Genomic DNA, 40,657 nt, shown 5'->3' on the forward strand with positions numbered 1-40,657 from the left:
TAGGGAGATTATTATGAAAAAGAAAAGTTTTTAGGAGTTCAAGTTAAGCTCTTCTCAACTTGTGATTATAGTATACCGATATTGACTTAAATTTTTCTTAAAGATTTTACTATTTTTGAGAAATTTTAAAGAAATTCAATTTGAAGATTGTTCCACTTCTTCTGCCAATTCTTTTTGCTCAGTCGTTGTTCATAAAGAGCTTTTCTCGCTGGATCTGTTAAGAAATGCGGAGTCGGCTGAACACGAAAATGGAGAATGTCGTCTAAGCCATAAGGCGCAAAGAGTTCCAGCTGTCTATTATCCAACAAACGTAAACCCACAGCTGTACAGCGCTCTGGATATTTACTCATGGCATCTTGCGAGCTAGTATAAGATTGGGTATTTGGACTGTAGATATGCATATAGACTTGATTATTGACTTCCCAATGGTAATGTGGAAATTCTCGCTTGAGTCGATTTTCAATATTGAGCGTTTCCTCGTAAGAAATATCTGGGTCAAAGAAGATTACATCCACATCCGTCTCCGTATCAAAGCCGGGCTTGTCCGACAGAATATTCCAGATGACATTTCGTACTGAACCAGCACAAAGCCAGCTGTCTTTCAATTGCAAGTCATAGATAATCTGTAAGATAGTCATCATATCTCGGTCTGATGAAAACGCATGTAAAATCTCTTTTTCAGATAGCATGTTATTTCTCCAAATATTCATAACCCAAATGCTCGTAAGCCTTACGGGTTGCCACGCGCCCTGTTCGAGTTCGCATAACAAAGCCTTTCTGGATCAAATAAGGCTCATACATATCTTCGACCGTTTCTTGCTCTTCTGCGATATTGATAGACAGAGTCCCCAGACCAACTGGCCCGCCACCATACACTTCAATCATGGTCTTGAGAATCTTCTGATCCACATAATCTAGACCTTCCTGATCCACATCCAGCATCGTCAGGGCTTGATCAGTAATTTGGTCATCAATTAGTCCGTTGCCCATAATCTGAGCAAAATCTCGTACACGTTTAAGAAGCCGATTGGCAATCCGAGGCGTGCCTCGGCTACGCAGAGCTAATTCTTCAGCTGCTTCATGCGTAATCTCCATTTCAAAGATGTCTGCCGTCCGCTCCACAATCTCCGTCAAATCTGCTTCTGCATAATATTCCATGTGACCAGTAATGCCAAAACGAGCCCGTAAAGGATTGGACAGCATACCAGCTCTGGTCGTAGCGCCAATCAAGGTAAACGGTGGCAAATCCAAGTGAACACTACGACCGGTCTCGCCAGAGCCAATCATAATATCAATGTAAAAGTCCTCCATAGCGCTATAGAGCACCTCTTCAACAGACATAGGCAAGCGGTGAATCTCATCAATAAAGAGAACATCTCCCGGCTCCAAATCGTTCAAGATTGCCACCAAATCGCCCGCTTTCTCAACAACTGGACCCGAAGTTTGCTTGAGATTGACTCCCAGTTCATTGGCAATGACAAAAGCCATAGTGGTTTTTCCCAACCCTGGAGGTCCAAAAAGCAACGTGTGATCTAGCGCTTCATCTCGCATTTTAGCTGCCTCAATGAAAATTTTCAGCTGATTTTTGACCTTGTCTTGCCCAATATATTCTTGTAAATACTGGGGACGCAATGTGCGCTCTACGAGCTCCTCGTCTCCCATCAATTCATTATCCAAAATTCTACTCATAAATACTATTATAGCAAAAAATCAGGTTGGTAAGCTGGTTTAACCTTAGATTTTACAAATAGAAATCGAAGGGAATGAGATTATGATGATATTTGATGATACTAAATGTCTTAATCAAAAACGACAGAAAAATGTACTGCCGTTTTTAATATTCATTTTCATTTGCTTGTTGCATGATAAATGGTTGTGCTGGTAAAAACCTCACCTGCTTTCAAGATAACATCAGCCTTCAGGTCGCTGTGAATGGCATCTGGTAGGGCTTGGGTTTCAAGAGCCAAGCCATTGTGTTGAATCATGGATTGTCCATTTAAAATGACTGTATCATCTACAAAGTTTGCTGAGTAAGTCACTAGGCATGGCGCACTTGTTTTAAATGTCAAAAGGCGACCGGATTTAGGATCGTACAAGGAACCTGCTTCTTTCTCTCCTTTTTTCAATGCAAACGGATGATCCAAGCCAGACACAATCTGAATCTGCTCATCTTGATTGGCAAAAATATCCTTAAAAGCTACACCTTTTATTAGATCTTTGACAAACCCCCGCTCTGAATCTGGCATTTTAGCAGGCACGCCGTCCGGTGCGATTGGAAATACACCTAAGGTATTCAACTGCAAGATACAGTTATCAATTGGTTGGCTGAAATCACCTGATAAGTTGAAGTAACTGTGATTGGTTGGATTGACCAAGGTATCTTTGTCCGTCTGAACTTGGTAAGAAATCTCTAACTCACCTAGTTCCGTTAAAGTATAAGAAACCCAGACTTTCAGATTTCCCGGAAAACCACCCGTTCCATCTGCACGTTCGGTATAGAAAGTGACGCCTTCATTTGTGACTTCCTCAACTTGAAAAATAGCACTATCCCAGCCAGTAGAACCGCTATGATTGCAATTTTCTGCGTTGTTGACTTCTAACTGATAGGTTTCGCCATTTAGCTCAAACTGTGCTTTTGCAATCCGTCCTGCAACCGGTCCGACGCTTGCACCATATTTAGGGCTGTTGCCTACATAGGCATCAAAATGATTAAACCCCACCACGATATTTGCAAATTCATGATTTTTGTCCGGAGTGGCATACTCTAAGACAGTCGCACCATAAGTCATGACTTTCAAACGATAGCCCAAATCATTTTCAAATGTATAAGAGACAATATTTTGCCCTTGAAATGTTCCAAAAATAGCTTCTTGATAAGATTTCATACAACTTTCCTTGTTTTTATTACAAATTTAGGTTTGCCTATTTTAAATTTTTAGTTTTTCCGTCCACGAAACAGCTGTTTCACGTAAAACACGATTCAAGTCTTCAATATTTTGACGCCCCGCTTCATCTAGCCAAGCTTTAGCTGCATCTGTTCCTTGATCTGCAAAGACCGTAACTGCGTCTTTCCAAGTCGCACGTCCGCAAAGGACACCGTTAAATTGAGAACCCGCTTCATGCGCCACTTTGAGCGTTTTCTGGAAAAGCTCTATGCTAACTCCAGCACTCAGGAAAATAAAGGGCAGATGAGTTGCATCAGACTGCTCTTTGAAAAATGTCTTGGCTTCTGCGAGGTTGTAGACAGCTTCAACTCCGCCTTTCGTAAACCCTTCGACAAAATTCATATTGACCGGTACTTCCACTTTCAAAACATCAACATTGTAGCGCGGATTTGAAAAGAGTTTCATGGCTTCATTGACCTTTTGCGGTTTTACTTTCGCATAATCTGCATCTACTACATTATCACGCTTTGCATCATACGTCAATATTTCAAGGAAATAAGGAATGTTTTCTGCCACACATTCACTTCCTACGCGCTCTACCCAGGCTTGCTTGATGTCGTTGATTTCAGGCTTATCATCTACATCATAGTAAATCAAAACCTTGACCGCATCAGCGCCCAACTCTTTCATGCGTTTGGCTGACCAATTTGGTAGCAAGTCTGGCAAGCGACCTTCTGTTGTCGCATCATAGCCTGTTTTTTCATAAGCAACAATAAGACCGCATTCTGGCGCACGTAATTTGGTAGCAGGTACACCGAATTCTGGATCCAAAAGGATAGAAGTAGCATACGGAGTCAACTGACTGGAAATCAATTGTTTAAATTCAATGAGCGCTTCATTTCCTGATACAGCATGTGCGCCACTTGCCAGCATTTTTTTTAACGAACCTCTCTGGTCAATCGCCAAAGCCCCAATAATGCCATTTTCATATGAAAGATTCTTTAAGTGTGCTAATTTTTCGTGACTAATCTTTAATTTTTCCATGGGTTCCTTCCTATTCTTTATCAAATGAGTGAATGATGACGCCTTGTACAACACGGTTGACGGTGCCTGTCGGAGACGGTGTGTCTGGACGATTGTTCACTTTGAGGGCTGTCAACAAGGCAAATAATTGACCATAAACAATATAAAGGAATACGCGATAAACATCATCTGCTAGCTGTTGACTAGAAAAAATGACTTGTTCAACATTTTCCAAATCTTCTTTTTGATCTGTCAATAGAATCACCTTGCGGGCAATCTCATCTCCGGCTACTTCTCGTACTAAGTCAAGGTCGTATAATTTGGTGTAGGAATCTGTCGAGCCAAACACCACAACGACCGTTTCTTCATTCACTAACGATTTTGGACCGTGACGGAATCCGACTGGGCTTTCATACATCGTCGCCACTTGTCCTGCGGTCAATTCCAAAATTTTCAGCTGGGCTTCATGCGCTAAGCCAAAGAAAGGACCTGCTCCCAGATAAATGACACGATTGTAATCCAAGGAAACCATCTTTTGAATGGCTTCTGCCGAGTCTAACATTTCTTGGCTCAAGGCTATCAAAGTAGAAACTTTTTCGGCTTTTGCAGCTAAATCTGCTTTGTCAAAGACGAGCAAGGCTGTCAACATCATAGACGTAAAGCTAGAAGTCATGGCAAAGCCAACATCATTTGACGGTGCAGGTTGGAGCAAGAGCAAATTGCGTTCGTCACCGTGTGCTTGCTGGGCTAATTTACCTTCTTCGGCACATGTAATCGTGATTTGGTAAAGTTCCTCAACTATGTCTTTTGCCAAGTCAACTGCCGCAACACTCTCTGGTGAATTGCCGCTACGAGCAAAGGAAACCAAAATGGTCGTCACTTCCTTGTGCAGATAAGCAAGCGGATTAGCGACAATATCTGTCGTTGCAATGGCATTAAAGTTCCACTTGCGTTCATCGTAAATCTTTCTGAAATAAGGCAAAAGGGTATCTCCGACATAGGCTGATGTCCCAGCCCCTGTCAAAATAACCTTGATATAATCATACTTTTCATCAATATTATTCAGAAAAACAGCAATCTCATCAGCTTGCACTTTATAATTTTCAAAAGCCGTCTGCCAAACTTGCGGCTGTTGATAGATTTCCCGTGTGGTGATTTCCGCACCTAATTCAATTAAGTCTTCCTTTGTATAATCTAGCATGGGTCTCCTTTCTGCTTTGCAATGCTAACTAAAAGAAAGGGAGCGGGAAAATGATGATTTTAAAGAAATCCATTTTCTTGCCCCAGCCCCCTTAGTTATACAGATTGCTCATTGGAGCAATTCAAGCAAGGACGTGTTTTTCAGCGACTATTAGCTGGACACTCCTTTATTCATCTTCGTCATCGTTCATTTCTGCTAATACATCATTGACTTTCACGATGTATTTGTTCGCTTTTTCGATATATTTTGCTTCTACGCCAATCAGGGCAGAATTGATAAATTCAATCACCATTGGCATATTCATCCCTGCATAAAGTTCAATTTGGAGTCCTTCCAAAATCAGACGGCTAACGACATTGCAAGGTGTTCCACCAAGCAGGTCGGCAAAGACGATATAATCATCTAAATCTTTTACAGTCGCTAAAAATTTAGCCGTAAAGTCGTCTATTCCTTCTTTCGGAAGTAAGGGAACTGTATGAACGAAGTCCAGTGGCCCCATAATCATTTCGGTGCTTTTTTTCAATTCTTCACAAAAGCGACCGTGACTGACCAATACAAGTTGTTTTGTCATTTATAGAGAAGCTCCTTTTAAACACCTAAGATTGGTGTATGAGTAAAGTGTGAAAATGCAGAAACACCAATTGCAATAATAATCACGATAAAGATTGCTTTTGTTGAATTCATGCCTTTCTTACCAAGCAGCCAATAAACAAAACCTGTAAACAATGCTGGCACCAAACGTGGGAAGATTTTATCCAATGTTTCTTGAAGATTGAAGGTGACACCACCGAAGCTTTGTGTATAGGTAAACTTAAAGTTAATCATCGTAGCAATCAAGGCCGCCACCATGAAAACACCAAGAACTGTTGCAGCATCTGTGATGGCAGACAATTTGTCCTGCATGGTTGTAACTAATTTCACCCCTTCTTTGTGGGCAAACTCTAATTGTTTCCAACGGAAGACATTGATTGCGATTGTCACAGCTATCCAAAGGAAAATTCCAAGAGGATTGCCTTCAACAGCAAGTCCAGCAGCCAGACCACCCATAATAGCAGGAATAGTAGAACCAAAAATCGCATCGCCAATCGCGGCAAATGGCCCCATTAAACCAGTTTTAATCCCTGTAACGGTATCTTTAGCCGCAACTCCTTCATTTTCTTCAAGTGCTAGGTCAATCCCTGTTACTAAAGTATGGAAAAAGTTAGATGTGTTGAAGAATTGCGTATGTGTCCGCATCATTTCTTTTAATTCTGGCGTACCGTCTCCATATATCTTGCGCAATTGCGGCAAAATCATATAAAGATAGCCTGACGCTTGCATACGCTCGTAGTTCCAACCCCATTGGAAAGTAAAGAGACTACGACGGTTGATTTGTTTAAAATCTTCTTTTGTTAATTTGTAATTAGAGTTCGTCATCGTCAATTTCCCCACTTTCTGATTGTTCTGCAGCAACAGTCACCATTTGTTTATTAGTTGCATTTTTATAATTGATTGTTGCCAAGGCAAAGCCAATAATCGCAATTCCAATCATTGGTAGGCCTTCAAATTTTGCACCACCAAGAGCTGTGGCGATTTGTTTGACAGCTCCTGAAGCAGCTGCCAATGTTGAAATATAATCAAAAACAACTTTCAACATAGCTGTAATGGCAAAACCTAAACCAAGATAATGAAGATTTTTCTTGACTGGAAGGTAACGAAGCAAAATTGCAAAACCGACACCAGGAAGCATTTTACCTGCAAGAATCAATCCGTCTGCAATCCATTGTGCATTATTGGCAAGCCAGTCTGAGAAGGCTTTTACAGCGTCTCCACCGAGCCACAAAGCCAGAAATACTGGAAGGGCACGTGAAAGTCCCCATGGAATAGCACCTAATAAGTAATTGCGTTCAATGCCTTTATAGTCAAATTTTTCAACCGCTGCATCAATACGATGTGCAAAGTAAGTCGTAGAGAACCGTCCAAGGACGTCTGTATAAACTAGCAAGGCTGCTACCGGAACGGCAATAGCTGAAATAGCGAGTTCTGATTTCATACCTGTTGCCACAGAGAATGCTGTTGCAAGAACCGCACCAGAAGTTGCATCAATCCGAGAGGCACCACCGAATGTACCAACCCCAAGCACAACGAGTTGGAGACTACCACCAATAAACAAACCAGTCTTCAAATCTCCCATGACCAGACCAGTGATAAAACCTGCAAAAACAGGGGAGCCAGCTGATGAGTTAATCGTCAACTCATCCAAAATTTGATACGCTGAATACAGCGTCAGTAAGAGAATTTGCCACCATTGTATCATAACAATGACCTCCTAAATTTATTTCAATAATGTCATAAAGTCTTCAACTGGATCATTTGGAACCATTTGAGCTGTTATTGTCACACCTTTTTCATGCAACTTGTTAAATACTACCACGTCTTCATCTACCACGTTAATTGAGCGTGTGATAGAACGCGTTTCAGATGTCTGCGACATATTGCCCACATTGAGCGTTTCGATTGGCACGCCTGCTTCTACTAATTTCAAAAAGCGGTCTGGCTTTCTCGCAACAATGAGCAGGCGTTGGCTATCATATTTGCCGGCTAGAATATTTTCTGCTGCTTTTGCAACTGGTAAAACACTCAATTTCACACCAGCTGGTGTCGCCAATTTCAAGCCGCTTTTTTCAATAGCATTTTCTGCTACTTCATCATCTACTACCATGATACGTGAGATGTTTAATTTTGTAGTCCAAAGATTGGCTACTTGCCCATGGATCAAACGTCCATCAATCCGATTCCCTACAATTGTCATAATTTTGCCCCCTTTATTGTTTTAAATGTAGGTTTGTGAACTAAATGAATAAATTCGCTGTATTTCCCTTCAGTTTCAAAAATAATGATACGATTTTTTCCGATAGTTAAGAGACCATGTGGAATATACAGCGATAAGGTCGGTCCGACATCCCAGAAGCGACCGATATTGACACCATTGACAAAGACGATTCCTTTGCCAAAGTGGGTCAACTCCAGATAAGTATCTTTAAGCGCTTTCAATTCAACGTCAAACGCATAGAAAGCTGGCTGATTTTCATGCCATTCTTTCGTAAAATCAATTTTTTCTGGATTTTTCAACTCTAATGGATACTGTTTCCAATGGAGCATAAAATGAAGATCTTTGCAAACTCCTGTGCGAATACCTTTATGCTGGCTTTCTGTCAAAAGTTTATGCCCATAGTTAACACGCCCCATGTTCTCCATCAAAATATCCAATAGATGTGTTGACTGTTTCTGCTGCGAAACTAAGATGTCTTCACCAATTTCTGTCTGGTACTGAGTTTTGATACGGTTTCCATCTACAAAAAGTTGCATCCGATCACGCCCATTGATGACACGAATCCGTTCCTCGTCCGCATCCCATTCCGCTTCTGTACGATAGAGTAGATAGCCAACATTTTGTCCCAGCTCCTCCATGTTCATAGGGTACAGACTTTCGATTGGCTGCGCTACATCTTCTAAGGTTTCAAATAAACTAACTTTCTCACTAAGCGGAATATCCTTTAACTCAAACGATTCTTTTACCAAAGGTTCCATTTGTGGATATTCTGGATAATATTTTTTTAACATTCGCTGAATAGCAAAGTATTTAGGCGCTGGGGTTCCTTGTTCATCAAGGAGAGCTTCATAATCATAAGACGTCACTTGTGGCAGGTCAATGCTTCCTCGCGCTGAACAGCCATTCATGAAACCAAAATTTGTCCCCCCATGAAACATATAAAGATTGATACTGCCTTGTTGCAAAACTTCGTGAACCGCTTCAGCCAACTCTTCTGGATCTCGTGTGATGACCGGCTCCTTCCAACGATTGAACCAACCGTCCCAAAATTCCATACACATGAGCGGCCACTTCTTGCCATGTTCATCAAAGAATTCCTGCATCTGCGCGAAATTTTCTTTTGCTTTGGAGCCAAAGTTCCCCGTTACAAACACATCATCCTCAATAAGCGTCCCTGCCCGCAAAGTGCCTCGCCAAGGTCCGTCTGACGTAAAGAGCGGACAAGTCACACCTCGCTCTAGCATCATATCTCGAACAACTCTCAAATATTCCTTATCTTCGCCATACGAGCCATATTCATTTTCGACCTGCATCATGAGAATGTTGCCGCCATTTTCCAAAAGATGCGGGACTAAGCGCGGAAGCAATTCATCATAATAGCTAGCAACTGCGGCAAAATAAGCAGGGTCAGAAGAACGAATTCTCATCTCCTCCTTCAAAAGCCAAGCCGGCAAACCACCGAATTCCCATTCTGCACAAATATAAGGTGACGGACGAAGCAAGGCATACAAGCCTAAATCTTGAGCAATTTGAAGAAATTTCTCCAAATCCAAGATCCCCTCAAAGCAAAACTGCCCTTTCTGAGGTTCATGAACGTTCCAAGGAATGTAGGTTTCTACCGTATTAAAGCCCAGAGCTTTCAAATTATAAAGCGAATGATACCAATCATCTGGCTGAATCCGAAAATAATGAATGGCACCAGACAATATTTTAAAAGGCTGTTGATTCAGATAAAATTCTTCTTTAATCTCAAATCTTGCCAAACCATTTCCTTCTTTCACATAACATTTTTGTAATCGGTTGCATAGGTTAATATAATATATTTTGTATGAAATGTCAATAGTTTTTGAAAAATTTAACCATTTTAAGAAAAATTATGGTAAAATTTTTTATGAGAGGGAAGCGAAAGAGAGGTGAATAACATGGCAATCCCTAAATACCAATACATAAAAGACGAACTCAAAAGCAAGATTATCTCAGGTCAATTTGAAAACGGAGATAAATTTTATACAGAAGCTGAGCTAATCACAATGTACGATGTGAGTTCTATTACTGTTGTCAGAGCTTTAAATGAGCTAGCAAAAGACGGATATATCATTCGCCAGCAAGGAAAAGGAACATTTGTGTCGCGCGCGCGTAAGCACAAACTCGTTGAATTTTCTGACGTTGAGATATTTCCCACCCAAAATGATCAAGTGACCGTTTTATCAATCGAGCGCGGAAACGACTTGAAATTTCTTGATAAGTTAGATTTGAAGGGACACCAATTTTACTATAAAATCGAGAGACTTCGTAAAGCAAAAGATACCCCTTACATCTATCATCAATCCTATATCCCAGAGCAATATATCAACGCAAATTATCCAAATCTTGAATATTACAGCTCTATCTACAACCGCTTCAAACAAGACTATCATATTCACATGAATGACGAGCATTTTGAAGAAACAAATGAAATAATCTTCCCGACACCAGAAGCTGTTGCAACATTACTGGACATTGACACAAACTTCCCGACCGTCTTCCAAGTAAAAACAACACAGTTAGAAAGTACAGGACAAATTTTAGAGTATAGCGAAGCCTACAAACGTGGCGACTTCTTTAAAATCAAGTTCGTGTCACGCAGTGGAAATCACTAATTATTTTTATGTAAGAAGCTGGGACAAAGTGCTCAGCTTCCTTTGTTTATATATAATCAGAATTATAAGACGCAGTGGTTTGAAGAAGCTCTATTGGCTTTAGTTAATGTAGAGTTTCCCATGCACAATTGATTAGGCACTTTAGTGCCAATCAATCACTGCTGAGTGGACTCTAATACGTTGATAAATCAACTTTTACAGTCCTACTCAACCGTGCGGAGGTGGGACGATGAAATCAAGTTTCTACGAAACTACTGATTTCTGTCCCACTCTCTTTTTTATATCTTGGCATCATTATAACCCGTCTATACCAATTTGAAAAGAATTTTGCTTTGTTTTTTATTTGTCAACTTTTTATCATTGTTATGAAAAAAACAAGATGTGCTGTCATCTTGTTTTTCTCTTATTTATTAAAATTCTCAATTTCTTTAGTAGTCATATTTGCCTTGATCTGCAGTACTTTTTCTTCTGTAAGACCAGTAAATTTCCCAAAATAAGGAACAAATTTTATCTTATATGCCTCACGAAAAGCAACTAACTCTGGCGTCTTTTTCTCACTATCTAAATAATAAAAAGATTTTGTTTTGGCTCGTTGCAGTTGTTTCACAAATCGCCTACAGTGTGGACAAGTTCCTCGCCCAATGTAGAGATAAAAATTTTCACTCTGAGCCTGCTTTTCTTTGAGTTCAGGCACCGTTATCTGGTGAAATTTCGCTACAATAGTTTGATACTCTTTTTGTTCATCTATTCGCTCAGCTGGATCTAGCAAAACTGAATGGCAGGTAACTATTCCGAAAATCAAAAACACTCCAAGTAATTTCAGCCAATGCTTCTTTGCCATCTCTATCCTCGCTATTCTATACAGCTATTATAAAAAATTCAGACAAGAAGCACAAGAAAAGACAAAAAAAGTAGGCCGAAACCTACTTTTGACTAGTTTTAAATGATACCCAAAATGATATTGTAGAGCAAAGCCCCTACGACACCGCCGACAATTGGACCTAGGACTGGAATCCAAGCATAGGACCAGTCAGAATCCCCTTTATTTGCGATTGGTAAAAGAGCATGCATGATACGCGGTCCCAAATCCCGTGCAGGATTGATCGCATAGCCTGTCGTTGGTCCAAGTGAGAAACCGACTGCAAAAATAACTGTTCCTACGATGATTGGACCCAAACCAGCGGCAACTTTATTTGGACCAATTGCCATAATCGTGATGACAAGAATGGCCGTTCCCAGCGCTTCTCCTAAAAAGTTAGAAGCTGTATGGCGAATGGCTGGTCCCGTTGAAAAGCTGGCTAAAATCAAGGCTGAATCTTTCGTTTCAGCCCAATGAGGGTAATAGTGAAGCCATAGAACAAAAGCCGCAGCCATGGCACCCAGCATTTGTGCAAGAATGAACGGAAAAACCTGTCCCCAACTAATCGCTCCAATAGAAGCCATTGCGAATGTGACCGCTGGATTCAAGTGAGCTGGGCTGAAAAATCCAGATACATAAACCGCCACTGTACAAGCAATCCCCCAGCCTAAAACGATAGAAACCCAGCCAGTTCCTTCCTCCTTCGTCTTGCTCAAAACATTCCCAGCAACAACCCCATCACCAAGCAATACTAGGATAAAGGTCCCTAAAAATTCACCGAGATACTGAATCATAATCCGCCTCCTTTATTTCTTAATCTCCAATTCTTTCAATTGTTCTTGGATAGTTACCAAATCTGCACCAGCTTGCAAGAGAGCAGCTGCAGTATAAGCCCCTTCAACAATGGGAACATTATTGATGATGATGTCCTTATCTGAAAAATCTGCCACCAGCTCCAGATTCATGCGAGCCGATCCAAGATCAAAGAAAGCTAAAATCTTCTCCGCTTTGTTGGCTTCCACAACCGTTTGAACTTGTTCAAAACTTGTGCCAATGCCGCCATCTTCTGTACCGCCCACATAGGTCAGCACAATGTCTTTAGCAACTTCTGAAATTAAATCCACAAGGCCTTGAGCAATCCATTTTGAATGAGAAACGATGACAATACCAACTTCTGTCATGCTTTTTCCTCCACTTCTAGCAAGGCTTCAAAAAGTAAGCCTGATGAATACGAACCGGGGTCAATATGTCCGATAGAGCGCTCTCCAACATAAGAAGCCCGACCCTTCGTTGCTTTCATATCTTTCGTCGCTTCAACCAAAGTATGAATGGTTTCTTTAGTCAACTCTCCTTTTTGAAGAGCCATCACCACACCATCCCAGACATCTACCATCGTTTTTTCACCGACGCTTGCTTTCCCACGCTTTTGAATCATATCAAGCCCTGCTTGAACAGCATCTGCCAAGCTAGCAGCTTCTTTTTCAGCCTTCATTATTCCCATGAAAGCTGAGCCGTAAAGAGGTCCAGAAGCCCCACCGACCTTGCTGAGCAATTGCATGGAGACAACTTGAAAGACTTCTGCTGAATTGGTAAAATCTTTTCCTTCCAGATTTTCAACGACAGCGGCCATACCACGCGCCATATTGCCACCGTGGTCTCCGTCACCAATGGGCGTATCTAACTCTGACAGATAGTCTTTGTTGGCTTGAATTTTTTCGTTAAAGAGAAGCATCCATTTCTTTGCTAATGCTGCATCCATATCATACCTCCTACCAAGCAATCGTTGCAACAGGACTGTTCAAAGCTTCTAGCCAGTCTTCACGTTCCAATTTGATAAAGGTCAGAGAAATGCCTGCCATGTCAATAGATGTCATGTAGTTTCCTAATTTCTTGTAAACAACTTCCAGACCTGCTGCTGCGAGAATTCCAGCCACATCGTTGGCAAAGACGTATTGTTCCATGAGCGGTGTTGCCCCCATGCCATTGATAAGGATTCCGATTTTATCTCCTGCTTTGAGTTCAAAAGAGTCTTTCAATTTTGCCACTAATTCTTGTGCCAAGTCTTTAGACGGCTGCATTTTTTCTTTGCGATAGCCGGGTTCTCCATGAATGCCGATGCCAAATTCAATTTCATCATCAGCAAGCACAAAGCCAGGTTTCCCAACTTCAGGAACGGTTGCTCCACTGAGAGCCAGCCCAACCGTATGAATCTGAGGCACCAATTCGTCAGCCAAGGCCTTGATTTCACTCAGTGATTTTCCAGACCGCGCAGCATTTCCCAAAATCTTATGAACCAAAATGGTACCAGCAACTCCACGGCGACCTTGCGTATAAAGGCTGTCCTCAACAGCAATATCGTCATCGACAACAACACTTGCCACCTCGATTCCTTCCATTTCTGCCATATCCTGTGCCATTTCAAAGTTCATGATGTCGCCAGAATAATTCTTGATAACCATGAACACACCTGCGCCTTCGTCTGCTTCTTTGATTGCCTGCAAGACTTGGTCAGGAGTTGGGGAAGTAAAGACCGCTCCGCAAATCGCAGCTGACAACATACCGTCGCCCACAAAGCCAGCATGAGCGGGCTCATGACCGCTACCGCCACCTGAAATAATCGCTACCTTGCCAGATTTTTCGCTATTTCTAGCAATGATGTCAAAGCCTTCTACACGATGCACCAAATCACTGTGGATATAAGCCAGCCCGTCTAGCATTTCGTCCACAACAGCCGTTGGTTGATTGATAATTTTTTTCATGAGTTTCTCCTTTGCTTTATGTTTCTTATTTTTATTGTAAAATTCTTTGCTCCATTTTGGAACGGACAAAATCAAAAATTTGTCCCTCTTTTTAGTTTTCCTATTGCATCATTCATGATAAACTAAGAATAGAACTAAAAAGACTGAGGAGGGAAGATGGCAACATCCTTAATCACGAAAAAAAGGATTGCCAAATCCTTTAAAAAATTAATGACCGAACAAGCTTTTGAAAAAATCTCTGTTCGACAAATTATGGAAGACGCCGGTATTCGCAGGCAAACGTTTTACAATCATTTTCTGGATAAGTACGAATTATTAGAATGGATTTTTCAGACGGAGTTGCGAGAGCAAGTAACGGATAATCTGGAATATATCTCTGGCTATCAGCTGCTGCAAGAACTGCTACACTATTTTAGCGTTAATAAGAGTTTTTATGCACAATTATTTGACATTGTTGACCAAAATGACTTTTCTTCTTATTTTCAAACCTACTGCCAACAACTTGTAGCCAAACTCGTCAGAGAATATCATTCCCGTCCTTTCCATTCTGAAATGGAGTATCATTTTTTCATTCATTATCACAGTCAAGCGCTTGCGAATGCTATCAAACATCTGCTGGATTTATCTGAGCAAGATTACCAGCAACAGGCGCAACTTTTAACACAACTAATCAAAACAGCTATAGAAAATTAAGGCAAGTATATGGTTCACATTATCAATTCAATTCATTCAAGCATTCAGCAAAACATCAATGCAATTACCCGCATGTATCCTCACCTTTCACAGCTGAAACAACTGCCCGTCATTTATCATAATCAGCACGATTCTTCTGTCGTGCCCATTATTTCGGGTGGCGGCAGCGGTCATGAACCAGCTCATTTTGGCTATGTGGGCGATGGTATGTTAACCGCTGCTATTAGTGGCCCCATTTTTGTGCCACCTTGTGCGGAGCATATTTTAGAAACCATTCGTTTTCTGCATCAAGGCAAGGGCGTTTTTGTCATTATTAAAAACTTCGATGCTGATATTAAAGAATTTTCCCAAGCCATTTATCAAGCGCGCAAGGAAGGAATTCCAGTCAAATACATCATTTCCCATGATGATATTTCAGTCGAAAAAAGCAACTTCCAAATCCGCCACCGCGGGGTTGCAGGAACGATTCTGTTACATAAAATCCTCGGGCAAGCTGCCAAAGAAGGGACTGGTCTAGATGAATTGGAAAAGCTCGCTCTTTCTCTGTCCACCTCCATTGCGACACTAGGAGTCGCAACAAAATCTGCCACCTTACCAAGCAAGCAGCTGCCTATCTTTGATTTGCCCCAAGGTCAAATTTCCTACGGAATTGGAATCCATGGAGAGCCCGGTTATCGGATGGTTCCGTTTGAATCTTCCGAACTGCTCGCTGTGGAGCTTATCAACAAAATCAAAATGAAATTCAAATGGCAAGAAGGACAAGAGTTTATTCTCCTCATCAATAACTTAGGCGGTACTTCAAAATTGGAAGAACTCGTTTTCACAGATGACATTCTTCAACTGTTAGATATAGAAGGCTTGAAACTGCCCTTTGTCAAAACAGGTCACCTCATCACAAGCCTAGATATGGCAGGACTTTCTGTTACCCTCTGCCATGTTTCTGACAGCTCCTGGCTAAAAGCCTTAGAAACCCCAACCAATGCTTTTGCTTGGTGAGAGAGCAAAAATCCAGAGAGTGGGAGTCTGTCCCACTCTCTGGATTTTTAATTTTATATTAATCCAAACCTATACGGTGGAAAATATCATCTACGCGCTTGGTGTAGTAAACTGGATCAAAAATGTCGTTAATTTCCTCTGGTGTTAAACGAGAGGTCACAGCTTCATCAGCTTCTAGTAGCGGACGAAAATCTGTTTGATTGTCCCAAGAATAAGCCGTCTTTGGCTGTACTAAATCATAAGCCTCTTCACGTGTCATGCCTTTTTCAATCAAGCTCAGCATGACGCGCTGGCTGTAAATAAGACCAAAAGTTGAGTTCATATTGCGGCGCATATTTTCAGGGAAAACAGTCAGATTCTTAACGATATCGCCAAAGCGGTTGAGCATGTAATCAATCAGAATCGTCGTATCAGGTGTAATAATACGCTCTGCTGAAGAATGGGAGATATCACGTTCATGCCAGAGCGACACGTTTTCATAAGCCGTCACCATGTGACCGCGAATCACACGGGCAAGCCCTGTCATATTTTCAGAACCGATTGGGTTGCGTTTGTGAGGCATGGCAGAGCTGCCCTTTTGCCCCTTGGCAAAGAACTCTTCCACTTCACGCTGTTCGGATTTTTGCAAACCGCGGATTTCAGTCGCCATGCGCTCGATTGATGTGGCAATGCTGGCTAGCACGGCAAAATATTCAGCATGCAAATCACGCGGTAAGACTTGAGTCGAAATTTCCTGAGCACGAATGCCTAACTTATCACAGACATATTTTTCCACAAATGGCGGAATGTTGGCAAAGTTCCCAACAGCACCAGAGATTTTCCCAGCTTCTACACCAGCGGCAGCATGTTCAAAACGCTCAATGTTGCGCTTCATTTCACTGTACCAAGTCGCGAGCTTCAGACCGAAAGTCGTAGGCTCCGCATGAACCCCGTGAGTACGCCCCATCATGATGGTGAACTTATGCTCACGCGCCTTGTCCGCTATGATGTTAAGGAAATGATCCAAATCTTTGCGAATGATGTCGTTTGCTTGCTTGTAGAGATAACCATAGGCTGTGTCCACCACATCAGTAGACGTCAAGCCGTAGTGAACCCACTTGCGCTCTTCGCCAAGCGTTTCAGATACTGCACGAGTAAAGGCTACCACATCGTGGCGAGTCTCCTGCTCAATTTCCAAAATGCGGTCAATATCAAAGTCCGCATTAGCACGGATTTTAGCCACATCTTCCTTAGGAATCTCACCCAGCTCAGCCCAAGCCTCATCAGCTAAGATTTCCACCTCCAGCCAAGCCCGGTACTTGTTTTCCTCACTCCAAATGTTCGCCATCTCAGGGCGTGAATAACGGTTGATCATTGTTTTTTATTTTCCTTTCTTTATCTATCCTTCTAAAGTTAGTTCAAGTCCTTTTACTCAAACCTACTCTCTTTTTCTTTTGTATTTCTTTTAATCCTAAAATTTTAGCTAATGTAACTTCAACATCCCAGTCTTTACTTAAATTCAACACAACCTCATTATCAATATTTTTCTCTTTACGAAACATATCTAATACGTCACCTTCAAAAACATAAATATGGTGTTACAGAATATTCAATTTCACAATTATAATTAAGATTATACTTACTCTTATACTATAAAACACTTCTTTATCATCAACATTTAAACTGCTATAAGAAGGTTTTATAACGTTAGGATGGTCTAACTTTTCAACATTTTCAATTTCTTGTTTATATCTTTTTGCTCTTTCCTTATTCTGCTCTTTAATAATTTTTATAGCGTACTTTTTTGTTCCTTAAATGCTTCACATACAATTCCTTCTCCACCCTCAGAAATTTTTTCAAGATTATCATATCCAAGTTTGGAGAATTTTTCTTTCAACTCTGTTAATTTTATCACAAAAATCTCTCCCTCACTCAAACTCCTCTTTCCCTATCTCCACCGACGGATAATGGGACAGCTGGTTCAAGTCTGTATCCAGCGGCAGATCATAGATTGTTAGGTAGTCTGCTGGGTAATGGGCTTGCAGCTCTTCATATTTGGCTTGGATTTTGTCAGCGTCTTTGCTGGCAAAGAGCACTTCGACAATCCCTGCTTCTCCATTTTCAATAAAGGCGTGAACAATGATTTGAATCATAACAAACTCCTCTAAAAATCTATTCCCTCACCTAGTTCTCTCACCTCATCTGGCTCTTCACTAAACACAGTCACATGTCCCATCTTGCGGTTGTGCTTCGCTTCCATTTTACCATACAGGTGGAGGTGGGCGCTAGGATGTTCTGCGACGTACTGCGCAGCTTTTTCCATGTGCTGGCCAAGGATATTGAGCATGACAGCTGGGGCATGAAGGGGCACTTCTGGCAGGGGCTGACCCAAAATACCCAAGATATGAGTATCAAACTGTGAGAAATCACAGGCTTCGATAGAATAATGCCCTGAATTATGCGGGCGCGGTGCGATTTCATTGACCAAAATCTGGTTGCCAGCTACAAACATCTCTATACATAGTGTACCAGAAAGTTGGACTTCTGTGGCAATTTTTCTTGCCATTTGCAGGGCCCTGTCCGCTAAATCTTGGGAAATCCGCGCTGGGACAATCGTTTTAGAAAGGATATTGTTGCGGTGGATATTTTCCTGAACAGGGAAAAGGGTCAAATCCGTGCCATTTCCAGACACAATAACCGATATTTCCATGGTGAAGGGGACAAAATCCTCTAGCACACAAAGAGTCTTGTCTGCTAAATCACGCGCAGTCGCTAAACTCTCCTCGTCTCTAATGACCACCTGACCGTGACCGTCATATCCGCCTGTTGCTGTTTTCAGCACGCGCTTAGTCGAAAAGTCATAGCCTGTAAGATCTGCCGATGAGCGGATAATTCGATAGGGAGCCAAATCCACACCAGTACTTGAGAGAAATTCTTTCTCGTGTACTCGGTTTTGAGAGATACGTAGCAACCTTGTTCCTTGTGGCAAATATGCCAAATCAGCTACCGCATCTAAGCTGTCTGCATCCACATTTTCAAACTCATAAGTCAGGACATCACAGCGCTCAGCCAATTGACGAAGAGCCGCCACATCATCATAAGGCGCAACGATGACTTCACTGACACGAGCAGCTGGACAATTAGCAGCTGGATCTAGCGTAATGACTTTGTGGCCTCGGTAGATTGCAGCAATCGCCATCATTTGTCCTAATTGACCACCACCGATAATTCCAATCGTTTTAGTTGAGTTCATTGCTAGACTCCTCAGCAATTTTTCCTTGTTTTTCTGCAAAGTCAGCCAGTGCTTGGGCAATTGGGGCATCTTCAACAGACAGCAAGCGCAAAGCAAAGAGCGCTGCATTGGTTGCACCTGCTTCGCCGATAGCCATCGTTGCCACAGGCACACCGCCAGGCATTTGCACAATAGAGTAGAGCGAATCCACTCCGCTCAATGCACGAGATTTTATAGGCACACCGATAACCGGCAACGTTGTTTTAGCCGCTACCATACCAGGCAGGTGAGCCGCCCCGCCAGCACCTGCAATGATAACCTTAATACCATGTGCGCGTGCTTCCTCAGCATATCGGAACATAAGGTCTGGTGTTCGGTGGGCAGAGACCACCTTTTTTTCATAAGCAACACCGAAGTCCTCAAGAACTTGGGCTGCTTTTTTCATCGTTTCCCAGTCGGATTTGGAACCCATGATGATAGAAATAATTGGTTGCATAATTTCTCCTTTTTCAAGCCTGCCTTAGACTGTAGAGGCGTCGTGAACTTTCTTGCGTGTGATGCTACGCTTTTCTTCTCATCTTTTCTTAAAAGCCGAGGAAAAGCTAACATCCCATCTAAAAAATCTTCTTAACTAGGTTTGTAGACCTTTGAGCTACAAACTTTCCTAAAAGACCACTGCCCTCTATTTTTCGACTAGAAAAATGACCATCGTAAATCTGGTTGACACCACAAGAGGGACTTCGGGACTGAAGAATAGCCAAGTCAATGTTTTTTTCAGCTAAACTAGACAATGTGTGATCAATTCCTACTTGAAATTCTTTATCATAAAAATTCCCATTGACATCACATGGCCGCCCTTTTAAAATCTCTACTGGCTCTCTTGGAACTGGTAAGCGGCCCGCAACTTCTGGGCACACTGCTAAGACATCTTTATCCGCAACAAAGTCAATAACAGCTTGATTATAATTATTGCCTCCATTGTACTTGCAATTTTCTCCAAGCAAACAGGCACTAACTAGTATACATTTTTTATTTTTCAAGAGCCTTGCTCCCAATATCAGTTCTGTAGAACAGTCCAGTCGTGTCTTGTTTGTCGAGTTGGGTGTAAATTTTTTCCTGCGCAGCTGAAACGCTGTCAGATGTGGTGACTAACATATAGACTCGGCCGCCATTGGACAGCAGTGCTTTGCCATTTTCACCAAACTTAGCGCCTGCATAGTAGGTGATGATATCACCGTCGGTCTTTTCTGGCAGAACTACACCTTTTTCGTAGCCAAGTGGATAACCTTCAGAAGCCACCACAACGCCCAATGTCACACCGCTGTCCGCCCAGGTCATATCTGGCTCCTTGCCCTCCAAAATGTCCGCGATGTTTTGCGCAAAATCAGAGGTTAGGCGCGACAGAATGACCTGCGTCTCTGGATCACCAAAGCGAGCATTGAACTCAATGACCTTGGGACCGTCCGCAGTCAGAATCAAACCAGCATAAAGAACACCGATATAAGGTCGCCCTTCTTTAATCATCCCCTCCAGCACTGGTTTGACAATGGTGTCAACTGCAGTTTCAACCACGCTTGCTGGCAAATGTGGTACGGGCGCATAAGCACCCATACCGCCTGTATTAGGACCCTTGTCACCGTCATAAGCACGTTTGTGGTCCTGAGCTATTGGCATGATGTAAAACTTATCACTATTAACAAAGGCAAAAAGAGAAAACTCTTCTCCTTCAAGAAATTCTTCAATAACTACGCGCGCACCAGAATCGCCGAATTTATTGTCCAGCAACATTTCGTGCGCTGCTTCAACCGCTTCTTCCACCGTTTCAGCGACTACCACGCCTTTCCCCAAGGCTAAGCCGTCCGCCTTCACCACGATTGGAGCGCCCTCTTTTTCGATATAGGCTTTGGCGGCTTCAAAGTCTGAAAAAGTTTCATAGCGTGCTGTCGGCACACCGTATTTTTTCATGATTGACTTGGCAAAGTCCTTGGACCACTCCAGTTCCGCAGCCAATCGAGTCGGTCCAAAAGCCTTGAGACCGGCGGCTTCAAAATCATCAACGATACCTGCAGCTAAAGCGTCATCTGGACCAATGACAGTCCAAGCAATATCATTTTCTTTGACAAAGTCAATCAGCGCTGCATGCTCAGAAATCCCAATCGGAACCAACTTAAGACCGTCGAAGGTCATCCCGTCATTTCCGGGAGCAACAAAGACCTGCTCCACCTGCGGTGACTCCAACAACTTCTTAGCAATCGCATGCTCGCGACCACCCGAACCAACAACTAAAAGTTTCATGATTGACCTCTTTGCGAATTATTTATAACAATTATACCATAAATGTTCGTTTATACTTTTATTTATCGTAAAATATTTTGATAATAACGAAATCCCATTACCATTTCTAATTTTTCAATTCAGTTTTCAATTTTTTCATCTTTTCCCGAATAATCTAAATGGAACTATCCAAATTATTTATTCAAAGGAGATTTATGAAGAAATACAGTCAATTATTTTTACTATCTAACACTATTTTGGGCGTTTTTTCTGCTCAACTAACTGCTCAAGCCTCGGAAGCAGATAATGCTCAAAAAAGCTCAAATCCAGCAATTCTTGCTAGCAACATTACCGTCAATGTTTCTGGAAATACAGCTTCTATTAACTACACACGCTCACAGACACAAGTTCCTTACACCATTTACCACGCTGTTTGGTCTGATGAAAATGGGCAAGACGATATCAAATGGTATTCTGCGCCTCAGACACCCACTACAGCTATTGATTTGCGTCAGCACACTGGTTATGGAACCTTTCATGTTCACACTTATATCAATATCAATGGAAAAATGGTTGGTTTAAACGGAACGACTTTCAAAGTAGAAAAACCAGCTAGCGGCACGGTTTCTACAACCGTTTTAGGAAAGACTGCTCAAATATCCTTTACTCGAAACAAAGATCAAACAAATGCCAATATTTTACACGCTGTTTGCTCTGACGAAAAAGGACAAGATGACATCAAGTGGTATACGGCAGGGCAAGACACAACAGAAATTGACTTATCCAATCATAAAGGATACGGTGTTTACCATGTTCATACTTATGAAAGTAAAAACGGAAAGATGATTGGATTAAATGACACCACTTTTAACCTTGAAAAACCAAATCCTTCTATCCAGACTAGCTTTCCTGAGCCTGGTATCATGGATATTCAGATCAAAAATGTTCCTAAAACAATCTACAAACTAACGGTTCCGGCTTGGTCTGACCGCAACGGACAGGATGATCTTCAATGGTATGCAGCTACTAAAAATTCTGATGGAAGCTACAATGTTAGAGTTGAGCTAAAAAAACACAACTATGACATAGGAACTTATCATATTCATCTTTACGGAGAAAGCTATGTCAAACCAGAGTTTACTGGCTTAGCTGGAATCACTGCCCAAGTTGATGCTGATAAATTGCCTTCTGAAGAAGAGCAAAAACCATTCTTCTCTGTTGAAAATATCAATCAAGAACAAGGGACTTATACCGTCAAAGTTAGTGAAACTTCAAAGTCCAAGCCGATTCAATCCGTCCGAGTACCTATTTGGAGCACGAGCAATCAAAGCAATATCAAGTGGTATGCAGCCACTAATCACGGTGATGGAACCTTTACGACAAGCTTTGATATTCGCAATCATCAAGTTTTTTCCGGAACATACACCAATCATATTTATGTGAAATATAAAGACGGTAGCGAGCATAGTTATGCAACGGATTCGGTTGCTATGTCCGCAGAAAAAATTAAAACCAAAGTATCTGTCGCTAAACGCTCAACTTATCTTTATGAGGTGACGGTGACAGATGCTTACGGCGATGGCAAGATTAGCCTACCGACTTGGTCTGAAGTCAACGGCCAAGATGATATTCAGTGGTACACCGCTACTAAAGCTGGAAATGGAATTTACAAATTCACAGTTGATACGCAAAAACACACTGGCAGTGGCCTTTTCCATACACATGTTTACCGCAATCTCAACGGTCAAATAATTGGACTAACAGGTACGAGATATCAAGTAGAGAAGCCTGCTATCTCTTTCCAACCAAATTATGCCGCAGCAACGACTTATCCAAAAGGGCAATGCACTTGGGGCGCCAAAGCTCTTGCACCTTGGGCTGGCAATTACTGGGGCAATGGTGGTGATTGGGCTGCTAGCGCCAGACGAGCTGGTTTTAAAACCGGTACAGCTCCACAAGTAGGGGCTATTATTTGTTGGACAGACGGTGGTTACGGTCACGTTGGAGTTGTTACTCACGTTGCCTCAAACACACGCATTCAGATTCAAGAGGCCAACTACGCTGGAAAACAGTATATTGGCAACTTCCGCGGCTGGTTCAATCCTCATGCAGCTGGACAAGGAGCAGTTAGTTACATTTATCCAAAATAAGTCCCTCTGAACAACTTAAAAAACCTTGGAAAATCAATCCAAGGTTTTTATACTATTCTCAATGTCTAAAATGCCGTACGCCTGTAAACACCATGGCAATGCCGTATTTATCAGCCATATCGATAGATTCTTGGTCACGGACGGACCCACCAGGTTGGATGATTGCTTTCACACCTGCAGCAGCAATTTCTTCAACATTATCCGCAAATGGAAAGAAAGCATCACTAGCAAGAACCGCACCGTCAAGACGGTCTTTGGCTTGGTCAAGAGCGATACGAACAGAAGCTACACGGTTTGTTTGACCAGGACCAACACCCAATGTCATATGGCCATTTGTTACGATGATACCGTTTGATTTCACGTATTTGATAGCTTTCCAAGCAAATTCAAGTGCTGCTTTTTCTTGGTCAGTTGGTTGACGTTTTGTCACAACTTTCCAATCAGCTGGATTTTCTTTGACAACATCTTGGTTTTGAACCAACAGCCCACCAACAACACCCGTGTATTCTTTTTCAACTTGGCTAGCTTCTTGAGCTTCAAATGTCAATTGAAGAATACGCAAATTTTTCTTCTTAGTTGTCAAGATTTCAAGGGCTTCTTCTGAATAACTTGGTGCAATGATGATTTCAAGGAAGATAGCGTGCATTTTCTTAGCTGTTGCGGCGTCAACTTCACGATTCAGCACAACAATACCACCAAAGATTGAAACTGGGTCTGATTCATAAGCGTAGTCCCAAGCTGTTTCAATATCATCAGCTTGTCCGATACCACACGGATTCATGTGTTTAAGGGCAACAACAGTGGGACGGTCTTTGAAATCACGGATAATGCGGATTGCAGCGTCAGCGTCACGGATGTTGTTAAATGACAATTCTTTACCATTCAATTGTTTAGCAGAAGCAATTGAGTAATCTGTTGGCAAAGCTTTTTGGTAGAAATCAGCGTCTTGTTGAGGGTTTTCACCATAGCGCATTGGTTGTTTCAAATCGTAAGTGATTGTGAGTTTTTCAGGTTTTGTTTCACCAACTTGTTTTGTGAAATATTCTGCAATTAAAGCGTCATAAGCTGCTGTATGACGGAAAACTTTTGCTGCCAGGCGCCTACGAGTTTCAAAGTTTGTTTCACCATTAGCTGACAATTCATCCAAAACAACAGCATAATCAGCTGGGTCAACGACAACTGTAACACTAGCATGGTTTTTAGCAGCAGATCGAAGCATGGAAGGACCACCGATATCAATATTTTCAACCGCATCAGCGTAAGTCACATCTGATTTCAGAATAGTTTCTTTGAATGGGTAAAGGTTAACCACAACAAGGTCAATCAATTCAATGTGGTTATCTTTTGCGGCTTGAAGATGACTGTCAAGATCGCGACGAGCCAAAAGGCCACCGTGAATATTTGGATGAAGTGTTTTCACACGACCGTCCATCATTTCTGGGAAGCCCGTTACATCATCAATGGCGATAGTATCAACGCCTGCTTTATCAAGCGTAACTTTTGTTCCGCCAGTTGAGATAATATCCCAACCAAGTTTTTTTAATTCTTGAGCAAATTCAACAATGCCCGCTTTGTCTGAAACACTGATTAGTGCACGTTTTGTCATTTCAGTCCTACTTTCTACTTCTTTTTGTAAAATATAAACCACTAAATAGCAATACTGGCAATAAGCCCGATAGAATAAGCCAAGCAAAGGCGTAACGGATTTTCAAGATTACCAAATAAGTACATTTACTATAAAGGCAACGACAATAAAAGTTAATACAAACACCAAAATCTTTTTTATCATCATAATCTCATTATAAGGCAGCATACTAATAGCTAACTACGCTATCAAATACACGGACTACTTTTTCTTAACTCTTAAGCTCTCCAAAACATCTGGATAGAGTTTATACTCTGCTTCATGAATGCGAGCTTCAAAACTGTCAATGGTATCATCAGCCAGACGAGGCACACGAACTTGTTTAATCACTTTTCCCGTGTCAACACCATTGTCAACCCAGTGAATGGTAACACCAGATTGGTCAACACCTGCTTCCCAAGCATCATCAATACCATGAGCCCCTGGAAATTCTGGAAGATAAGCTGGGTGAATATTGATGATACGACCTTCGTAAGCTGCTAGCAAAGTCGGACCAACAATCTTCATATAACCAGCTAGGCAAACCACATCAATATCATATTTTTCAAGCAAAGTAACAATAGCTTCTTCGTAAGCTGCTTTATTATCAAACTCTTTGAGTTCAAAAGCATGAGCTGTCACACCGAGTTTTTCTGCACGTTCTAAGACATATGCATCTCGGTGGTCTGAAAAGACAAATTCAACTGGAAATTGCTCCGCAATGACTTGAAAATTTGACCCATTACCACTCGCAAAAACGGCAATTTTTTTGCTCATTATTTCATCACCACACTTGCATCAGCTTTTTTGACGATACGCCCAAGTTCGTAAACTGGCTCATCAAGTAATTCTTTCACGCGCTCAACCTTATTAGGACTAACTGCCAACATAAGACCAATACCCATGTTGAAGATTTCAAACATTTCTTCGTGTTTGATGCTACCATATTTTTCAAGAGCTTTGAAAATTGGAAGAACCGGAACTTTATCCTCTTCGATTTCAGCAGCTAAATCATCCGCAAACATCCGTGGAACATTTTCAACGAAGCCGCCACCAGTGATGTGAGCAATACCGTTAACCAATTCTTCTTTGATAAGCGGAAGCACCGCTTTGACATAGATACGTGTTGGTTCAAGCAGCACTTCTTTCAATTTTTTGCCTTCAAGTTCTGGAAGCACTTCTTCACCTGTGTAATCAGCAAAGACACGACGGACAAGCGAATAACCGTTTGAGTGAATACCGCTGGAAGCAAGTCCAAGAAGAACATCACCATCAGAAACTTTTGACCCGTCAATGATTTGTTTTTTTTCAGCGACACCAACCGCAAAACCAGCTAAATCATAGTCGTCTTCACCATACATACCAGGCATCTCAGCCGTTTCGCCACCGATAAGAGCTGCACCAGATTGAACACAACCTTCCGCAACACCTGCAACGACTTGTTCAAGCTTTGCAGGTTCATTTTTACCCGTAGCAATGTAATCTAGGAAGTAAAGCGGCTCTGCCCCAGCTGCAATGATGTCATTGACACACATGGCAACACAGTCTTGACCGATTGTATCGTGTTTATCATATTTGATGGCAAGCATGAGTTTTGTTCCCACACCATCAGTTCCTGAAATCAAAACAGGTTCTTTCACGTCGAGCTGAGACAAGTCAAACATCCCACCAAAACCGCCAAGAGCGCCCATGACGCCAAGACGTTCGGTGCGCGCAACGTGTTTTTTGATACGTGCAACAACTTCATAACCCGCTTCAACATCAACACCAGATTGAGCATAAGCATTTTTGTTTTCTGTCATTTTCTTTCCTTTCTTTGGAAATAGCAGAGCTGTCCTCTAACTTGATCTGCTTTTCTAACTCAATTCGAAGTCCATGATGTTGCCAGGCAGAAACACCTAAAATGACAGCTACTAACATTGGTAACCAAGCTTTTGAAAAGCCATGTTGAAACCAATTCCAGATGCCACTACCAAGACCAATAAGCACCAAGACGATTTCAGCGAAGACGAAACGCTTCAGCCTTGAAAGAATTTTTGTCACTACTATTTCTTCACATTTTCAATATAAAAGCTTGTCTTTTCCTCTAAACTTCGAAGGTACTCTTCTTCATAATCATAAAGAGGGGTAGGGTAATTCCCATCAAAGTAAGCAACGCAAAGCCCACCATTGGGTGCATCAGTTTCAAGACCAATTGAGTCAATCAAACCGTCAATTGACAAGTAAGTCAAGCTATCAGCACCAATAATCTCACAAACTTCATCTTTGGTATGATTAGCTGAAATCAATTCACGGCGATTTTGAATATCGATACCGTAGAAACATGGGTATTTCAATTCTGGACTACCGATTGCCACATGAACTTCTGTTGCACCAGCTTCACGAAGCAAACGAACGATACGGCGTGATGTTGTTCCACGTACGATAGAATCATCAATCATAACTACGCGCTTACCTTTAACAACACCAGATACGGCTGAGAGCTTCATGCGAACACCTTGCTCACGCAAATCTTGTGTCGGTTGAATGAAAGTACGTTGTGTGTACTGATTTTTCACCAAGCCCATTTCATTTGGGAGACCTGATTCTTCAGCAAATCCCATTGCTGCTGAAAGTGATGAATTCGGCACCCCAACAACGATATCTGCTTCATGCTGGAATTCCTGTGCCAGACGCTTTCCCATATTTTTACGGGCGGTGTGGACATTAACACCGTAAATATCACTGTCAGGCCGTGCAAAATACACGTATTCCATCGAGCAAATGGCAAGCTGAGTGTCCGTCGTGTAGGTATCGTACCGAATGCCATTGTCATCAATGATAACAAGTTCTCCTGGTTTTACATCACGAACCCATTTAGCACCAACCACTTCAAAGGCACACGTTTCACTTGATACCACCCAAGCACCATTTGCCATTTGCCCAATTGACAAGGGACGAAAACCATTTGGGTCAAGCGCAGCAATCAACTTATCTTCTGTCATCAAAAGGTAAGCAAAGCCACCTTTGACAGTGTTCAATGCCTCCCTTACTTTTCCGAGAAATTCTGGATTATGACTGCGACGAATTAAATGCATTAGAATTTCAGTATCAGACGAAGCATTAAAAATCGCTCCTTGGTCCTCCAGTTCTTTTTTCAGTGACAAAGCATTTGTCAGATTTCCATTATGACAAAGGCCAAACTGTTCATCTGTAAAATTGTAAAGAAATGGCTGAATGTTGTTAATAGAAGCCGAGCCTGCTGTCGCATAGCGAACATGTCCAATTGCAGCATGCCCAGTCAATTTTTCCAAATCGGCAGGATTTTTAAATACTTCTGAAAGTAGACCTGTATTACGGTACTGAAGAAGTTTGCCCTTATCGTTTGTCACGATACCAGCACCTTCCTGACCGCGGTGTTGAAGACTATGGAGTCCAAAATAAGTCACTTGAGCAGCTTGAGGATGTCCCCAAATCCCAAAAACTCCACATTCTTCATTAAGAGATTTCACTTCGTATGTCATTTTTACCTCGATACAAAGGCCATTAAGCATCTAATCAAAATAGAAGAAATCCTGTTTTTCTAAGTTCTTTTTGATACATTGCTTAGCCCGTGTTCAGTACAGCATATCAACTGCTGTGCTTGATTATTCCCCTGTAAAGTATTTCACAGCGCTACGGAACAAGTGTTGGTCTTTATTTCCTGGGATATTTTGGAAAAGACCGTCTTCCCAGCGTTCTGAATGTCCCATTTTACCAATGATTTGACCGTTCTTGCTGGTAATCCCTTCAATCGCATTAATAGAGCCGTTTGGATTGTATTTAGAATCCATGCTTGGTTTGCCATCAAAATCCACGTATTGGCTGAAGATTTGTCCGTTGTCACGGAGTTCTGCAAATTCCTCTTCCGTCACGACAAATTTCCCTTCACCATGTGATACTGGAATAGCATGAATATCACCAACTTTGACACCAAGAAGCCATGGTGAATTGGTATTGGCAATACGTGTCTCAACCATTTTCGCCACATGTTGGTTAGCATCATTGTGGAAAAGTGTCGGGCTTGTTTCAGTCGCATCTTCAAAGTTACCGTATGGAAGCAGTCCTGATTTCACAAGTGCTTGGAATCCATTACAGATGCCGATGATAAGGCCACCTTTTTCAATAAAGCTGTCAATAGCTGCGCGAACTTTTTGGTTCAACAAGATGTTGACAATGAATTTAGCCGAACCGTCTGGTTCATCAGCAGCCGAGAAACCTCCTGTAAAGAAAATAATATTTGCTTTACAGATGTTGTCAACCATTGTGTCAACTGAAGTCTCAATGGCTGCCTCATCAAGTGTTACGAACGGAACCAAATTCACTTTTGCTCCAGCTTGTTCAAAGGCTTTTGCTGAATCATATTCTGAATTTGTACCAGGAAAGACTGGAATGTAAACAAGTGGCTCTGCTACTTTCTTACTTGTTTTAATCACTGCATCTGAAGCAACTACTGGAACATCTTCAAGTTTAGTACTTTGTTCAAATTCAGTTGGGTAAACATCTTCGAGTTTGCTTTCAAAGGCTGACAAAAGTTTATCGCCCGCAAGGTTGACACCGTTGACAGTAAGTGTAAAGTCAGCTGTAGTTTCACCTATTTTGTTAACTTCAACAATTTCTTCAGTAGATGTAAAGATAAAGCCACCGAGTTGTGCTATCAAACTAGTCTCAAGCTCTGTCAATTCTACTTTAGCACCAATATGGTTACCAAAAGCAGCAAGTGCCAAACTTTCCACCACACCACCGTATTTAACAGCTGAAGCTGATGTGATAGGATGTGCTTTTTGAATCGCTTCAAATTTAGCAAAGTTAGCTTTAATCAAGTCAAAATCAATCTCTTGTGAAATAGCTTGCCCTGGAATGTAGTAAATGTATTCACCAGCTGTTTTAAATTCTGGCGAAAGAACATTACGACTATCAGCTGTTGTCACACCAAAGGCAACCAATGTTGGTGGTACTGTCAATTCTTCAAAGGTACCAGACATTGAATCTTTACCACCGATTGATGGTAAACCAAGTTGGATTTGTGCCTCGATCGAACCAAGCAGAGCAGCTACTGGCTGACCAAAACGATCCGCTTGTTTATCCATGCGTTCAAAGTATTCTTGGTAAGAGAAACGCGCACGAGACCAATCAGCACCTGTTGCTACCAAGCGAGCTGTTGCTTCAATAACAGCGTAAGCTGCACCATGATAAGGTGACCACTCTGCAATATAAGGATTGAATCCCTGTGCCATGACAGAAGCTGTCGTTGTGACACCGTTTTGAACAGGAAGTTTTTGAACTGAACTTTCTGTTGGTGTGATTTGATAACGACCACCAATCGGATGGTTAACCGTTGAACGACCAACAGAACTATCAAAGATAGTTTGCAAACCTTTTTGACTAGCGTGGTTAAGGTCATACAGAACTTTCACTGTGTCTGCTTCAAGTGTTACTGCTGATGTTGTACGCACCTCAGGAAGGGCAACATCCTTATCCACAACATTAGCATCAACCACCACGCGCACACCGTTAGTATCAAGGAAGGCACGTTCCAAGTCAACGATGGTTTCACCATTCCAAGTCATGACAAGGTTTGGTTTTTCAGTAACAGTCGCGACAACAACTGCATCAATGTTCTCTTTATGACATGCTGCAATAAAGGCGTCCACATAACTTGGACGAACAACAACAGCCATGCGTTCTTGTGACTCAGAAATGGCAATTTCGGTACCGTTAAGACCTTGGTATTTTAGTGGCACTTTGTCCAAGTCAATTTCAAGACCATCTGCCAATTCACCAATAGCCACACAGACGCCGCCAGCACCAAAGTCATTTGATTTCTTGATGAGACGAGTGACATTGCCATTGCGGAAAAGACGTTGAATCTTCCGTTCTTCAATGGCATTCCCTTTTTGAACTTCTGCGCCAGCTGTTTCAACAGATTCAACGGTTTGAACCTTAGATGATCCTGTGGCTCCACCGACACCGTCACGGCCTGTTTTACCACCGAGAAGAATAACCACATCACCAGCTTCTGGTTTTTCACGCACGACATTTTCTTTTGGTGCTGCACCGACAACAGCACCTAGCTCCATACGCTTAGCAACGAAGCCTGGATGGAAGTACTCTTTGACATAGGTAGTCGCAAGTCCTATTTGATTCCCATATGAAGAATAACCATGTGCCGCTGTCTTAGAAATCACTTGCTGCGGCAATTTGCCGGCACGCGTCTCAGCAATCGGTGTTGTAATATCACCAGCACCTGAAATACGCATTGCTTGATAAACATAAGAACGTCCTGACAATGGGTCGCGGATTGCACCACCGATACACGTTGCGGCACCACCAAATGGTTCAATTTCTGTTGGGTGATTGTGTGTTTCATTCTTGAACATCAAAAGCCATGGTTCTTTAACACCGTTCACATCAACTTCGATTTCAACCGAACAAGCATTGATCTCGTCTGACACTTCCATATCGTCCAAACGACCATTCGTACGTTCATAACGACAAAAGATTGTCGCCATGTCCATCAATGTTTGTGGCTTTTCAGAACGTCCAAGTTCAGCACGCATAGCAATATATTTATCATAAGTTGTCTGTAATTGTTTTTGGAATTTAGACGCTGAGAAATCAATATGTTTAAGCTCAGTTTCGAAAGTTGTGTGGCGGCAATGGTCTGACCAATAAGTATCCAAAACTTTCAATTCTGTTTCCGTTGGCACGCGCCCAATTGATTTGAAGTACTCTTGGATAAAGACAAGGTCATCAACTTCCATCGCCAAACCTTGTTCAGCTTTATAATCAGCAAATTCTGCCACTGTATAAGTCTTGAAGAAATCAAGATTTGGAATCGTTTTGTCCGACTCTGAAAATGCTTGCGATGCAATTCCTGTCGTAATATCTTTAAAACGAGAATCTACTGGATTAAGTAAATAATTTTTTACCGTATCAAGTTCAGCAGTATCAATATCCTTGTTAACAAGATAAAGTTGAGCCGTATTAACTGTTACATCATTACTGCTGCCAAGAAGAAGCAATGCTTCTTGTGATGACGCTGCACGTTGGTCAAATTGACCTGGAAGTGATTCAATAGCAAAGAAAGCATAGTTAGAAAGTTCAGCAACCACATCACTCTCAGCCAAAATATTATCCGTTACTTGTTCAGAAAAAATGTGTTTTTCAGCACGTTCGAAAAGCGAATCTGCTAAATAAAAAACATCGTAAACTTGAATAATGCGTAAATCAGTTAAACTTGTTAATTGAAGATTGTGTTTGAGTTCTTTAACAAGCGCCTGAGCCTTAATGTTAAAATTTGATTTTTTCTCAACGAAAATTCGTTTATTCATTTTTTACCCTTTTTAGAATTCTTCTTTCTACTTAATTAGAAATCACAGTTTTTAGTTAAGCCCTTTGAGTTTTTCAAGGACAACTTCGTAAACATCTGTCAAACTACCTAAATCACGACGGAAAACATCTTTATCCATGTGATGACCTTCAGCATCCCAAAGACGGCAGTTATCTGGTGAAAATTCATCCGCAAGAATAATTTTGCCATCTTTGTCTTTACCAAATTCCAATTTGAAATCAATCAAATTAAGACCAATTTGGCTAAACCAATCTTTCAAAAGGTCATTAATACGACGTGTTTCTGCTTTGATATAAGCAATATCTTCACCACTTGCAATACCAAGGAATTTTACGTGCTCATCATTGATAAATGGGTCATCCAAATCATCATTTTTGTAGTAAAATTCAACGATTGGAGTATCTAATTTAATTCCTTCCTCTACCCCAAAACGTTTTGAGAATGAGCCTGCAGTGACATTACGCAAAACAACTTCAAGTGGAATGATATCCACCTTTTTATTCAATTGTTCGGTTTCTGACAATTGTTTAACAAAGTGAGTTGTCACACCTGCTTCATTCAATTTCGTAAAAATGAAAGATGAGATTTGATTATTAAGAACGCCTTTACCTTTAATCGTCTCTTTACGAGCACCATTAAGCATGGTCGCTTGGTCTTTGTAATGTGCAATAATAAGATTTTCATCATCTGTCAAAAATAAATCTTTAGCTTTTCCCGAATATAACAAATCACTTGTCATTTCAATATTCGCCTTTCACATTTTTCTGACTTAAGTCTATCATATTCAAAAAGGATTTTCAAGAAAATACCGTACAATATTTGCAAACATCAAAAAAACAGCTGGGGTTTCAGCTGTTTTCTCATATTTTCTTTATTTAGTCAATAAAAAGTTCGTTTTTATGCTTCCTTCAAATTTTTCTGCACACAAGCGATAACATCACTCACATTCTTCAACTCATCTATATCTTCGTCTGAAATTTCAATACCAAATTCATCTTCCACAGTTAGAATAAATTCCATCAAATCAACAGAATCTGCTTGTAAGTCATCTTTCAAACTAAGTGTTTGAGAAACTTGAAATCCCTCACCACGACTTTCCTGAATAATTTCTACGATTCTTTCGTAAATTTCTTGTTCTGTCATTCTGCCCCTCCCGAAAATTCATTTACTGCTTTTCCTACAACATCCGTTTCCAACATTGTACAAATTTGACGAATCGTGCTATAAACTGCTTTTGCATCGCTCGCTCCATGTGTTTTCACAACAGGTGCTTTTACTCCAAATAAAACAGCACCGCCTACATCAGAATAATTTAAACTACTCTTCAAAGACTTTAGACTGTCTTTCAGCAACACTGCACCTAGTTTTGCTTTCCAGCCACCGTTCAAAATGGATTTCTTGAGCTGACTCATAATTCCCATGGCTGTTCCCTCCATGGATTTTAACACAGCATTACCTGTAAATCCGTCCGCTACCACAACGTCTGCTACATGATCCATTAAATCACGCGCTTCCACATTTCCAATGAAATTTAGCGAGGAGTCCGCTACTAACAAATCATACACTTCCTTACGAAGCGAATCACCCTTGCTCGCTTCCGTCCCATTGTTTAAAAGCCCTACGCGTGGTTGTTTGATTCCACGGACATTTTCAGCATAAAATGACCCTAAAATAGCATACTGATGTAAATGATGAGCTGTATTTTCCGCATTAGCCCCCAAATCCAACATATCAAAGCCTTTGCCATCTGTCGTTGGTAATGTGGACATCAAACCTGGACGATCAATATTCTTGATACGTCCGACGATGAAGAATCCCGCAGCCAAAAGCGCTCCCGTATTTCCAGCAGAAAGTACCGCATCTGCTTCTCCGTCCTTTACTGCCTTTGCTGCCAGCACCATACTAGCATTTTTCTTCTTGCGAATTGCTTTAGTTGGCTCATCATCTGAATTGATTTTTTCATCTGTATGAACAATACGAACCCGCTCAGCTACTGTTAAATACTGCTTGATTTTTGCTTCATCTCCATAAAGAATGACTTCAATATTCGAAAAATCGTTCAGTGCTTGATTGACTCCCTCTACAATAGATTGTGGAGCATAATCGCCACCCATGGCATCAATCGCTATTTTTTTCATTTCAACTCCTTATTCTTTAAAATTTCTCCCCAGTCTCCCAGAGAATCAATAAATTTTTTTGGCTTTAGATGAATCCCAACATATTCTTCATAAATTTGATCAATCACTTTTCGTAATTGTCGTTTTAACTCAGGATTCAAAGAAATGGTCTCCAATTCACTATATTGAATCGCTTGAAATTGGTCTAATAAGTAAGGAATGTTGGGATCCAAATGACTCCGTCTCTCGTCTTTGTTGTAATGTTCCGAGCATAAAACGCCGTTATAAGTAAAAGAAAAATCAAACGGCAATCCTACTCGGTGGCAAAAGCAGCATTCATGGAAATTCAAATAAATTCCAAAACGTGACAAAATTTGAATTTCAAAAATATTGGTCAGCACCTCATAATCCAAGCCCTGCTCCATCAATTCCAACGTTTTTTGCAAAAAAGCAAAGAGAGCCGAATCTATTTTATTATCCTGAATACTGGCGTCTGCCAGAGCTACCACATAAGTTGCATAAGCCATTGTAAACAAATCATGATTGATATGCTGGAAAGTCGTAACCTCTTGATAATCATCGATATAACTCAAACCGTCATCATTTATTTTCATCAAAAAATCGGCCACTACCAATGGTTGGACAACCGGATTCAACTTAGAATTTCTAGCATGTTTCACGAAAAACATTCGCTTACCAGCTTGCTCTGTGAAAATTTTGACCAGTTTATCATTTTCTCGGAAATTACGATTATAGAGAACCAAACCTTTACTTGTGATGGATTTCAGCATACTCCTCCATATATTCCTCAAGCCGCTTCATAGCTTCTTTTATCGTATCCATGCTGGCCGCATAAGAAAGACGTACATAACCTTCCCCATACTGACCAAAAGCAGCACCAGGAATGAAAGCAACTGCTTTTTTTTGTGCAAAATCCTTCAAAAAAGCAAAAGAATCTTGATTATAGCCAGCTGGAATTTTGGCAAAAATGTAAAATGCACCATCTGGCTTGATAATCTTAAAGCCCAATTCTGTCATTTTTTCGATAATGTAATCGCGACGCTCAATATATTCCCTTTTCATTGGCTCTGCATCGTCTTTACCCGCTGTCAATGCCTCCACTCCTGCAAATTGAGCCATCGTGTTTGCGGCTGTCACCAAATATTGGTGACTTTTAATCAATTGAGCCGTAAAAGCAGCTGGGGCAAAGGTGAAACCTAGACGCCAGCCTGTCATCGCATGCGATTTAGACAAACCATTAATCACAATCGTTTGCTCTGGTAAAAATTCTGCAATAGATACATGTGGTTGCTCGGTATAAGTCAGCTCAGAGTACACTTCATCGCAAACAACAAAGACGTCATACTTTTTCAATACATCGGCTAACGCAGCCATTTGTTCTCGTGAATAAGTTACTCCTGTCGGATTAGCTGGATAATTCAAAATCACCGCTTTAAGCTGATTACCTTGCTTCAAGATAGCCTTTTCCAGCATTTCAGGTGTTAAAACAAAGTCATTTTCTGTGGTATCAATCTCGACAATTTCTGCTCCCACAAGATTCACAATTGGTTCATATCCTGGATAAGCAGGTGCAGGCAAAAGTACCTTGTCTCCTTCTTCTAAGATAGCTGTCAACGTAGCAGATAAAGCTTCGGTTGCCCCAATTGTCACTAAAATTTCTGTTTCAGGATCATAAGAAAGATTGTATTTTTCGTTTACAAATTGACTGGCTGCCTGACGCAATTCTAACAACCCACTCATGCCCGTATAATGACTCTCGTTTGCATCAATTGCCGCTTTCGCAGCTTCTTTTACATGATCTGGAGTTGTAAAATCAGGCTCTCCCAATGTCAAACGAAGAACTCCAGAAATGCTCGAAATAGATTGATCAAATTGCCGAATCAAAGAAACTTCAATTTTATCTAAATTTTTGTTAAAACGTTTCGTCAAATCCATATTTTACCTCCAAAATCTGATAGAACTATTATACTATAAAACCTAAGTCATAGCAAAAATATCATAATATTGAGAAAATTCATCACTTATCATCTGATTGAAGCAAAAGAATCACTCCAGCTATTAGAGTGATTCCTATCTAGATGTTCTTACATTAAAGAGCCGTTAAAGTTTCAAATAATGGCGAAAGAGGACGTTTTTCATGGATACGTACAATCGCCTCTGCCAAAAGATGAGCAATTGAAATTTGTTCAATTTTATCAATTAAACGTTCTTCCGGCAAATAAATTGTATCTAACACGACCAATTTTTTAATCGCTGATTTTTGAATATTATCCATAGCAGGGCCCGAAAGTACTGGATGAGTACAGCTTGCATAAACTTCTACCGCACCTGCATCAGCAAGTGCATCAGCAGCATGGCAAATTGTCCCAGCTGTATCAATCATATCGTCAATTAAAATACAAGTTTTGCCTTCTACTTTACCGATGATATTCATCACTTCACTCGTATTCATCTTATCTACACTACGACGCTTATCAATAATAGCAATCGGTGTTTTCAAAAATTCAGCTAATTTACGAGCGCGCGTCACACCACCGTGGTCAGGGCTAACAACTACATAATCGCTACCTGTCATCCCACGACGTTCAAAATAATCCGCAATGAGAGGAGCCCCCATAAGATGATCTACTGGAATATCAAAAAATCCTTGAATTTGAGCCGCATGTAAATCAATTGTCAGCAAACGATCAACACCAGCCACTTGCAACATATTTGCAACTAATTTTGAAGTAATTGGCTCACGAGCACGTGCCTTTCGGTCTTGACGAGCATAGCCATAATAAGGCATTACAACATTGATTGATTCAGCACTTGCACGCTTTAAAGCATCCACCATGATTAAAATTTCCATCAAATTATCATTGACGGGCGAGCTCGTTGACTGCAAGATAAAAACATGTTTTCCGCGGATAGATTCTTCGATATTTACTTGAATCTCCCCATCAGAAAATTGACGCACAGTTGACTTTCCAAGCTCCATACCAATCTCTTGAGCAACACGTTTAGCCAGTTCCTGGTTAGATGAAAGAGCAAAAAGCTTTAAATCAGAAAACGACATGATTTCCTCCAGTATATATTCGTTTCTTTGTAAATCAGTTACAAATTTCTCCACTTAACATTGTAACCCTTTTTAGTGAATTTTTCAATTAAAAATAAAAAACGCAAGATGCGCTTTTTATTTTTATATTCATTAATTTGGATAGATGTAAGTAAATGAACCTTGTCCTGCAACAGCTGGATTGAACCAACCACGATAATTTCCAATAGCTTGATTACCTGCATAATTTGCTTCAGATACTTGAATACTTGTAGCTGATTGAACAGCTGTTACAACAGCAACGTGTCCATAACCACCATCGTTCCATGAAATGATCGCACCTACTTGAGGTGTTGAACCTGTACGGAAACCAGCTGCAGCCGCACTTGCTGCCCATTGAGCCCCATTGCCCCAATAATCACCAGCCCACGGAGCTAATGTTTTTGCTCCCCATGTACATTGACCAACTGGATAAGTTGAAGCAGATGAACTATATGTAGGACGGCTCACAGTTCTAGTAGTAGTTGTTGCTGCTACACCACTATTGTTGTTTACAGCTTGTACTTGTGCTGCCAAACTTGTATTAGCAGAAGAAGCTACAGCTTGTTCTTGCGCCACTTGTTGTGCTTTATAAGCTGCTTCTTGTGCTGCTGCCTCTTCAGCTGCCTTTTGTGCCGCTGCTTTTTGTGCCAACAATGAGTTCTTTTCACCTTCAGCAGTTGCTTTTTCCGCAGCAAGATTCAACTGCGCTGCTTTTAGTTCAGCTTGCTTAGTAGACAATGTTTTTGCATCATTTGCAAGTGTTTGTTGATTTGCGATAACAGTATTTATCGCTTCATTATTTGCTACTTGTTTTTCAGAAATAGCTTTTTTATCTTGCTTTTGTTGTTCCAACATTTTATTGTTTGCTGAAACAATTTCACTCATCGCAGAAACACGTGAAATAGCTTCTGTAATCGATTTTGAATTTACAATTGTATTGATATAGCTTGTAGCTGTACCGCTCGTTTGAGCACTACGTGCTTGATTAGCCAATGATTCATTACGCGCTACAATATTCTTAGACAACGTTTCGATTTCAGCCGATAATTTTGTTGATTCAGCTTGAAGTTTTTCGTTTTCAGCTTTCAATTTTTCTTGTTGAGATTGAATAGATGAAACTTGAGCTTGAATTTGATCTACTTGAGCTTGAGCTGATTTTTGTTGATCATTCAAACTATTAATTTTACTATCTTGTGCAGCAATCTTGTCATCAGTAGAATCTGCATGTACATTTACAAGAGATACTCCCTGTGCAAGAACCATTGTACTTAATAAAATTGATGTAAGTAATTTTTTCTTCATAAACGATTATACTCCTATTCAATAAGACAATTATAAGTATAACAAAAAAAGGCGCTGAGTATGTTACGCCTTTATTACATTTCTATTGCCAATTCATCATAAAATCTTATCATAAATATATCTTCTCCAAAATTGGTTGAAGCAACAAAAAGAATAGTAAATTTGAGACCATTGTCGGAGCAATTGTATAAACGACAAAATCTGCAAAAGACATTTGAACTAGATGGGTAACATTTGCCAAAGCGAATGTAGCCACCTCAAAGAAAAATACTAAAATGGCAACTGTAAAAAAACGACTAACTCGATTAGACATCAAAACAGAATTATATTTACTAATAACAATCCCCGCTAAAGGCAACAATAGTGTCGAAATGCCGATAACATGAAAATAATACGCATCATACAATAAACCAATTAACAGCAACATGGTAAAATTAGTATTTTCTGAAAGATTTATCGAAATATACAAAATAAAGATAAGCAAAAGATGACTTAGTAAGTGGATATTATTTGGAAATAAATTAGTCAAAAGATTTGAAAGATGGCCATCTACTAACATCACAACAAATAAAACCAAAAAGGGTAAAATGTAGCTTTTAAAAAATTTCATATCAATTTCCTACTAATGTCACCACACGAATATCTGATAAATCCGTACTTGGTTTTACAAAGACTTCTTTTGTTAAATGGTCCGATTTTTCAGTAACAGAAAGGACTGTTCCAACCGGAATATTAGGAATGTTGTACGTTCCTAAACCACTGGTCACAACTTTCTCACCTTTTTTAATGGCATCCGAACTATTTAACTGACTGATAATAAAAGCAGATTTTTCTTTACTGTAGCCAACAATCACACCATAAATTGTACTTGTCTCCGTTTGAATTCTTACTGAAATATTATCAACATTTTTATTATTTGTTAAAAGATTTACTTGGCTAGAATGAGAAGCGACATCTTTCACACTACCAATCAAGCCACCATTTGCCACCGCTAGCATTGTATTTTGAATTCCATTTTGACGACCAGCATTGACAGTTAATTCAGATAACCAAGAAACCGGCATACGCATAATAACATCAGATGAAACCGTTTTTTTTGACTCATAAAGATTTTTCATTTCTAATAGCTGTCTTAATTGAGCATTTTCATCTTTTAATGAAGCTGAATCAGCAGATTGTTCTTCTGCTTTAAATAAAGCTTTTTTTAATTGCTTGTTTTCTTTATATGTCCGTGATAAATCAGTCAAATCTGATTTAACATCCACCAAAAAATTAAATGGTTTTGAAATAATATTATCCAAAATAGAAACAACATTAGAAGTTGCATTCACCACACCTAAAGAACGAGTAGTAACCAAAAGTACAGAAGTTATTATTATCAAAACAGCAGTCATAATAAGAAATTTGGATTTTTTCATATGATTCACTCTACTCCAAAATAGATACAATATCTATCACACAAGATTCACAGATAACAGAAAAGGAGATAGCTATCGCTACACTCCTTACATACGGAGAATGGGGGATTCGAACCCCCGCGCCAGTTACCCGACCTAACGATTTAGCAAACCGTCCTCTTCAGCCTCTTGAGTAATTCTCCAAAAATTATTATGGGCACGAGTGGACTCGAACCACCGACC

General features: G+C 40.7%; 42 protein-coding genes and 1 tRNA gene. 4 read left to right on the forward strand and 39 right to left on the reverse strand.

Going from position 1 to position 40,657, the window contains the following annotated elements; translation table 11 throughout:
* Positions 1 to 125: 125 nt before the first annotated feature.
* The 10 genes from HMPREF2933_RS03050 to HMPREF2933_RS03095 form a co-directional block, all read right to left on the reverse strand.
* On the reverse strand, positions 126 to 689 hold the full coding sequence (locus HMPREF2933_RS03050; protein WP_024052877.1) for a nucleotidyltransferase family protein: 564 nt from the start codon (positions 687 to 689) through the stop codon (positions 126 to 128).
* Between the two features lies 1 nt (position 690).
* Positions 691 to 1,689: a Holliday junction branch migration DNA helicase RuvB gene (gene ruvB / locus HMPREF2933_RS03055; RefSeq protein ID WP_024052878.1), complete on the reverse strand. Its 999-nt coding sequence runs from the start codon at positions 1,687 to 1,689 to the stop codon at positions 691 to 693.
* A gap of 158 nt (positions 1,690 to 1,847) precedes the next feature.
* Positions 1,848 to 2,885: an aldose epimerase family protein gene (locus HMPREF2933_RS03060; protein WP_024052879.1), complete on the reverse strand. Its 1,038-nt coding sequence runs from the start codon at positions 2,883 to 2,885 to the stop codon at positions 1,848 to 1,850.
* Between the two features lie 42 nt (positions 2,886 to 2,927).
* Entirely contained in the window at positions 2,928 to 3,929 is a 1,002-nt protein-coding gene (gene lacD, locus HMPREF2933_RS03065) for a tagatose-bisphosphate aldolase (RefSeq protein ID WP_070672479.1), read from the reverse strand.
* 10 nt (positions 3,930 to 3,939) lie between these two features.
* Positions 3,940 to 5,109: an SIS domain-containing protein gene (locus tag HMPREF2933_RS03070; RefSeq protein ID WP_024052881.1), complete on the reverse strand. Its 1,170-nt coding sequence runs from the start codon at positions 5,107 to 5,109 to the stop codon at positions 3,940 to 3,942.
* Between the two features lie 166 nt (positions 5,110 to 5,275).
* Positions 5,276 to 5,680: a PTS sugar transporter subunit IIA gene (locus tag HMPREF2933_RS03075; RefSeq protein WP_024052882.1), complete on the reverse strand. Its 405-nt coding sequence runs from the start codon at positions 5,678 to 5,680 to the stop codon at positions 5,276 to 5,278.
* Between the two features lie 17 nt (positions 5,681 to 5,697).
* A complete protein-coding gene (locus tag HMPREF2933_RS03080) occupies positions 5,698 to 6,525 on the reverse strand; it encodes a PTS system mannose/fructose/sorbose family transporter subunit IID (RefSeq protein ID WP_003036938.1) in 828 nt (275 codons plus the stop codon).
* On the reverse strand, positions 6,512 to 7,405 hold the full coding sequence (locus tag HMPREF2933_RS03085) for a PTS mannose/fructose/sorbose/N-acetylgalactosamine transporter subunit IIC (protein WP_024052883.1): 894 nt from the start codon (positions 7,403 to 7,405) through the stop codon (positions 6,512 to 6,514). The genes HMPREF2933_RS03080 and HMPREF2933_RS03085 overlap by 14 nt, the downstream gene beginning before the upstream one ends.
* An 18-nt stretch (positions 7,406 to 7,423) precedes the next feature.
* The gene (locus HMPREF2933_RS03090) at positions 7,424 to 7,900 is read right to left on the reverse strand and encodes a PTS sugar transporter subunit IIB (RefSeq protein WP_024052884.1); all 477 of its coding nucleotides are present in this window, start codon (positions 7,898 to 7,900) and stop codon (positions 7,424 to 7,426) included.
* Positions 7,897 to 9,684: a glycoside hydrolase family 35 protein gene (locus HMPREF2933_RS03095; RefSeq protein ID WP_070672484.1), complete on the reverse strand. Its 1,788-nt coding sequence runs from the start codon at positions 9,682 to 9,684 to the stop codon at positions 7,897 to 7,899. Before HMPREF2933_RS03095 ends, HMPREF2933_RS03090 begins: the two co-directional genes overlap by 4 nt.
* 159 nt (positions 9,685 to 9,843) lie before the next feature.
* On the opposite strand from HMPREF2933_RS03095, the gene HMPREF2933_RS03100 reads away from it, so the two are divergent.
* A complete protein-coding gene (locus HMPREF2933_RS03100; RefSeq protein WP_003032072.1) occupies positions 9,844 to 10,560 on the forward strand; it encodes a GntR family transcriptional regulator in 717 nt (238 codons plus the stop codon).
* A gap of 403 nt (positions 10,561 to 10,963) precedes the next feature.
* Here the strand turns inward: HMPREF2933_RS03100 and HMPREF2933_RS03105 are convergent, their stop codons facing one another.
* From HMPREF2933_RS03105 to dhaK, 5 genes are all read right to left on the reverse strand, one after another.
* A complete protein-coding gene (locus HMPREF2933_RS03105; protein WP_024052886.1) occupies positions 10,964 to 11,401 on the reverse strand; it encodes a DUF6568 family protein in 438 nt (145 codons plus the stop codon).
* 98 nt (positions 11,402 to 11,499) lie between these two features.
* Positions 11,500 to 12,213 (reverse strand): MIP/aquaporin family protein, encoded by a 714-nt coding sequence (locus HMPREF2933_RS03110; protein WP_070584543.1) that lies wholly within the window; start codon positions 12,211 to 12,213, stop codon positions 11,500 to 11,502.
* Positions 12,214 to 12,225: 12 nt separating this feature from the next.
* Positions 12,226 to 12,600 (reverse strand): dihydroxyacetone kinase phosphoryl donor subunit DhaM, encoded by a 375-nt coding sequence (gene dhaM, locus HMPREF2933_RS03115; RefSeq protein WP_070241464.1) that lies wholly within the window; start codon positions 12,598 to 12,600, stop codon positions 12,226 to 12,228.
* The gene (dhaL, locus tag HMPREF2933_RS03120) at positions 12,597 to 13,178 is read right to left on the reverse strand and encodes a dihydroxyacetone kinase subunit DhaL (protein WP_024052889.1); all 582 of its coding nucleotides are present in this window, start codon (positions 13,176 to 13,178) and stop codon (positions 12,597 to 12,599) included. Before dhaL ends, dhaM begins: the two co-directional genes overlap by 4 nt.
* Before the next feature lie 10 nt (positions 13,179 to 13,188).
* Complete coding sequence (gene dhaK, locus HMPREF2933_RS03125) at positions 13,189 to 14,178, reverse strand: dihydroxyacetone kinase subunit DhaK (RefSeq protein WP_024052890.1); 990 nt, start codon at positions 14,176 to 14,178, stop codon at positions 13,189 to 13,191.
* A gap of 156 nt (positions 14,179 to 14,334) precedes the next feature.
* Here dhaK and dhaS point away from each other — a divergent pair, with 156 nt between their 5' ends.
* Both dhaS and dhaQ read left to right on the forward strand, forming a co-directional pair.
* The gene (dhaS, locus tag HMPREF2933_RS03130) at positions 14,335 to 14,871 is read left to right on the forward strand and encodes a dihydroxyacetone kinase transcriptional activator DhaS (protein WP_024052891.1); all 537 of its coding nucleotides are present in this window, start codon (positions 14,335 to 14,337) and stop codon (positions 14,869 to 14,871) included.
* A 9-nt stretch (positions 14,872 to 14,880) separates the two neighbouring features.
* Positions 14,881 to 15,867 carry a DhaKLM operon coactivator DhaQ gene (dhaQ, locus tag HMPREF2933_RS03135; protein ID WP_024052892.1) on the forward strand — a complete coding sequence of 329 codons (987 nt, stop codon included), beginning with the start codon at positions 14,881 to 14,883 and terminating at the stop codon, positions 15,865 to 15,867.
* A gap of 58 nt (positions 15,868 to 15,925) precedes the next feature.
* Here dhaQ and purB read toward each other — a convergent pair whose 3' ends face one another.
* The 8 genes from purB to purD all read right to left on the reverse strand — a co-directional run bounded on the left by purB (position 15,926) and on the right by purD (position 21,373).
* On the reverse strand, positions 15,926 to 17,221 hold the full coding sequence (gene purB / locus HMPREF2933_RS03140) for an adenylosuccinate lyase (RefSeq protein ID WP_024052893.1): 1,296 nt from the start codon (positions 17,219 to 17,221) through the stop codon (positions 15,926 to 15,928).
* Between the two features lie 43 nt (positions 17,222 to 17,264).
* Complete coding sequence (locus HMPREF2933_RS10075; protein WP_024052894.1) at positions 17,265 to 17,408, reverse strand: hypothetical protein; 144 nt, start codon at positions 17,406 to 17,408, stop codon at positions 17,265 to 17,267.
* Positions 17,409 to 17,635: 227 nt separating this feature from the next.
* Positions 17,636 to 17,761 (reverse strand): hypothetical protein, encoded by a 126-nt coding sequence (locus HMPREF2933_RS10295; protein WP_257360479.1) that lies wholly within the window; start codon positions 17,759 to 17,761, stop codon positions 17,636 to 17,638.
* A 13-nt stretch (positions 17,762 to 17,774) separates the two neighbouring features.
* On the reverse strand, positions 17,775 to 17,999 hold the full coding sequence (locus tag HMPREF2933_RS03145; protein ID WP_024052895.1) for a hypothetical protein: 225 nt from the start codon (positions 17,997 to 17,999) through the stop codon (positions 17,775 to 17,777).
* 11 nt (positions 18,000 to 18,010) lie between these two features.
* Positions 18,011 to 19,099: a 5-(carboxyamino)imidazole ribonucleotide synthase gene (gene purK, locus HMPREF2933_RS03150; RefSeq protein WP_024052896.1), complete on the reverse strand. Its 1,089-nt coding sequence runs from the start codon at positions 19,097 to 19,099 to the stop codon at positions 18,011 to 18,013.
* Positions 19,086 to 19,574 (reverse strand): 5-(carboxyamino)imidazole ribonucleotide mutase, encoded by a 489-nt coding sequence (gene purE / locus HMPREF2933_RS03155; protein WP_003037056.1) that lies wholly within the window; start codon positions 19,572 to 19,574, stop codon positions 19,086 to 19,088. The genes purK and purE overlap by 14 nt, the downstream gene beginning before the upstream one ends.
* 118 nt (positions 19,575 to 19,692) lie before the next feature.
* Positions 19,693 to 20,118 (reverse strand): 2-thiouracil desulfurase family protein, encoded by a 426-nt coding sequence (locus tag HMPREF2933_RS03160; RefSeq protein ID WP_024052897.1) that lies wholly within the window; start codon positions 20,116 to 20,118, stop codon positions 19,693 to 19,695.
* Positions 20,108 to 21,373, reverse strand: coding sequence for a phosphoribosylamine--glycine ligase (purD, locus tag HMPREF2933_RS03165; protein ID WP_024052898.1), 1,266 nt, complete (start codon positions 21,371 to 21,373; stop codon positions 20,108 to 20,110). Before purD ends, HMPREF2933_RS03160 begins: the two co-directional genes overlap by 11 nt.
* A 194-nt stretch (positions 21,374 to 21,567) precedes the next feature.
* On the opposite strand from purD, the gene HMPREF2933_RS03170 reads away from it, so the two are divergent.
* Positions 21,568 to 23,502: a GBS Bsp-like repeat-containing protein gene (locus HMPREF2933_RS03170; RefSeq protein ID WP_070241460.1), complete on the forward strand. Its 1,935-nt coding sequence runs from the start codon at positions 21,568 to 21,570 to the stop codon at positions 23,500 to 23,502.
* A gap of 58 nt (positions 23,503 to 23,560) precedes the next feature.
* Here the strand turns inward: HMPREF2933_RS03170 and purH are convergent, their stop codons facing one another.
* The 16 genes from purH to HMPREF2933_RS03250 all read right to left on the reverse strand — a co-directional run bounded on the left by purH (position 23,561) and on the right by HMPREF2933_RS03250 (position 40,617).
* On the reverse strand, positions 23,561 to 25,108 hold the full coding sequence (gene purH / locus HMPREF2933_RS03175; RefSeq protein ID WP_024052900.1) for a bifunctional phosphoribosylaminoimidazolecarboxamide formyltransferase/IMP cyclohydrolase: 1,548 nt from the start codon (positions 25,106 to 25,108) through the stop codon (positions 23,561 to 23,563).
* Between the two features lie 240 nt (positions 25,109 to 25,348).
* On the reverse strand, positions 25,349 to 25,903 hold the full coding sequence (gene purN, locus HMPREF2933_RS03180; RefSeq protein ID WP_024052901.1) for a phosphoribosylglycinamide formyltransferase: 555 nt from the start codon (positions 25,901 to 25,903) through the stop codon (positions 25,349 to 25,351).
* Positions 25,903 to 26,928, reverse strand: a complete 1,026-nt coding sequence (gene purM, locus HMPREF2933_RS03185) for a phosphoribosylformylglycinamidine cyclo-ligase (RefSeq protein WP_024052902.1) — start codon at positions 26,926 to 26,928, stop codon at positions 25,903 to 25,905. The genes purN and purM overlap by 1 nt, the downstream gene beginning before the upstream one ends.
* Positions 26,888 to 27,169, reverse strand: coding sequence for a hypothetical protein (locus HMPREF2933_RS03190; RefSeq protein ID WP_024052903.1), 282 nt, complete (start codon positions 27,167 to 27,169; stop codon positions 26,888 to 26,890). Before HMPREF2933_RS03190 ends, purM begins: the two co-directional genes overlap by 41 nt.
* Positions 27,170 to 27,171: 2 nt before the next feature.
* Entirely contained in the window at positions 27,172 to 28,629 is a 1,458-nt protein-coding gene (purF, locus tag HMPREF2933_RS03195; protein ID WP_024052904.1) for an amidophosphoribosyltransferase, read from the reverse strand.
* Positions 28,630 to 28,752: 123 nt separating this feature from the next.
* Positions 28,753 to 32,478: a phosphoribosylformylglycinamidine synthase gene (locus tag HMPREF2933_RS03200; RefSeq protein ID WP_070672486.1), complete on the reverse strand. Its 3,726-nt coding sequence runs from the start codon at positions 32,476 to 32,478 to the stop codon at positions 28,753 to 28,755.
* Positions 32,479 to 32,529: 51 nt separating this feature from the next.
* Entirely contained in the window at positions 32,530 to 33,237 is a 708-nt protein-coding gene (gene purC / locus HMPREF2933_RS03205) for a phosphoribosylaminoimidazolesuccinocarboxamide synthase (protein ID WP_024052906.1), read from the reverse strand.
* 158 nt (positions 33,238 to 33,395) lie between these two features.
* Entirely contained in the window at positions 33,396 to 33,641 is a 246-nt protein-coding gene (locus HMPREF2933_RS03210; RefSeq protein ID WP_024052907.1) for an acyl carrier protein, read from the reverse strand.
* Positions 33,638 to 34,636, reverse strand: coding sequence for a phosphate acyltransferase PlsX (gene plsX, locus HMPREF2933_RS03215; RefSeq protein ID WP_024052908.1), 999 nt, complete (start codon positions 34,634 to 34,636; stop codon positions 33,638 to 33,640). Before plsX ends, HMPREF2933_RS03210 begins: the two co-directional genes overlap by 4 nt.
* On the reverse strand, positions 34,633 to 35,406 hold the full coding sequence (recO, locus tag HMPREF2933_RS03220; RefSeq protein ID WP_070672490.1) for a DNA repair protein RecO: 774 nt from the start codon (positions 35,404 to 35,406) through the stop codon (positions 34,633 to 34,635). The genes plsX and recO overlap by 4 nt, the downstream gene beginning before the upstream one ends.
* Complete coding sequence (locus HMPREF2933_RS03225; RefSeq protein ID WP_024052910.1) at positions 35,384 to 36,571, reverse strand: pyridoxal phosphate-dependent aminotransferase; 1,188 nt, start codon at positions 36,569 to 36,571, stop codon at positions 35,384 to 35,386. Before HMPREF2933_RS03225 ends, recO begins: the two co-directional genes overlap by 23 nt.
* A 154-nt stretch (positions 36,572 to 36,725) precedes the next feature.
* Positions 36,726 to 37,694 (reverse strand): ribose-phosphate diphosphokinase, encoded by a 969-nt coding sequence (locus tag HMPREF2933_RS03230; protein ID WP_024052911.1) that lies wholly within the window; start codon positions 37,692 to 37,694, stop codon positions 36,726 to 36,728.
* A gap of 132 nt (positions 37,695 to 37,826) precedes the next feature.
* Positions 37,827 to 39,017 carry a peptidoglycan hydrolase PcsB gene (gene pcsB / locus HMPREF2933_RS03235; protein WP_024052912.1) on the reverse strand — a complete coding sequence of 397 codons (1,191 nt, stop codon included), beginning with the start codon at positions 39,015 to 39,017 and terminating at the stop codon, positions 37,827 to 37,829.
* 109 nt (positions 39,018 to 39,126) lie between these two features.
* A complete protein-coding gene (gene mreD / locus HMPREF2933_RS03240; protein ID WP_024052913.1) occupies positions 39,127 to 39,627 on the reverse strand; it encodes a rod shape-determining protein MreD in 501 nt (166 codons plus the stop codon).
* 1 nt (position 39,628) lies between these two features.
* A complete protein-coding gene (gene mreC / locus HMPREF2933_RS03245; protein ID WP_024052914.1) occupies positions 39,629 to 40,435 on the reverse strand; it encodes a rod shape-determining protein MreC in 807 nt (268 codons plus the stop codon).
* 94 nt (positions 40,436 to 40,529) lie between these two features.
* Positions 40,530 to 40,617 (reverse strand) — tRNA-Ser (locus HMPREF2933_RS03250).
* Between the last annotated feature and the right edge of the window lie 40 nt (positions 40,618 to 40,657).

Source organism: Streptococcus sp. HMSC066F10, from assembly GCF_001813805.1.
Classification (GTDB): domain Bacteria; phylum Bacillota; class Bacilli; order Lactobacillales; family Streptococcaceae; genus Streptococcus; species Streptococcus vaginalis.

Bases quoted from the DNA above. Each gene is read 5' to 3' on its own strand.
- HMPREF2933_RS03050 (WP_024052877.1), bottom strand. From the start codon at position 689: ATGCTATCTGAAAAAGAGATTTTACATGCGTTTTCATCAGACCGAGAT.
- ruvB (WP_024052878.1), bottom strand. From the start codon at position 1,689: ATGAGTAGAATTTTGGATAATGAATTGATGGGAGACGAGGAGCTCGTA.
- HMPREF2933_RS03060 (WP_024052879.1), bottom strand. From the start codon at position 2,885: ATGAAATCTTATCAAGAAGCTATTTTTGGAACATTTCAAGGGCAAAAT.
- lacD (WP_070672479.1), bottom strand. From the start codon at position 3,929: ATGGAAAAATTAAAGATTAGTCACGAAAAATTAGCACACTTAAAGAAT.
- HMPREF2933_RS03070 (WP_024052881.1), bottom strand. From the start codon at position 5,109: ATGCTAGATTATACAAAGGAAGACTTAATTGAATTAGGTGCGGAAATC.
- HMPREF2933_RS03075 (WP_024052882.1), bottom strand. From the start codon at position 5,680: ATGACAAAACAACTTGTATTGGTCAGTCACGGTCGCTTTTGTGAAGAA.
- HMPREF2933_RS03080 (WP_003036938.1), bottom strand. From the start codon at position 6,525: ATGACGAACTCTAATTACAAATTAACAAAAGAAGATTTTAAACAAATC.
- HMPREF2933_RS03085 (WP_024052883.1), bottom strand. From the start codon at position 7,405: ATGATACAATGGTGGCAAATTCTCTTACTGACGCTGTATTCAGCGTAT.
- HMPREF2933_RS03090 (WP_024052884.1), bottom strand. From the start codon at position 7,900: ATGACAATTGTAGGGAATCGGATTGATGGACGTTTGATCCATGGGCAA.
- HMPREF2933_RS03100 (WP_003032072.1), top strand. From the start codon at position 9,844: ATGGCAATCCCTAAATACCAATACATAAAAGACGAACTCAAAAGCAAG.
- HMPREF2933_RS03105 (WP_024052886.1), bottom strand. From the start codon at position 11,401: ATGGCAAAGAAGCATTGGCTGAAATTACTTGGAGTGTTTTTGATTTTC.
- HMPREF2933_RS03110 (WP_070584543.1), bottom strand. From the start codon at position 12,213: ATGATTCAGTATCTCGGTGAATTTTTAGGGACCTTTATCCTAGTATTG.
- dhaM (WP_070241464.1), bottom strand. From the start codon at position 12,600: ATGACAGAAGTTGGTATTGTCATCGTTTCTCATTCAAAATGGATTGCT.
- dhaL (WP_024052889.1), bottom strand. From the start codon at position 13,178: ATGGATGCAGCATTAGCAAAGAAATGGATGCTTCTCTTTAACGAAAAA.
- dhaK (WP_024052890.1), bottom strand. From the start codon at position 14,178: ATGAAAAAAATTATCAATCAACCAACGGCTGTTGTGGACGAAATGCTA.
- dhaS (WP_024052891.1), top strand. From the start codon at position 14,335: ATGGCAACATCCTTAATCACGAAAAAAAGGATTGCCAAATCCTTTAAA.
- dhaQ (WP_024052892.1), top strand. From the start codon at position 14,881: ATGGTTCACATTATCAATTCAATTCATTCAAGCATTCAGCAAAACATC.
- purB (WP_024052893.1), bottom strand. From the start codon at position 17,221: ATGATCAACCGTTATTCACGCCCTGAGATGGCGAACATTTGGAGTGAG.
- HMPREF2933_RS10075 (WP_024052894.1), bottom strand. From the start codon at position 17,408: ATGTTTCGTAAAGAGAAAAATATTGATAATGAGGTTGTGTTGAATTTA.
- HMPREF2933_RS03145 (WP_024052895.1), bottom strand. From the start codon at position 17,999: ATGATTCAAATCATTGTTCACGCCTTTATTGAAAATGGAGAAGCAGGG.
- purK (WP_024052896.1), bottom strand. From the start codon at position 19,099: ATGAACTCAACTAAAACGATTGGAATTATCGGTGGTGGTCAATTAGGA.
- purE (WP_003037056.1), bottom strand. From the start codon at position 19,574: ATGCAACCAATTATTTCTATCATCATGGGTTCCAAATCCGACTGGGAA.
- purD (WP_024052898.1), bottom strand. From the start codon at position 21,373: ATGAAACTTTTAGTTGTTGGTTCGGGTGGTCGCGAGCATGCGATTGCT.
- HMPREF2933_RS03170 (WP_070241460.1), top strand. From the start codon at position 21,568: ATGAAGAAATACAGTCAATTATTTTTACTATCTAACACTATTTTGGGC.
- purH (WP_024052900.1), bottom strand. From the start codon at position 25,108: ATGACAAAACGTGCACTAATCAGTGTTTCAGACAAAGCGGGCATTGTT.
- purN (WP_024052901.1), bottom strand. From the start codon at position 25,903: ATGAGCAAAAAAATTGCCGTTTTTGCGAGTGGTAATGGGTCAAATTTT.
- purM (WP_024052902.1), bottom strand. From the start codon at position 26,928: ATGACAGAAAACAAAAATGCTTATGCTCAATCTGGTGTTGATGTTGAA.
- purF (WP_024052904.1), bottom strand. From the start codon at position 28,629: ATGACATACGAAGTGAAATCTCTTAATGAAGAATGTGGAGTTTTTGGG.
- HMPREF2933_RS03200 (WP_070672486.1), bottom strand. From the start codon at position 32,478: ATGAATAAACGAATTTTCGTTGAGAAAAAATCAAATTTTAACATTAAG.
- purC (WP_024052906.1), bottom strand. From the start codon at position 33,237: ATGACAAGTGATTTGTTATATTCGGGAAAAGCTAAAGATTTATTTTTG.
- HMPREF2933_RS03210 (WP_024052907.1), bottom strand. From the start codon at position 33,641: ATGACAGAACAAGAAATTTACGAAAGAATCGTAGAAATTATTCAGGAA.
- plsX (WP_024052908.1), bottom strand. From the start codon at position 34,636: ATGAAAAAAATAGCGATTGATGCCATGGGTGGCGATTATGCTCCACAA.
- recO (WP_070672490.1), bottom strand. From the start codon at position 35,406: ATGCTGAAATCCATCACAAGTAAAGGTTTGGTTCTCTATAATCGTAAT.
- HMPREF2933_RS03225 (WP_024052910.1), bottom strand. From the start codon at position 36,571: ATGGATTTGACGAAACGTTTTAACAAAAATTTAGATAAAATTGAAGTT.
- HMPREF2933_RS03230 (WP_024052911.1), bottom strand. From the start codon at position 37,694: ATGTCGTTTTCTGATTTAAAGCTTTTTGCTCTTTCATCTAACCAGGAA.
- pcsB (WP_024052912.1), bottom strand. From the start codon at position 39,017: ATGAAGAAAAAATTACTTACATCAATTTTATTAAGTACAATGGTTCTT.
- mreD (WP_024052913.1), bottom strand. From the start codon at position 39,627: ATGAAATTTTTTAAAAGCTACATTTTACCCTTTTTGGTTTTATTTGTT.
- mreC (WP_024052914.1), bottom strand. From the start codon at position 40,435: ATGAAAAAATCCAAATTTCTTATTATGACTGCTGTTTTGATAATAATA.